The 57,671-nt window shown below is 71.2% G+C and carries 45 protein-coding genes and 2 pseudogenes (2 of these 47 only partly in view); 29 read left to right on the top strand and 18 right to left on the bottom strand.

What is annotated here, in order from left to right; genetic code table 11:
* The 7 genes from ABZW30_RS12110 to ABZW30_RS12080 form a co-directional block, all read left to right on the top strand.
* Positions 1–734, top strand: partial view of a D-arabinono-1,4-lactone oxidase gene (locus ABZW30_RS12110; RefSeq protein ID WP_355670964.1) — the 3' portion only. It extends 607 nt beyond the left edge of the window; 734 of the gene's 1,341 nt are visible here — the last part of the coding sequence; its start codon lies off the left edge, out of view; it ends in the stop codon at positions 732–734.
* A 4-nt stretch (positions 735–738) separates the two neighbouring features.
* Complete coding sequence (locus ABZW30_RS12105; RefSeq protein ID WP_355670963.1) at positions 739–1,425, top strand: HAD family phosphatase; 687 nt, start codon at positions 739–741, stop codon at positions 1,423–1,425.
* A gap of 14 nt (positions 1,426–1,439) precedes the next feature.
* Positions 1,440–2,402, top strand: coding sequence for a branched-chain amino acid transaminase (locus tag ABZW30_RS12100; RefSeq protein ID WP_355670962.1), 963 nt, complete (start codon positions 1,440–1,442; stop codon positions 2,400–2,402).
* Entirely contained in the window at positions 2,399–3,211 is an 813-nt protein-coding gene (locus tag ABZW30_RS12095) for a thioesterase domain-containing protein (RefSeq protein ID WP_355670961.1), read from the top strand. Before ABZW30_RS12100 ends, ABZW30_RS12095 begins: the two co-directional genes overlap by 4 nt.
* A gap of 58 nt (positions 3,212–3,269) precedes the next feature.
* A complete protein-coding gene (locus ABZW30_RS12090) occupies positions 3,270–7,208 on the top strand; it encodes an amino acid adenylation domain-containing protein (RefSeq protein WP_355670960.1) in 3,939 nt (1,312 codons plus the stop codon).
* Positions 7,205–10,441, top strand: coding sequence for an amino acid adenylation domain-containing protein (locus ABZW30_RS12085; protein ID WP_355670959.1), 3,237 nt, complete (start codon positions 7,205–7,207; stop codon positions 10,439–10,441). Before ABZW30_RS12090 ends, ABZW30_RS12085 begins: the two co-directional genes overlap by 4 nt.
* Before the next feature lie 92 nt (positions 10,442–10,533).
* Positions 10,534–11,763: a cytochrome P450 gene (locus tag ABZW30_RS12080; protein WP_355670958.1), complete on the top strand. Its 1,230-nt coding sequence runs from the start codon at positions 10,534–10,536 to the stop codon at positions 11,761–11,763.
* A 91-nt stretch (positions 11,764–11,854) separates the two neighbouring features.
* Here ABZW30_RS12080 and ABZW30_RS12075 read toward each other — a convergent pair whose 3' ends face one another.
* Entirely contained in the window at positions 11,855–13,261 is a 1,407-nt protein-coding gene (locus ABZW30_RS12075) for a condensation domain-containing protein (protein ID WP_355670957.1), read from the bottom strand.
* A gap of 377 nt (positions 13,262–13,638) precedes the next feature.
* On the opposite strand from ABZW30_RS12075, the gene ABZW30_RS12070 reads away from it, so the two are divergent.
* Both ABZW30_RS12070 and ABZW30_RS12065 read left to right on the top strand, forming a co-directional pair.
* Positions 13,639–15,285 (top strand): condensation domain-containing protein, encoded by a 1,647-nt coding sequence (locus tag ABZW30_RS12070; RefSeq protein ID WP_355670956.1) that lies wholly within the window; start codon positions 13,639–13,641, stop codon positions 15,283–15,285.
* A gap of 139 nt (positions 15,286–15,424) precedes the next feature.
* Positions 15,425–16,540, top strand: a complete 1,116-nt coding sequence (locus tag ABZW30_RS12065; protein ID WP_355670955.1) for a cytochrome P450 — start codon at positions 15,425–15,427, stop codon at positions 16,538–16,540.
* A gap of 65 nt (positions 16,541–16,605) precedes the next feature.
* Here ABZW30_RS12065 and ABZW30_RS12060 read toward each other — a convergent pair whose 3' ends face one another.
* Positions 16,606–17,541, bottom strand: coding sequence for a helix-turn-helix transcriptional regulator (locus ABZW30_RS12060; protein WP_355670954.1), 936 nt, complete (start codon positions 17,539–17,541; stop codon positions 16,606–16,608).
* A 361-nt stretch (positions 17,542–17,902) separates the two neighbouring features.
* Complete coding sequence (locus tag ABZW30_RS12055) at positions 17,903–18,430, bottom strand: transposase (RefSeq protein WP_355670953.1); 528 nt, start codon at positions 18,428–18,430, stop codon at positions 17,903–17,905.
* Between the two features lie 267 nt (positions 18,431–18,697).
* Between ABZW30_RS12055 and ABZW30_RS12050 the strand changes: the two genes are divergently transcribed.
* The 4 genes and pseudogenes from ABZW30_RS12050 (at position 18,698) to ABZW30_RS12035 (ending at position 21,076) form a co-directional block, all read left to right on the top strand.
* Positions 18,698–18,988 (top strand): DUF6444 domain-containing protein, encoded by a 291-nt coding sequence (locus tag ABZW30_RS12050; RefSeq protein ID WP_355670952.1) that lies wholly within the window; start codon positions 18,698–18,700, stop codon positions 18,986–18,988.
* A gap of 141 nt (positions 18,989–19,129) precedes the next feature.
* A pseudogene (locus tag ABZW30_RS12045) lies at positions 19,130–19,766 on the top strand (winged helix-turn-helix domain-containing protein).
* Positions 19,682–20,248 (top strand): transposase, encoded by a 567-nt coding sequence (locus ABZW30_RS12040; RefSeq protein WP_355671073.1) that lies wholly within the window; start codon positions 19,682–19,684, stop codon positions 20,246–20,248. The pseudogene ABZW30_RS12045 and the gene ABZW30_RS12040 overlap by 85 nt, the downstream one beginning before the upstream one ends.
* A gap of 81 nt (positions 20,249–20,329) precedes the next feature.
* Positions 20,330–21,076, top strand: coding sequence for a hypothetical protein (locus tag ABZW30_RS12035; RefSeq protein ID WP_355670951.1), 747 nt, complete (start codon positions 20,330–20,332; stop codon positions 21,074–21,076).
* A 325-nt stretch (positions 21,077–21,401) separates the two neighbouring features.
* On the opposite strand, the gene ABZW30_RS12030 is transcribed toward ABZW30_RS12035, so the two are convergent.
* Positions 21,402–21,656, bottom strand: coding sequence for a hypothetical protein (locus ABZW30_RS12030; protein WP_355671077.1), 255 nt, complete (start codon positions 21,654–21,656; stop codon positions 21,402–21,404).
* Between the two features lie 406 nt (positions 21,657–22,062).
* Between ABZW30_RS12030 and ABZW30_RS12025 the strand changes: the two are divergent.
* Positions 22,063–24,146 (top strand): annotated as a pseudogene (locus ABZW30_RS12025) (thioredoxin domain-containing protein).
* Positions 24,147–24,248: 102 nt separating this feature from the next.
* Positions 24,249–25,112, top strand: a complete 864-nt coding sequence (locus tag ABZW30_RS12020) for a GNAT family N-acetyltransferase (RefSeq protein ID WP_355670950.1) — start codon at positions 24,249–24,251, stop codon at positions 25,110–25,112.
* A 5-nt stretch (positions 25,113–25,117) separates the two neighbouring features.
* On the opposite strand, the gene ABZW30_RS12015 is transcribed toward ABZW30_RS12020, so the two are convergent.
* Positions 25,118–25,483 (bottom strand): hypothetical protein, encoded by a 366-nt coding sequence (locus ABZW30_RS12015; RefSeq protein WP_355670949.1) that lies wholly within the window; start codon positions 25,481–25,483, stop codon positions 25,118–25,120.
* A gap of 69 nt (positions 25,484–25,552) precedes the next feature.
* On the opposite strand from ABZW30_RS12015, the gene ABZW30_RS12010 reads away from it, so the two are divergent.
* Positions 25,553–27,310, top strand: coding sequence for an alpha/beta hydrolase (locus tag ABZW30_RS12010; RefSeq protein ID WP_355670948.1), 1,758 nt, complete (start codon positions 25,553–25,555; stop codon positions 27,308–27,310).
* A gap of 29 nt (positions 27,311–27,339) precedes the next feature.
* Entirely contained in the window at positions 27,340–27,939 is a 600-nt protein-coding gene (locus ABZW30_RS12005) for a hypothetical protein (RefSeq protein ID WP_355670947.1), read from the top strand.
* A gap of 124 nt (positions 27,940–28,063) precedes the next feature.
* Here ABZW30_RS12005 and ABZW30_RS12000 read toward each other — a convergent pair whose 3' ends face one another.
* Positions 28,064–28,720 (bottom strand): TetR family transcriptional regulator, encoded by a 657-nt coding sequence (locus ABZW30_RS12000; protein ID WP_355670946.1) that lies wholly within the window; start codon positions 28,718–28,720, stop codon positions 28,064–28,066.
* A gap of 8 nt (positions 28,721–28,728) precedes the next feature.
* On the bottom strand, positions 28,729–30,306 hold the full coding sequence (locus ABZW30_RS11995; protein WP_355670945.1) for an MFS transporter: 1,578 nt from the start codon (positions 30,304–30,306) through the stop codon (positions 28,729–28,731).
* Between the two features lie 321 nt (positions 30,307–30,627).
* Between ABZW30_RS11995 and ABZW30_RS11990 the strand changes: the two genes are divergently transcribed.
* Complete coding sequence (locus ABZW30_RS11990) at positions 30,628–31,167, top strand: hypothetical protein (protein WP_355670944.1); 540 nt, start codon at positions 30,628–30,630, stop codon at positions 31,165–31,167.
* Here the strand turns inward: ABZW30_RS11990 and ABZW30_RS11985 are convergent.
* Positions 31,138–31,830: a hemolysin III family protein gene (locus ABZW30_RS11985; RefSeq protein WP_355670943.1), complete on the bottom strand. Its 693-nt coding sequence runs from the start codon at positions 31,828–31,830 to the stop codon at positions 31,138–31,140. The genes ABZW30_RS11990 and ABZW30_RS11985 overlap by 30 nt on opposite strands.
* Before the next feature lie 285 nt (positions 31,831–32,115).
* Between ABZW30_RS11985 and ABZW30_RS11980 the strand changes: the two genes are divergently transcribed.
* A complete protein-coding gene (locus tag ABZW30_RS11980; protein WP_355670942.1) occupies positions 32,116–33,942 on the top strand; it encodes a phosphoenolpyruvate carboxykinase (GTP) in 1,827 nt (608 codons plus the stop codon).
* Between the two features lie 158 nt (positions 33,943–34,100).
* Here the strand turns inward: ABZW30_RS11980 and ABZW30_RS11975 are convergent, their stop codons facing one another.
* A complete protein-coding gene (locus ABZW30_RS11975; RefSeq protein WP_355670941.1) occupies positions 34,101–35,315 on the bottom strand; it encodes a pyridoxal phosphate-dependent aminotransferase in 1,215 nt (404 codons plus the stop codon).
* A 259-nt stretch (positions 35,316–35,574) separates the two neighbouring features.
* Here ABZW30_RS11975 and ABZW30_RS11970 point away from each other — a divergent pair, with 259 nt between their 5' ends.
* On the top strand, positions 35,575–36,288 hold the full coding sequence (locus ABZW30_RS11970) for a prepilin peptidase (protein WP_355670940.1): 714 nt from the start codon (positions 35,575–35,577) through the stop codon (positions 36,286–36,288).
* A 107-nt stretch (positions 36,289–36,395) separates the two neighbouring features.
* Here the strand turns inward: ABZW30_RS11970 and ABZW30_RS11965 are convergent, their stop codons facing one another.
* Positions 36,396–37,973 carry a glycosyl hydrolase family 18 protein gene (locus ABZW30_RS11965; RefSeq protein WP_355670939.1) on the bottom strand — a complete coding sequence of 526 codons (1,578 nt, stop codon included), beginning with the start codon at positions 37,971–37,973 and terminating at the stop codon, positions 36,396–36,398.
* 429 nt (positions 37,974–38,402) lie between these two features.
* Here ABZW30_RS11965 and ABZW30_RS11960 point away from each other — a divergent pair, with 429 nt between their 5' ends.
* From ABZW30_RS11960 to ABZW30_RS11945, 4 genes are all read left to right on the top strand, one after another.
* On the top strand, positions 38,403–39,140 hold the full coding sequence (locus tag ABZW30_RS11960) for an isoprenyl transferase (protein WP_355671072.1): 738 nt from the start codon (positions 38,403–38,405) through the stop codon (positions 39,138–39,140).
* 223 nt (positions 39,141–39,363) lie between these two features.
* A complete protein-coding gene (locus ABZW30_RS11955) occupies positions 39,364–40,695 on the top strand; it encodes a PhoH family protein (RefSeq protein WP_355670938.1) in 1,332 nt (443 codons plus the stop codon).
* 450 nt (positions 40,696–41,145) lie between these two features.
* Positions 41,146–41,886: a transglycosylase SLT domain-containing protein gene (locus ABZW30_RS11950; protein ID WP_355670937.1), complete on the top strand. Its 741-nt coding sequence runs from the start codon at positions 41,146–41,148 to the stop codon at positions 41,884–41,886.
* Positions 41,887–42,399: 513 nt separating this feature from the next.
* The gene (locus ABZW30_RS11945; RefSeq protein ID WP_355670936.1) at positions 42,400–43,947 is read left to right on the top strand and encodes an AI-2E family transporter; all 1,548 of its coding nucleotides are present in this window, start codon (positions 42,400–42,402) and stop codon (positions 43,945–43,947) included.
* Here the strand turns inward: ABZW30_RS11945 and ABZW30_RS11940 are convergent.
* The 3 genes from ABZW30_RS11940 to ABZW30_RS11930 all read right to left on the bottom strand — a co-directional run bounded on the left by ABZW30_RS11940 (position 43,944) and on the right by ABZW30_RS11930 (position 45,671).
* Positions 43,944–44,450, bottom strand: a complete 507-nt coding sequence (locus ABZW30_RS11940; protein WP_355670935.1) for a hypothetical protein — start codon at positions 44,448–44,450, stop codon at positions 43,944–43,946. The genes ABZW30_RS11945 and ABZW30_RS11940 overlap by 4 nt on opposite strands.
* A gap of 135 nt (positions 44,451–44,585) precedes the next feature.
* Positions 44,586–45,116 (bottom strand): alkyl hydroperoxide reductase, encoded by a 531-nt coding sequence (locus ABZW30_RS11935; RefSeq protein WP_355670934.1) that lies wholly within the window; start codon positions 45,114–45,116, stop codon positions 44,586–44,588.
* Positions 45,117–45,119: 3 nt separating this feature from the next.
* Positions 45,120–45,671, bottom strand: coding sequence for a peroxiredoxin (locus tag ABZW30_RS11930; protein ID WP_030286645.1), 552 nt, complete (start codon positions 45,669–45,671; stop codon positions 45,120–45,122).
* 226 nt (positions 45,672–45,897) lie between these two features.
* On the opposite strand from ABZW30_RS11930, the gene ABZW30_RS11925 reads away from it, so the two are divergent.
* Complete coding sequence (locus tag ABZW30_RS11925) at positions 45,898–46,818, top strand: LysR substrate-binding domain-containing protein (protein ID WP_355671071.1); 921 nt, start codon at positions 45,898–45,900, stop codon at positions 46,816–46,818.
* 23 nt (positions 46,819–46,841) lie between these two features.
* Here the strand turns inward: ABZW30_RS11925 and ABZW30_RS11920 are convergent, their stop codons facing one another.
* On the bottom strand, positions 46,842–47,477 hold the full coding sequence (locus ABZW30_RS11920; RefSeq protein WP_355670933.1) for a helix-turn-helix domain-containing protein: 636 nt from the start codon (positions 47,475–47,477) through the stop codon (positions 46,842–46,844).
* Positions 47,478–47,629: 152 nt separating this feature from the next.
* Here ABZW30_RS11920 and ABZW30_RS11915 point away from each other — a divergent pair, with 152 nt between their 5' ends.
* A complete protein-coding gene (locus ABZW30_RS11915) occupies positions 47,630–49,816 on the top strand; it encodes an MMPL family transporter (RefSeq protein ID WP_355670932.1) in 2,187 nt (728 codons plus the stop codon).
* A gap of 97 nt (positions 49,817–49,913) precedes the next feature.
* On the opposite strand, the gene ABZW30_RS11910 is transcribed toward ABZW30_RS11915, so the two are convergent.
* The 3 genes from ABZW30_RS11910 to ABZW30_RS11900 form a co-directional block, all read right to left on the bottom strand.
* Complete coding sequence (locus tag ABZW30_RS11910; protein ID WP_355670931.1) at positions 49,914–51,755, bottom strand: ATP-binding SpoIIE family protein phosphatase; 1,842 nt, start codon at positions 51,753–51,755, stop codon at positions 49,914–49,916.
* A gap of 70 nt (positions 51,756–51,825) precedes the next feature.
* Positions 51,826–52,590 (bottom strand): class I SAM-dependent methyltransferase, encoded by a 765-nt coding sequence (locus ABZW30_RS11905; protein ID WP_355670930.1) that lies wholly within the window; start codon positions 52,588–52,590, stop codon positions 51,826–51,828.
* Between the two features lie 482 nt (positions 52,591–53,072).
* Positions 53,073–56,036: a BTAD domain-containing putative transcriptional regulator gene (locus ABZW30_RS11900; protein WP_355670929.1), complete on the bottom strand. Its 2,964-nt coding sequence runs from the start codon at positions 56,034–56,036 to the stop codon at positions 53,073–53,075.
* A gap of 214 nt (positions 56,037–56,250) precedes the next feature.
* On the opposite strand from ABZW30_RS11900, the gene ABZW30_RS11895 reads away from it, so the two are divergent.
* Positions 56,251–56,535: a hypothetical protein gene (locus tag ABZW30_RS11895; protein WP_355670928.1), complete on the top strand. Its 285-nt coding sequence runs from the start codon at positions 56,251–56,253 to the stop codon at positions 56,533–56,535.
* A 374-nt stretch (positions 56,536–56,909) separates the two neighbouring features.
* Positions 56,910–57,056, top strand: coding sequence for a hypothetical protein (locus ABZW30_RS11890; protein ID WP_355670927.1), 147 nt, complete (start codon positions 56,910–56,912; stop codon positions 57,054–57,056).
* On the opposite strand, the gene ABZW30_RS11885 is transcribed toward ABZW30_RS11890, so the two are convergent.
* Positions 57,045–57,248, bottom strand: a complete 204-nt coding sequence (locus ABZW30_RS11885; protein WP_355670926.1) for a hypothetical protein — start codon at positions 57,246–57,248, stop codon at positions 57,045–57,047. The two genes, ABZW30_RS11890 and ABZW30_RS11885, sit on opposite strands and share 12 nt — an antisense overlap.
* Positions 57,249–57,385: 137 nt before the next feature.
* Between ABZW30_RS11885 and ABZW30_RS11880 the strand changes: the two genes are divergently transcribed.
* Positions 57,386–57,671, top strand: partial view of a GntR family transcriptional regulator gene (locus tag ABZW30_RS11880; protein WP_355670925.1) — the 5' end (the start) only. 473 nt of this gene lie beyond the right edge of the window; the window shows 286 of its 759 coding nt (coding positions 1–286); its start codon is at positions 57,386–57,388; the stop codon falls past the right edge of the window.

Raw genomic sequence — 57,671 nt, 5'->3', positions numbered from 1 at the left:
CACTGCTGGAGGGCTTCGAGGAGTGGGCCGGCAGCGCCGAGCATGTGTCCTGCTCGTGGTCGCCGTGGAAGGACACGGTGTGCAGCCGCCTCGTGAACGCCACCGAGGACGCTCCCACACCGGGGGCGGGGCGACGGCGGTACGCCACCACTCTCTCCGAGGTGCGGTGCGGACTGGTGGGCCTCGTCGCCGGTGCGGCCCCAGCCGCAGTGCCCCGGCTGGACGGTTTCCTGTCCGGTCGGGGCAGCGGGCCGGGGGCGCACGTGGACGTCAGCCACAAGGTGTTCACCTTCCCCCAGCCGGTGAAGTTCGTCGCCCTGGAGCACGCGCTGGCGCTCGGTGACGTCCCCGAGGCGTTGCGGCGGCTGCGGGGCACGCTGCGCCGGGCCGGCCGCTACTCGCCGTACTCGGTACTGGTGCGGGTCGGTGCCAGCGACGACGCTCCCCTCAGCCCGGCTTACGGGCGCGCCACCGGCTACGTCAACCTGACGGTCCCCCGGTCGGTGCCCTTCCTGGAACTGCTCCGGGTGGTCGAACGAGAGCTGCGCGACCTGGGCGGACGGCCGCACTGGGGCAAGGCCCACACGGCGACCGAGCAGGTGCTGGCCCCGCTCTACCCGGAGTGGGACGTCTTCCAGGATGTGCGTGCCGATCTCGATCCGCAGGGCCTGTTCACCAACGACTTCACCGCCCGTGTCCTCGGCCCGGTGCGCCCGGCCGGAAAGGTGGGCTGACGCAGTGATACCCCAAGCGCTCTTCCTGGACTTCGACGGTCTCATCTGTGACACGGAGCGCGCCGCCAGACGCTCCTGGGACGAAACCTGGGCACAGCTCGGCGTCGTGTTCCCCGATGAGCTGTGGGAGCGGATGGAGGGCCGGGCCGACGGCGGACAGCTGGCGCTGGACGCCCTGGGCGCGGCGCTGGGCCGGCCCCTGGAAGCCGGGGTGCGGGACGCGCGGGCCTCGCTCAAGAAACGGCTCAGCGAGAGTGAGCCGCTGCGCCCGGGTGTCGGCCGGCTGCTGGCCCTGGCCCGGCGGCGCGGACTGCCGATGGCCGTGGTCTCCAGTTCTCCCGCGACATGGGTGGAGGGACACCTCGCCCGGCTGGGAGTGCGCGACTACTTCGCCGTGGTGGTCACCGGGGAAACCGCCGAGCGGCACAAGCCCGCCCCCGACCTGTATCTGGCGGCCCTGGCGCGGATGGGCGTCGCGCCCTTCGACGCGGAGGCGCTGGAGGACTCCGCTGTCGGAGTCCGGGCGGCACGGTCGGCGGGGCTGCGCTGTGTCGCGGTCCCCGCCTCCGGGGGAGCGGCGGAGCGGGTGGCCGAGGCGGATCTCGTGGTCGCGGACTTCGAGGAGTACCTGCGGCAGGCGGCGTGGACGGACGTGGACGAACGACAGTGCGAGGACCGGGGGACAGGATGACGGCGGAAGCCATGATGACGGATCGGCATGTGGACGCGGAGACGCCTGCGTGGCTGTGGCGCTCGGGCGAGATGGTTCCCTGGAACGAGGCGCTGATCCATGTCAACGCCGTCGGCCATGCCTCGGCCGCCGCGATCTTCGAGGGCATCCGTGCCTACCGCTCCGCCGACGGCCGCTCACTGCTGCTGTTCCGCCTGGAGGACCATCTGCGGCGACTGCTGGACTCGGCCCGCATCTGTCGGCTGGATCTGGGGCACGACCGGGACGAGCTGGCCGCGGCCGTCATCTCGGTGCTGCGGGCCAACGGATACCGGGACGACGCTTACGTCCGCCCGTGGGCGTTCGCCAAGGGCTTCGTCAAGGAGCAGATGGTGCCGGCGGACAGCCTCTGCGAGGTGGTCGTGGACAGCTGGCCGTTCTCCAGCGAGCTGGCCGCGCCGGACGGCTGCCGGGCGGCGGTGAGCTCCTGGACCAGGATCAGCGAGGCGTCGATGCCGCCCCGGGTGAAGGCGTTCTCCAACTACCACAACGGCCGCCTTGCCGCCATGGAGGCCCGGCTCAACGGGCACGACCACCCGATTCTGCTCAACGAACGGCACAAGGTGAGCGAGGGGCCCGGCGCCTGCGTCGCGCTGGTACGGGCGGGGAGGGTGATCACGCCTTCGCTGAGCAGCGGGGTGCTGGAGAGCGTCACGAGGGACACCGTGCTGCACCTGCTGAGCGAGGTGATGGACATGCCGGTCGAGGAGCGCGAGGTGGACCGCACCGAGCTCTATCTGGCCGACGAGATCTTCTTCATGGGCACGGCCTGGGAAATCCTGCCCATCACCTGGATCGACGGGCTCCGGGTCGGGTCGGGGAGTCCCGGACCGGTCGCCCAGCGGTTGCGTGAGATCTACAGCCAGGTGGTACGCGGCGAGACCGCTCACTACCGGCACTGGCTGACCGAAGTCCCGACGACCGGAGACGAAAAATGACCGACATTCAGAACTGGCTGCGAACCTGGTCCGTCGCGGGCACGGGAGAGGAGGAGCGGCGGGCGGTCCTGCTCTGCTTCCCGCCCACCGGGCTCGGCGCGTCCACCTTCCGCCCCTGGCAGGAGTACCTGGGTTCCCGGGCCCTGGTCGCGGGGGTCCAGCTGCCCGCGCGGGAGGAGCGGATTGAGGAGGAGCCGCCCCGCACGGTCGAGGAGGTCGCGGAGGCTGCCGTCGAGGCGCTTGACGGGCTGGCGCCGGCGCGGGGCCTGGCCCTCACGCTCGTCGGGGTCGGCTCGGGCGCCGCACCGGCGCTGGAGGCCGCCGCGCTGCTGCGGGACAGGGGCAGGGCGGTGCGGAGACTGGTGGTGGCCACCGCCCGGCCGCCGCACTTCGTGGGGTCTCCCGGCGACGAGACCATCGACCAAGCTACCGGCATCCTGAACCAGACTGACGACGAGATCGTGGCGTCCGGCTGCTCCTGCCTGCCGGGCCTGGAAGTGGCTGCCGAGCTGGACAGCTGGCTGGTCGAACGCATGCTGGTGAGCTTCCGCGGCACGGTGCGGATGATCGCCGGATACCGCTGGACCCACGAGCCGCTGAGCTGCCCGGTCGAGGCGTGGCACGGAGCCGACGACCTTCTCGTGCGCACCGAACACAACGAGGGCTGGCGGCAGTACGCGGCGGCCGACTTCTCGGCCCGCTCCTTCCCGGACTGCCACGACTACTTCACAGTCAGCCGCAACGCCATGCCGCCGGCGCTGGCCGCGCTGCTGGACGCGGACGAGTCCGCCGCGATCCACGTCGACTAGTCCAGGAACGACGCGGCCACGCCAACACGACACCTCCGGAACGACAGGACGAGAGAGCATGGAACCCAATAGCCCCGCCGTGGCACCCCGGGCACTGCGGTGCCACGGGGCACGTCCGGACGCCGCGGTCGTCGTCTACGGCATCGCCCACGCTGGCGCGGGGGCGGCGCCGTGGAATCCAGTCGCCGACGCCCTGCCCGAGTCGGTGGAGCTGAGGTCGGTCAGGCTGCCCGGCCGGGAGAGCCGCATCGCCGAGTCGACGCACGCGACCGTGCCGGAGGCCGCCGAGGAGGTCGCCCGGGTCATCGCCGCCGACGCTCGTGAGCACGGCAAGCCGGTCCTGGTGGTCGGATCCTGTTTCGGGGCCATGGTCGGACTCGCGGCGATCGGCCTGCTGCCCTCGGACGTGGCGGTGCTGGGCCTGCTGGCCGTCCGTCAGCCGGTCCCTGGCCACATCGCTCCCCCGGGCGGGGCCCGGCCTGCGTCGATGGACGCCGAGCAGTTGCGGGTCTGGCTGCGGGACTACCGGCTCACCCCGGCCGCGCTGCTGGACGACGACCAGGTCTACGAGTTCTTCGAACCGCTGCTGCGGGCCGACCTGACCATGACCGACGGGTGGGCTTTCGACGGGCCCGCGCTCCGGGTGCCGGTGTTCCTGCTCCATGGGACCGACGCCGGCCAGGCCCTCGACGCGGAGGCGTGGTCGGCGGTGACCAGTGGTCAGGTGCACGTCCGCGGTCTTCCGGCCGAAGGCGATCCGCTGACGGAGCATCCCGTGCTCCTCGCCGACGCCATCGCCTCGGTCGCCGGACAGGCGCTGACGAGGGTGGCCCGCCGCGCGCCGGCCTCCCCCGCCCAGCGCAGGCTGTGGTTCGAGGACGTGGTGCACCGCAGGGAGGGGCGTCCCGCCGCCTACCACTCGGTCATGTCGGTGCGGATGCGCGAGGCGGTCGACCGGGACCGGCTCGCGGACTCGCTCGCCCTGGTGCGGACCCGGCACGAGGTCCTGCGCACCCGCCTGGAGCTGGCCGACGGTCAGCTCCACCAGCTGATGGACGCGCCGGGAACGCCGGTCCCGCTGCCCCTGGTGGACATTCCCGGTCGGTCGCCGCAGGAGCGTGAGGAAGCGCTGCTGGAGCTGATGCGGGCGGAGTTCGAGAAGCCCTTCGACCTGGGCGCGGACCCCGTGTTCCGGGCCCGACTCTTCCGACTCTCGCCCGACGAGTACGAGTTGCAGCTGGTGGTCCACCATGTCGCCACCGACGGGTGGTCCATGGATGTGCTGCTGCGCGAACTGTCCGACGCGTACGCGGCGAAGGCTGAAGGCCGCGCGCCGCTGCTGCCGGACCTCCCGATCCAGTACGCCGACTACTCGGTGCGCCAGCACGAGCGCATCGATTCTCCCGCCTTCGCTGACGATCTGGCCTACTGGCTCGCCCACTTGGAGGAAGCGCCCCGGGTCCTGGACCTGCCGGCCGACCGGTCCCGTCCCCCCGCGCAGTCGTTCCGGACTGGAAGCCTGACCTTCGCGTTGCCGGACGAACTCGCCGCGCAGGCGCGCCAGGTCGCGAAGGAGCAGCGGGTCAGCCTCTACATGCTGCTGCTGACCGCGCTCCAGATCACCATGTCGCGGTGGACCGGCCAGCACGACCTGGTGATCGGCACGCCGGTCGCCAATCGCGCGATGCCCGACACCCAGCGGCTGATCGGCTTCTTCGTCAACCTCCTGCCGCTGCGACTGCGCACGGACGAAAGCCTCACCTTCGCCCAGGCGCTGAGGAGGACGCGGACCGTCGCTCTGGACGCCCACGACCACCAGGCCCTCTCCTTCGACCAGTTGGTCGAGGCGATCGCTCCGGAGCGCAGCCTCACGCACGCACCGGTCTTCCAGGTGCTCTTCTCCCTGGCCGAGCCGCACGACGGTGGCCCGAACGCCCTCGGTATGCTCTCCGACGTCGACTACGGGGTGGAGAACAACCTCGATCTCACCTTCGTCGCCGAGACCCAGGGGTCCGAGGGCGAGGGCCTGGCACTGTGGACCGCGTACTCCTCGGACCTCTTCGACGGCGAGACGATCCAGCGGCTACTGGAACGCTTCACCGAGGTGCTGCGGTTCGTGGTCGGACACCCCGGCGCGACGCTCGCGACCCTGCCCGTCACCACCGAGGCCGAGCGGTCGCGGGTGAGTACCTTCGCCTCCGGCCCCCGGCTGCCCGTGAACAACCGCCTCGTCGACGTGCTGCGTACGGGCGAACCGGCCCGGGGGCGGCAGGACGAGATCGCGGTGGACGACGGCGTGACCTCGCTGACCCACCGTGAACTGCACCGGCGCTCCGACCTCATCGCCCGGCGCCTCCTGGAGCACGGCGTGGGTCCGGACAAGGTCGTCGGCGTCTGCCTGCCGCGCGGCGCCGAGCTGGTGGTGGCGCTGACCGCCGTCATCAAGGCAGGCGGCGTCTACCTGCCCCTGGACCAGGGCCACCCCATGGACCGGTTGTGCTACATGGTGGACGACAGCGCCGCCTGCGTGGTGCTCACGGACGCCGGAGGGACGGCCCTCGACTGGCCGGCGGAGCGCCCGGTGCTGGATGTGGCGTCGCTCACGGAAGCGGACACCGAGCAACCCGCGGAGACGTTCTGGCCCCTGGTCCACCCGGACAACCTCGTCTACGTGATCTACACCTCGGGCTCCACCGGCCGCCCCAAGGCCGTGCAAGTCACCCATCGGGGCATCGACAACTTCATCGCCTGGTACGTGGACGAGTTCCGGCTCGGCCCGGACGACCGGGTCTCCCAGCTGGCCACGCCCAGCTGTGACGCCAGCCTGCTGGACATGCTTCCCGCGCTGCTGGCCGGCAGCCGGCTGGTCGTCGTCCCGGAGGGCACGCACCTCGCCTTCGACCAGCTCTGGGACTACTTCGCGCGGACCGGCGTGACCACCTCGTTCATGGTTACGCCCACGCTCACCGCGAGCGTGACGGGCGCGCCCGCCACCCACCCCACCCTCACCCGGCTGGGAGTCGGCGGGGAGCGGCTTCCGTCCGTGCCCGAGGGGCTGCCGTGTCCGCTCAGCAACCTCTACGGGCCGACGGAGGCGACCATCGCCGCCACGGCCGGACGCCTCGTCCCCGGGGCTCCGTCGCACGTCGGCACCGCGCTCGCCAACACGCGCACCTACGTACTGGACCAGTGGCTCCGCCCGGTGCCGCCGGGTGTCGCCGGTGAGCTGTATCTGTCCGGACCGCAGCTCGCCCGCGGTTACAGCGGCCGTCCCGGGCTGACCGCGCGAACCTTCCTGCCGGACGTGATCGCCGGCGACGGCGGGCGGATGTACCGGACCGGGGACCAGGCCCGCTGGACCGAGGACGGGGCGCTGGACTTCCTTGGCCGGATGGACCGCCAGGTCAAGGTACGCGGCTTCCGCGTGGAGCTGGAGGAGATCGAGCGGGCGATCGCCTCCGCACCGGGCGTACGGGAGACCGTCGTCCTGCTGCGTGAGGACCTGCCGACCGGTCCGGGGCTCGTCGCCCACTGCCGGGTGGCGCCGGGCGACGCGGCGGATCGCGGGTGGGTCGAGAAGGCACACCGGCACGCCGCCGAGCATCTTCCCGCGCACATGGTGCCGTCGGCCTGGATCGGCATGGAGCACTTCCCGCTCAACAAGAACGGCAAGGTCGACCGCAAGGCGCTGGCGGTGCTGGAGGTGCCGAAGGACGGCGGTCCCGCCGGTGAGTACATCTCTCCCGAGGGGGCGCTCCAGGAGTTGGTGGCCGAGGTTTGGCAGGAGGTCCTGGGGGCGGACCGGGTGTCCGCCATGGACGACTTCTTCCACCTCGGCGGTCACTCGCTGCTCATCGTGAGGGTGGTGTCCCGGCTGGAGGCGGCTCTCGACATGAAGATCAGGATGACCATGGTGTTCGAGTACCCGGTGCTGCGCGACCTCGCCGCACGGCTTGAGGAGTCGGTGCTCGCGCACCTCGTGGAGGTGGAGGCATGAGTACGACGTCGGTCGACAGCCCCGGCCGGGAGGACCGGAAGGAGGCCCAGCTGCGCGCGTTCCTCGCCCGGAGGCGGGGCCTCGCGGAGCGTGGCGGGATCGAACGGGCTGACCGCACGGCTCCGATCCCCACCTCGTTCGGGCAGCGCCGCCTGTGGTTCCAGCGGGAGCTCGACCCGGTGGCCGGCAGCCGCAACCTGGTCTTCGCGTGGGCACTCGACGGGCAGCTGGACCCGGCGGCCCTGTTCCGCGCGGTCGGGCTGGTGGTCGGCCGGCACGAGGTGCTGAGGCTGCGTATCGAGGCCCGGGACGGCGAGCCGTACCAGACCGTCGCGGACCCCGTCGATCTGCCGGTGGACGTGGTGGAGGTCGCGGGGGACACGGTTCAGGAGCGGGAAGGGGAGGCCCGGCGGCTGATCGCGGAGGCCATGCGGCCGCCGCTGCCGCTGGACTCCGGCTTGCTGCTGCGGATGGGGCTCTGGCGGGTGGCGCCGGAACGGCACCTGCTGGCCCTCGCCGTCCCGCACATCGCGTTCGACGACTGGTCGGTCGGGCTGCTCTTCACCGAGATGGCGGCGGGCTACGAAGCTCTGGTCAAGGGCGAGGAGGCCGTCCTGCCCGCTCTGCCGGTCCAGTACCCCGACTACGCGGCCTGGCAGCGCGGTCTCTACGAACAGGAGGGCCCGCGCGCCTGGGTGGAGGAATGGGCCGAGTCCATGACGGACGCTCCGCCCGTCTTGGAACTCCCCGCCGCACGGCCCCGGCAGCAGTCCGGCACCGTGCACACCGAGACCGTCGACATCGCCGTCGCCCCGCGGCTCGCCGGCGCGGTCGAGCGGCTGGCCGAAGGGGAGGCCGCGACGCCGTTCATGGTGTACCTGGCCGTGTACTGCCTGCTGCTGGCCGAGCTGTCCGGCAGCGAGGACATCGTGGTCGGCACCCCGGTGACCACGCGTACCGTGCCGGCTCTGGAACCGCTGCTGGGCTTCTTCGTCAACACGCTCATCCTGCGTGCGGACGTCGACCGTGCCGGGAGTTTCGAGCAGCTGCTGCACCGGGTGAAGAGCCGGGTGCTGGAGCTGATGGAGCACTCCCACACCCCGTACGAGCTGTTGGTGGAGCGGCTGAACCCGGCGCGCATCCCCGGGGCGAACCCGGTGGTCCAGTCCATGCTGACGCTGCAGAGCGGGTCGGCGTCGACGCTGCGCCTCGCCGGGCTCCGGGCCGAGCCGATCGGCGCCGGCGACGGAGCCAGCGAGTACGACCTGGTGGTCGCGCTGGCGCCCGGCGGGGAGGGCCCGTCCGGCGGCGAGGGGATGCGCGCCCGGCTGTTCTACTCGGCGGATCTCTTCGACAGGGAGACGGTCGAGGGTTTCGGCCGCCGCTACCTCTCCCTGATCGAGGCGTGCACGAGCGAACCGAAGGCGCCGTTGTGCGCCCTGGAGGCGACCGGGGACTCCGCCGGCACGTGGGGGCTGACGGGGCCGGTCGCACCGGCCGCGGTGGTGGAGAGCCATGACGTCGGCCTGCGGGTGCGCGCCGGTGCCGCGGCCCACCCCGGGCGGCGGGCCGTGCTCGCCGACGACGGCGAGCTGACCTTCGCCGAGCTGGACCGGCGCGCCGACGCCCTCGCCGGGGTCCTGCTGCGGTCCGGGGCCGGGCCCGAGCGGACGGTGGGTGTCCATCTGCCGCGCTCCTGTGCGCTCGCGGTGGCTGTACTGGCGACCTGGCGGGCGGGGGCCGTGTTCGTACCGCTCGATCCGAACCACCCCGACGAGCGGCTCTCGGGGATCGCGGCCGACGCGGACCTCAAGGTCGTCGTCAACGCCGACGGGGCCGCTCCCAGCTGGTGGCACGGCGAGACCGTGGCCGTCGGCGCCGGCGAGGGGACCGAGCGGCCCGCCCTGCCGGTGCCGCACCCCGCTTCCCTCGCCTATCTCATCTACACGTCGGGGACGACCGGGAAGCCCAAGGGCGTCGGAGTCTCCTACGCCAATCTCACCAACCTCGCGTGGGCGGTCGGCTCGCTGGCCGACTTCCGCGCGGAGACGGCCGCCAACGTCCTGGCGCCCTCCTTCGACGGCTGGATCTGGTCCATGGTGCTGCCCCTGGCCCACGGCAAGGGTGTGGTCATGGCCGACCCGGTGGGCGAGGAGAGCCTGGATGAGCTGCTCACCCGGACCGGGGCGGGCGCGGTCACCGTGACCCCGTCCCTGCTCGGCGTCTCGGAGCGGCTGCCGGACACCCTGGACACACTCGTCGTCGCGGGTGAGCCGTGCCCGCCCGCCCTGATCAGGCGCTGGGCCCCCGGCCGGCGCTTCGTCAACGCCTACGGCCCGTCGGAGATCACGATCTGCGCCACCTGGGCCGACTCCCTGGCCGGGGACGACGTCAGCACCATCGGCCGGCCCATCGGCAACTACCGGGTCCACGTGGTCGACCGCTACCTGCGGGCCGTACCGCCGGGTGTCACCGGGGAGCTGCTCGTCGGTGGTGCCGGGGTCACCCGCGGCTACCGCAACAGTCCCGGGCTGACCGCCCGTCGGTTCGTCGCCGACCCCTTCGCGAAGGACGGCGGCCGCCTCTATCGCACCGGCGATCTGGTAAGCCAACGGCCTGACGGAACAATGCAGTTCGTGGGGCGACTGGACCAGCAGGTGAAGATCCGCGGCTTCCGGGTCGAGCCGGGTGAGATCGAGCGCCGCGCGGTTGAGGTACCCGGGGTGGCCGACTGCGCCGCGGTCGTTCTGGAGGGCGGCCATGTGGGGACGCTGGGGCTCGCCCTGGTGGCCGCCGAGGCCGGGACGGAAACGGCAAGCGCTCTCGTGCGCGGGGTGCAGGACGTGCTGGAGCGCGAGCTGCCGTCGTTCATGGTCCCCACCCGGATCGTCGTGGTCGAGGCACTGCCGCTCACCCGGGTCGGCAAGCTGGACCAGGAACGGCTGGCACAGGACTTCGCGTCGGCCGAGGCACCCCGGCAACCGACGTCGATGACGCCCCTGGAGGCCGTGATCGCTGGTCTGTGGGCGGAGGCGCTGGACTGCCCCGTGCCGGACGCGTCCGGCAACTTCTTCGACCTGGGCGGCCACTCGCTCGTCGCGGCGAAGCTCATGCCCCGACTGTCGGAGGCGCTGGGAACCAAGCTGTCGGTACGGCATCTGATGACCCGCCCGACCGTGCGCGCCCTCGCGGGCGAGGCGGAACGGCTGGGCGCCCAGGTCCCGCGCCCGTAGAACTCAACACATGGTCAGGCACCCGGGCCTCCGGGTCGCCGGACGAAATCAGGACGCAGTGAACACTGCCCGCGTACGGAAGGACTTCCCGCATGCCGTCGTCCCACCTCACCAGCGTGGACCTCGCGGACCCGCACACATTCCTCAATCATGACCTGCACGAACTGTGGCGTTCCCTGCGCACGGACTCCCCCGTGTACTGGAATCCCCCGTCGGAGTCGGCCCCCGGGTTCTGGGCCGTCATGCGGTACAACGACATCGTGAGTGTCTACCGGGACCCGGAGGAACATTTCACGTCCACGCGGGGCAACGTCCTCTCCACCTTGTTGCAGGGACACGACTCCGCCTCGGGCCAGATGCTGGCCGTCAGCGACGGGCCCCGGCACCGCGCCACCCGTGCGCTCCTGCTGAAGTCGTTCACCCCCAAGGCCCTGGCCCCGGTGATGGCCAAGGTGCACGCGCGTACGCGGCGGCTGGTCGCCCAGGCCATCGACTGCGGCGAGGTGGACTTCGCGACGGACATAGCCGACCAGATTCCGATCAACACGATCGGCGACCTCATGGACGTGCCCGAGTACGACCGTCCTCAGCTGGTCAACTGGAACACCATGTCGTTGGCGAGAGACGGTGCGGGCGGCGGCGACCTGGACGAGATCCTGGCCCGCAACGAAATCCTCATGTACTTCGCGGACCTCGCGGAGCAGCGCCGCCGCGAACCCGGCGACGACGTGGTCAGCGCCCTCGCCAACGGGACCATCGACGGAGAGCCGCTGACCGAGGACGAGGTCGTCCTCAACTGCTACAGCCTCGTCCTGGGCGCGGAGCAGTCCAGCCGGATGTCGTCGATCGGAGGTGTCCTCGCGCTCGCCGAGTACCAGGACGAGTGGCGCCGTCTCAAGAACGGGGACGTCGGCCTGGACACGGCCACGGAGGAGATCCTGCGCTGGACCACGCCGGCGATGCACATGGGGCGCCGGGCCCTCGCCGACACCGAGATCGGCGGGCAGGCGATCGCCAAGGACGACATCGTCACCCTCTGGAACACCTCGGGCAACTTCGACGACGAGGTTTTCGCCGATCCGACGCGGCTCGACCTGGGCCGCAAGCCCAACAAGCACCTCGCGTTCGGTCTCGGCGCGCACTTCTGCCTGGGCGCCTTCCTCGGACGGACCCACCTCACGGCCGCTCTGGAAGCCGTCCGCGACCTGGTCAGCACGGTGGAGGTGCGCACGCCGCCGAGGCGTCTCTTCTCCAACTTCGTCCTCGGTTACACCAACGCCCCGGTCCACCTGCACGGTGAGCCGGGTGCGGCCGGGAAGTGACGTCGCGGCCGGTGCCCGCCCCAGCGGCGCACACGGCCGCGAGAGGGGGGCGTCCCGGCGGCGTCGCACTGCCCGACCGCGCCGGGACGCCCTACTTCTGGGACATGAGGGACAGGGACAGGTCGACGGAGCCCAGGGGCTCGTCCGGGTGGCTCATGGCGTGGTCGAGAGCGGCCGCGTAGGCCGCGACGAGTGCTTCGACGGTCTCCCGGTCCCACAGGTCCGAGGCGTACGCGACACTGAGCTGGTCACCGCGTTCACCGGTGATCTCCAGGGCCAGATCGCGCTGGACGTCAATGTCCTGCGCCGGTATCCCGGCCATGGTCAGCCCCCGCATCGCGATCGGTTCGATCACCCCGGACTTGTAGGTCATCGTGACCTGCACCAGCGGGTTGTACGCCGGACTGTGCGTCACGCCGGCGCTGTCGAGGATGAGCTCGAAGGGGACGTCCTCGTGCTCCCGCGCGTCCAGTACCTGCCGCTTCACCTCGTCGAGGTGCTCGCGGAAGGTCAGCCCGTCACGGACCGTGTACCGCACGGGAAGGATGCTCGCGAACGGCCCGATCATGTCGTCGGTCTCCGGCAGCGGCCGGTGGTTGACGGCCGTCCCGACGACCAGGTCCCCGCAGCCCGTCCACTGGGCCAGTACCGAGACGAACACGGCGAGGGTCACGATGTGCGGAGTCGCACCGGCCTCAGCGGCGATGGTGTCGACGCGTCGCACGGCCTCGGGCGGCAACGGGGCGTGCAGGCAGTCGCCCCGGAAGGACTGGGTCGGCCGACGCGGCCGGTCCGTCGGCAGGGGCATCGGCTGCGGCACACCGGCGAGCGCGCCGCGCCAGAACTCGACACCGTCCGCGTACCGCCCGGCGGCCACTTCCTGCCGCTGCCATTCCGCGAAGTCCAGGTACTGCAGGGGCATGGGTTCGATCGCCTCACCGGCGTAGAGCGCCGTGAGATCCCGCTGCAGCACGGAGACCGACCAGCCGTCCAGGGCTATGTGATGAATGATCAGAACCAGAACGTGCTCGTCGTCGGCGACGCGGAACAACCGCGCCCGCATGACCTGTCCACTCGTCAGGTCCAGCCCGTCCCGCGCGGTTTCGGCGAGGGCGGACCGGAGGTCCTGCTCCGGCACACCCGTCGTGGCGGGTACGGGCTCGGGCCGCAGTTCCAGGGAGTACGCGGGGCGGATGTCCTGCCGGACCACATGGCCGTCGACGTAGAAGCCCGTCCGGAGTATCTCGTGCCGCTCGACCAGCTGGTCGAGCGCCCGGGACAGCGCCGCGACATCGAGCGGGCCGCTCATCCGGTAGCTGTGCTGGGTGGCGAACCCCGTGGCGCCGCCCTGGATCTCCTGGGCGAGCCACAGGCCCAGCTGGGCGGGAGACGCCTCCACCGGAACACTCCGGTCGACCCGCGACAGTTCCCGGTCGGGCGCGGAGGCGGCCGCGAGCCACTGAGTGAGGACGTCCGCTCGGCTGTTGTCGGTGGTCACGTCGTAGCTCCTCGTCGAAGGCGTCAACTACTGGCTGGGGCAGGGGCTGTGGGGGTGATGGAGGATGCGCACTGTAGCAGGCGTGCCTGGTCAGCGGGCGTCCCGGGTGATCGTTTCCGGCCCGGCGAACACTCTGATCAAGGGTTGATCGCGGAGCAATATTGCCGAATAATCCAACTGGGCTCATCTGAGCAACCGTTCGCACGGATTCCGACATCAGGCACCCTGTCCCGTGCGCCTGCCACCCGACCGCACGGCGGTCGGACCCGGCCGCCGGCACGGCGGCGTGAACCCGGGCGAGCTCTCACCCGGCGATCCCCATGCCTGCCCCCTTCTCGCCGTCGTTACGGCACAGTGAACCCCCGGAAGGCTGAATCATGACGCGAATTCCCGGCCATGTGGCGGTAGCGCCCGAGACGGACGTTGCCCGTCCGACACCCGTGACCCCTCAGCAGCTCGCCATGCTGATGCACGGTGACGAGGATCCCGAGTCGGCCGTGTACGGGATCGCGAATCTCCTCCGGGTGGACGAGGAGGTCGGCGCCGAAGTGATCGCTGAAGCATGGCGGACGGTGATAACGGAGTTCTCGGCGCTGCGCAGCGGTTTCACCCTCGATGCCCAGGAATCCTGGGCGATCACCACGGCCCACGAGGCCACCGGCATACCGCTCCACCTCTGCCATTGCCCCGGTGACGACATCGACGCGCACGTGGAGGCGCGTACGCGGGACGCTGCGGCCGAGGCGGCGGGCCGGGACCGGCAGGTCCGGGTCGAGGTGCATCTGGCGGACCGCCTGTATGTGATCTTCGCGTACCACCACGCGCTGCTGGACGGGTGGTCCGCGGCTACCGTCATCGGCCGAGCCCTCGCTCATATGCGCCATCTCGCGGGTCTCGGCGATGCCCCGGCCCCCGTGTCGGACGCCATGCCGGCGGCCCAGCGGAGCCTTCTCGCCGCTGCCGGGTCCGCCGACGCGAACGACTTCTGGCACCAAGCGGTTCGCCGGATGCCGCCGTCGCTGCTCGGGCAGCGGGCCGACGGGCTGGCCGACCATCGCGAACTGGTCGAGGAGATCGACCGGGACGTATGGGAAGCGCTGGTGGCCGTGGCGCGGCGGCTGGGTGTCACACTGCCCATGCTCGTCACCTCGGCCTACGCGTCGGCACTCTCGAAGGCGCTGGGGCAATCGGGCGTGACGTTCGGTCTGGTCACCTCGCTGCGCGGAATTGTCGAAGGCGTCGATGAGGAGGCGATCGGCCTGTTCCTCAACACGTTGCCGTACGGCGTGGAACCGGGCGCGGCCGAGGACTGGGCGCAGTTGGCGCGAACCATGCGCCGCAAGACGGCCGAGGCGTCCCAGTACAGCGCCGTCGACATCGCGTCGTTGTCGTCGGTGACGCACCCGGTGTCGCAGCTGATGGACACCGCTCTCGCATTCCAGACGTACCCCGGCGCGAAGGGCCGCTTCTCGGATCGGTCGGCATCCGACGGCCGCCAGGGCATCGTCACCGTCCGCGTACAGGACCACACCCACTACGCCCTCACGGCCTGCGTCTACCCCGCCGCCGACGGACGGTGGGCGGTGCGTGTCTCCTACGACGCGGCCCGGGTGGCACCCACCGTGGTGGCGGACCTGATTGAGGACCTGCTGCTCGGGCTGCGGGACATCGTCGAGGACCCTGCCCGGCCGACCGGATGCGTGGCCCCGGCGGATGCCGCCGTTGTCGATCCGCAGGCGCGGCCCGACACTGGTTCTGGCTCCGAGGACGTGCCGCTGACAGTGGACTCGCCGGCGGCCTTGGCGGTGGCGGCGGTGTGGAAGGACCTCCTGGGAAAGGAGTTCGACCCCGCCGAGGACTTCTTCCTGTCGGGCGGCAGCAGCACGTCGGCGATGAGGCTGGCGATGCGCCTGCAGAGCGGGCTCGGCGTTCGCGTCCCCGTGCGCGCCATCTTCGAGCGCCGCACCGGGCTGGAGATCGTCCGGTACCTGGAGAAGGTCACTTCCGAGGCGGGCCACGAGTGAGGTGGAGCCTTATGTCGAGGGATGACACGCGGATCGGGGCCGAGGGATGACATTGCTCGATGTTGACCTGCTCGATCCACAGGTGCACGCCACCCGTGACCTGGCCGAGGTCTTCGGGTGGCTGCGGGAGCACGATCCCGTGCACTGGCACGACGGTGCGCCGGGCTTTTGGAGCGTGACCCGGCACGCCGACGTGATGCGGGTCGTGCGCGACGAACAGCGCTACACCTCCTTGTACGGCAACATGCTCGGCACGCTGCTGCGGGGCCACGACCCGGGTGCCGGCAAGATGCTCGTGGTGAGCGACGGGACGTACCACAAGGCGCTGCGCCGGTTGCTGATGAGCGGATTCGGGCCGAGGTTCCTCGGCCCGATCACCGAGTCGATCGCCCGGGCCACCCGCACGCAACTCAGGGCGCTGGTCGCTCGTGGTGGCGGTGACTTCGTCTCCGAGGTGGCCGCGCAGGTACCGCTGCAGGCGATCTGCGAGCTGCTGGGCGTGCCCGCGCGCGACCGGGGCGAGATCTTGGAGCTGACGAATTCCGCCATGCTTGCCGCGCCTCCCGGCGAGGCCGTGAGCTCGCAGGCGCGGATCGCGCAGAGCGAGCTCCTTCTCTACTACATCTCCCTGGCCGCCGAACGCCGGGACGCACCCGGGAGCGACATCGTCAGCCTGCTCGTCCAGGGAGAGGTGGACGGCAGGAAGCTGACCGAGGAGGAAGTGCTCCTCAACTGCTACAACCTGATCATCGGGGGTGACGAGACGGCGCGCCTCGCCATGGCGGGCGGGCTGCTCGCCCTCGTCGAGCACCCGGCCCAGTGGGCGCGGCTGCGCTCCGACCCGGGTCTGGTGGACAGCGCCGTCGAAGAGGTCCTGCGGTGGACGACGCCGGCGCGGCATGTCGGCCGAACGGTCCTGTCGGACACCGATTTGGGCGGGCGCACCCTGCGCGCGGGCGATGTGGTGGTGCTGTGGAACATCGCCGCGAACCGGGACCCCGCGGTGTTCTCCGAGCCGGAGGTCTTCGACCTGGCGCGTACCTCGAACCGGCATCTGACCTTCGGCTACGGTCCGCATTTCTGCATCGGTGCGCAGCTCGCCCGGGCGGAGATCCGGACGATGCTGGCGGAACTGCGCACGACGGTCTCCGCGATCAGACGGGCCGGGGAGGCGACGCGCATCCCGTCGACGTTCATCACCGGTCTCGAAACCCTCCCCGTCGAATTCGTACCGGCCGGGGGGCAGGGAAGCTGACGGGGGGCGCCACGGCGGCGGCGGCCGTGGCGCCCCCCGCCCGGCCGCAACGCCTCGTTCCGCTCTCAGGTATCGCGTTCCAACAGGTGGAGCTTGTGGATCAGATACCCCGCGTGCAGCCGGTTGCGGGCGTCGATCCGCTGCATGATGCCCGACAGGTGGCGCTGATACGTGCGCAGCGACATGCCGAGGCGTTTGGCGATGATCTTGTCCTCGTGCCCCTCGACGAGAAGGCGGATCACGCCGAGCTTGAGGTCCTCCGAGATGCTAAGGACGTGCTCACGGTTGTACGCGCAGGGGAACGGGGTCCCTTGGGACCACGACCGCTCGAAGGAGGCGACCGCGAAGTCCACCACGTTCGGGTCGCGCACCACGACGGCGCCCTCCGGGTGGTCCCGCAACGGCATGACGGCGACCTCACGGTCGAAGACCAGCAACTCGGCGAAGGCGTCCCCGACGGTCCGGACCTCTGCCCCCCGTTCGGCGAGCGTGCCAACGAACTCCACGGTCGGCTGGCTGAATTGGGCGGTGTGGTGGTATAGGGCGCGGACTTCCGCCCCCCGCTCGAGCATGCGCGCGGCGTGCTCTCGGGTCTCCTGCAACGCCGCCTTCGGCCGGGCACCGCCGGGCTGGGAGGCGAGCATTTCCTTGGTACAGCGTGCGACGAGTTCGGCGATGGCTCGCCGTGCACCCGCGGGGTCCGTGATCACCTGGGTCGCGTACCGGTCCATGTGCCCCAGGGCGCTGGACTCGTAGATCGGTGTCAAGGCGGCCAGCCCGGCGTAGGCGCGGTCGAACTTCCGCTGGTGTTCCTGGAGTGCGTGCATCGCCGGCAGCAGTACGTCCGCGCTCGCGGTGGCAGGCGGAACGGCGACGAGTCGTTCCGGATCGCCACCGTTCTCGCGCAGGAGTCCGAGGTCCATGAGCTGGTGAACAGCCGCGAGCGCTTCGTCCTCCGCCGCGGATTCGGCGGCGACCATGAGCAGTTCGGCTCTGGACACCTCCTGCCGCCCCGCCGCGTAGGCGTACAGCGTGACGCCGATGTCTCCGATCGGTGCGTCCGATTCGCCGGGCTTCGCCGCGCGGAAATCCGAACGCCCGTCCCTGACCATGCTGTGCCGAACCAAGGATCCCCCCCGCGCGTGGATCACACCGCCCCCATTACGGCATGCACATGTCCACGCGTTCGGTGCGGACCATATCTCAAAACCGGCTCTCCTGTCGCTTCTGTGGGTCGCCGAGAAGGGCAAGCATAACGAATGCGCCGTATCCGGAGCAGGTTTCGATTGCTAAAGGTACGAAACGAACCAAGTGGGACGTTGCGTGCGAAGTCCGGGGGTATTCAACAACTTTGATTAGGCGTCAGCCTCTTGGTAGGCATTCACGAGGTTGACCTCGATCCTTCAACTGGCCTCGATTCGTCGGGGCGGTAAGTCGCTGATGGGCTCGGTGATTCGCCCCGTTTGTCCCTCGTGATCTGGGTGGGGACCTTCGCGTGTCGCTGCGGCTGCGCCCGGGTTCCACGGCACCGGGGTTGTGCGGGCTCCTCCTCCTGTTCTCGTCGGGTTGTTGGCGGCGGGTCAGTTCAGTGCGGGCAGTTGGCTGAGCCGCTTCCAGCAGGTGGCGAACGCGCCAGGGCCAGGGCCAGGTGCGGGAGAGGGTGAGCCAGCGGTGGCGGACGTGGCGGGTCAGCTTGGCCGGCAGGTGGTAGAGCCGGTAGCGCATGGTGGCCGGCTCCGCGTCGGCGAGGTCGGCGTGATCGTGCAGGCCGAGCAGCCGGGACCAGGCGTCCAGGTCGGCGGCGAGGTTGCAGGTGAGCATCCAGGCGCGGTTCACGGTCCAGTCCTGGCTGGGCAGGTTGTGCAGGCCGACGTCCTTGTTGCAGCGCACCCGGTCCTCGACCTGGGCTCTGGCCCGGCCGAGGGGTGGGTGCGGCGCACGAGCGGCCGCATGCCGTCCGGCCAGCCAGGACGGGTGTTTAGGCCGGTGAGTTCGGCGATGTGTGCCGTGCTCACGGTGGTGCCGCCCTGCGTGAGGGTGTCCTGCCAGACGTCCTTCGGCAGCAGCGCGATGGCCCGCTCTTCGGCGGCGGTCATCTTCCAGCCGACCAGGTAGCGCTTGGTGTTGAGGGCTTCGAGGTGGTCGAGGAGGTCGTGGGTGGCCCCGGCGCCGTCGATCCGGATGAGGATCTTCGCGGCCGAGGCCGTTGCTGAGCTCGCTGCGTCGCGTGAGGACCGCCTCGCGCTGATTGCTGTGCTGCGCGAGCAGAACGTGGTGCTGGCTGAACGCTGTGCGGGGCTCGAAGAGCAGAACGAGCGGCTGACCGCGCGGGTGGCGGGGTTGGAGCGGCGGCTGGACCGCAACTCGAAGAACTCCAACTTCCGGCCCTCGCAGGACGTGTTCGGCCTGCGAGGTAACGAGACGGCGGCGGCTGGCGCGCCTGTGTAACTACTGACTTCGGCTCGTCGGGGTGAATGGTCCCGAATCGCCTGACGGGCGCGTTGTGGTGGCTGTATCCGATGGTGTGTGAGATATGCAGATGGGGGCGGGCTGACCGCCGCGGGACGGCTGCGCCGGGAGACGGTGCGGATGCAGGCTGCCGAGCTGTTCGAGCAGGAGGTCAAGCCGACGGAGGTGGCCCGGCGCCTGCAGGTGAGTCCGAAGTCAGCCTACCAGTGGTACCAGTTGTGGCGTGAGGGCGGGGTCGAGGCGCTCGCGTCACGCGGCCCGAGCGGGTCGCGGCGCCGACTGCCCCCGCGCTGCCTGGAGAAACTCGCCGCGTATCTGGACCAGGGCCTAGCCGCAATGCCGGTGACTTTGCGTTCTGCCGCGGCCCTCTGCCCGAAGCATCGCCACAGGTCAGCGGCTCGCGATCGCTGTTAAGTCAGTGGCATTGGGCCTAGCCGCGCGCGGCTGGGTGGAGGACCAGGTGTGGACCGCCTCGCGGGTCGCCACGCTGATCGGGCGGAAGTTCCACGTCTCGTTCAGCGTGTCCGGGGCGACGAGGCTGATGCACCGGCTGGGCTTCAGCCCGCAGGTGCCCGCGCGCAGGGTTGCCGAGTGCGACGAGCAGGCCGTCACCGTGTGGAAGGAGGCGACCTGGGCGGAGGTAAAAGCGTCCGGGCGGTCTGCAGGGGCTGCATCTGCTTCGAGGGCGAAGCAGGCTTTACCCGCCGGCCGCCCAAAGGCTGCACCTGGGGCCGACGCGGCCGCACGCCGGTCGTGACCGTCAGCGGCCGCCGCTCGGGACGCCTGTCCGTGGCGGGACTGATCTCCCTGCGGCCCGGCTCGTGCACCCGGCTCTGCCACCGCCTGCGAACCCACCCCGCAGGTAAGGGCCAGTGCCGAAGCATGGGCGAGCGCGACTTCATCGCCCTGGTCGACGGAGTGCATCACCTCGTGAAGGCGCCGATCGTGCTGGTCTGGGACCGCCTGAACACCCACGCCTCCCATGCCATGCGCGAGTTGGTCGCCGAGCGCGCCTGGCTGACGGTCTTCCTACTGCCCGTCTACTCGTCCGACCTGAACCCGGTCGAATGGGTCTGGGCACACGTCAAGCGCAGCCTCGCCAACCTCGCCGTGGTCGCCCTCGACCGACTCGAAGCCCTCGTCCGCAACCGGCTCAAGCGCCTGCAATACCGGCCCGAGATCCTAGACGGCTTCATAGCCGGCGCCGGCCTGACCCTCGACAACCCAACCTCACCCTGACGAGCCGAAGTCAGTAACGGAGCGGTTGCGGAGGAGGAGCCCGGTCGGCTTCCCCTGACCGGCCAGGGGGACTCTGATGCGATGAGTTCGATGTTGATGTCGACCATCCAACCGGAAGGCAGACGGCTCGCTTCCGCTATCGTGTACGCAATGAGCGATGTGGAGATCTGGCGTGTGCCGATCACGCACGGCGGCGCCGCTGCGGCAGAGGCGGCTCGATTTCTCCTCGACAGCGAGGAGTTGAGGCGACTGGAAGCACTTGATCGGCCAATCGGCCGAGGAGAATATCTCGTTGCTCACGTTGCAATGAGACTCGTACTGGCAGAGCGGCTTGGGTGCGACCCTCACGACGTCGTACTGGAGCGTGAGCCGTGCATTGAATGCGATGGCCCTCATGGTCGCCCCATGGTAGCAGAAACCGGGGGGGCGGTGTTTCCTGCACCATATTTCTCATTGTCGCACAGGCAGGGCCTGGCGGTCATTGCCGTCTCAGCCAACCCTGTCGGCTTGGGCATGGAACTCGCGGACTTGCATACCGATAATTCCACCGGAGCGGAATCGCTGGACCTCACCGCACGCCTAGTTCGCGAGAAGGCGTACGTAAAGGGCACGGGACTGGCTGCCAGTTCCTCTAGCGCCGAGTTGACCGCCTTCAGCTTGACGGATCCAGCATCGATACCGGACTCACTTGGATTCTGGCAGTTGGCAACAGTTCCAGTACCGCCCGGATTCGTCGCCGCAGTCGCAGTACATACTCTCGGAGATTCGAAAACTGTGCGCCTGCACGTGGGCGATCTCGACCTGGCGCGGGCCCTTGGAGTGACTTGAGGCCCGAGGCACCGGCCAGGTCGGCAGGACCCGGAACCAACTATTTCTGCAGGTCGGGAGCGCCACAAGGGGGCGCCAAGGTTTTCTGACCACCTGCTGCGGCAGCACGTACTACAGCGGCGGATCTTGCTGATGTGATCGGTTCGGTTCGTGCGGACGGAGGTGTGCCGGTAGGGGGTCGCCGGTCGCTGGTAGTGGCTGACGGCGGCTGCGGTCTGGTGTTCGACGCGCCAGTGGTGCCGGCGGAGGACCTCGGCGTCGTCGTGGCGGATGGCCGGGTTGGTGAGGGTCAGGAGTCCGGCGGTGACCGAGAGGGTCAAGCAGATCATCGGGCCGGATCGGGATGCTTGAACATCAGGGGCGGTGGTGCTCCGGGCAGCGTGGGGGCCGTTTTGGTCAACTGTGTTGCTTTGTTGGTGAGTTCGGCGGTCTCGGCCAGGTGTCGAGAGCGCTGGACAGCGATGGCGGCGATGATGGCGTCGTAGTGTCGCTTGATCTTCCGTCGCAGGTCGAGGAAAGCGGGGATGCGGCAGCGCTGGGCCCAGGCGAGCCGGCGATCGAGGGCGGCGACGGCGGCCACCAGCCCCTCGGCCTTCGCGATGCGGTAGACGGTGCGCAGGCCTTCGAGTGGTTGGGCGTCAGCGTGCGGCGGCCAGGGCCGAGGCCAGGTGGCGGTCGGCGCGGGGCAGCACGAGCACGCGGCCCGATCACGACGTCCTAGGGGAGCAGGTCAGACGCGGCGGACGCTGTCCCGGCCGCTCCGACCGGGCGGGCCCGCAGCATGGTCTCGCGCAGTTCGCCCCCAGAGAGGGAGGGGCGACAGCGGTGGGTACCCCTGATCGATCGCCGAGGCCTGGTCAGCTCACGAGCGCCGAGCTCACAGACTCGCCGGTAGTAGACGCCGAGACACAAGCTGAGGCGCAAGCCGCCTGGCCCGGCCGCGCGGGAGCTGGGCCGGGAGGTCCGGGTCGTGCGACGATGCCGGTATGAACCGACTCGCGAACGCGACGTCGCCGTACCTGCTCCAGCACGCCTCCAATCCGGTGGATTGGTGGCCATGGGGAGAGGAGGCGATCAGTGAAGCCAAGCGGCGGGACGTGCCCATTCTCTTGAGTGTGGGCTATGCGTCCTGCCACTTATGCTTCCAGTAATTCACTGGTGTCATGTGATGGCGCATGAGAGCTTCGAGGACGCCGGGCTCGCCGAGTACCTGAACGAGCGGTTCGTCGCGGTCAAGGTGGACCGGGAGGAGCGGCCGGACGTCGACGCCGTGTACATGGAGGCCGTGCAGGCGGCGACCGGGCAGGGTGGCTGGCCGATGACGGTGTTCCTCACCCCGGCGAAGGAGCCGTTCTACTTCGGCACGTACTTCCCGCCGAAGCCCCGGCACGGGATGCCGTCCTTCCGGCAGGTGCTGGAGGGTGTGGACGCCGCCTGGCGGGACCGGCGGCAGGAGGTCGGGGAGGTCGCCGGCCGGATCCGGGCCGACCTGGCCGAGCGGGCCGCCGTCTACTCGGCCGGCGCCCACCACCCGCCGGGCGAGGCGGACCTGCACCAGGCGCTGGTCGCCCTCAGTCGGGAGTTCGACCAGAACCGCGGCGGCTTCGGCGGGGCGCCCAAGTTCCCGCCGGCCATGGTGGTCGAGTTCCTGCTGCGCCACCACGCCCGCACCGGCTCGGAGGCGGCGCTGGAGATGGCCGTCCGCACCGCTGAGGCGATGGCCCGCGGCGGCATCCACGACCAGCTCGGCGGCGGCTTCGCCCGATACTCCGTGGACGCCGACTGGGTCGTGCCGCACTTCGAGAAGATGCTCTACGACAACGCCCTGCTGCTGCGCGCCTACCTGCACCTGTGGCGGGCCACCGGCTCCGTACTCGCCCGACGGGTCGCGCTGACCACCGCCGACTTCCTGCTGCGCGAACTCCGCACGCCCGAAGGCGCGTTCGCCTCCGCACTGGACGCCGACAGCCTGGACGAGGAGACCGGAGCCACCGCCGAGGGCGCCTACTACGCCTGGGATCCGGGCCAGTTGGTCGACCTGCTCGGCCCGGCCGACGCGGCCACCGCCGCCCGGCTGTTCACCGTCACCGCCGACGGCACCTTCGAGCACGGCACCTCCGTGCTCCAACTCCTCGCCGACCCCGAGGACTTCACCGAGGACCCCGCCGAGGGCCGCACCGAGTACGAGGCGATCCGCGCCCGGATGTTCGAGGCCCGGGCGACCCGCCCCGCCCCGGCGCGTGACGACAAGGTGGTCGCCGCCTGGAACGGCCTCGCCATCGCCGCACTCGCCGAGACCGGCGCCCTGCTGGACCGCCCCGACCTGGTCGACGCCGCCGAACGCGCCGCCGACCTGCTGCTCGCCGTCCACCTCACCCCCGACGGGCGGCTGCTGCGCACCTCCCGGGACGGCCGGGCCGGCGCCAACGCGGGCGTCCTGGAGGACTACGCCGACACCGCCGAAGGCTTCCTCGCGCTGTACGCCGTCACCGGCGAGGCCTCCTGGCTGCAACTGGCCGGCGCGCTGCTCGACACCGTGCTCGAGCACTTCACCGACGAGGCCTCCGGTGCGCTCTACGACACCGCCGACGACGCCGAGGAGCTCATCCGCCGCCCGCAGGACCCGACCGACAACGCCACCCCGTCCGGCTGGACGGCCGCCGCCGGCGCCCTGCTCACCTACGCCGCGTACACCGGCTCCGACCGCCACCGCACCGCCGCCGAGCGAGCCCTCGGCATCGTCGGAGCGCTGGCCGGGCGGGCCCCGCGGTTCATCGGCTGGGGCCTGGCCGTCGCCGAAGCACTGCTCGACGGGCCGCGCGAGATCGCCGTCGTCGGCCCGGCCGGCCACCCGGCCACCGCGGCGCTGCGGCGGGCCGCCCTGCTGGGGACGGCGCCGGGGGCCGTCGTCGCGGTGGGGGAACCGGGGGACACCGAAGTCCCCCTGTTGGCCGACCGGCCGCTGGTGGGCGGGGCGCCCGCCGCGTACGTGTGCCGGCACTTCGCCTGCGATGCGCCGACCACGGAGCCGGCGGTGCTGGGGGAGCGGCTCGGGGCTGCGCTCGGGTGACGGCGGGCGGGTGGCGACGGCCGGGTGACGGGGGCCGGGTGACGGCGGCTCGTGGGCGAATAATCGCTGGCGGGTGGCGGCCGGTCGGGGCGAGCATGGGCCATGACCTGGACCCTCAGTACCTCGCTCGACGATTTCCGCGATCAGGCGGGTGACTTCCTGGCCGCCCGCCCGGCCGAGAACACCGTCCTGCTCACCATCGCCCACCGGCTGGCCGAGGCCGGACTCGACGTGTTCGGGGAACGCCCGCCGGTCTTCGGATGGTGGCGCGGCGGGGACGGCGGCGCGGTCGAGGGCGCCTTCCTGCAGACCCCGCCCTTCCCGCCCCGGCTCTCCGCCATGCCGCCGGCCGCGGCGGCCGAACTTGCGGTGCGACTGGCCGCCGCCGGAGCCGAGTTCACCGAGGTGACCGGGATCGGCGGCGGAGCCGAGGCGGCCCACGCCTTCGGCGCGGCCTGGACGGGCGCCACCGGCGCCGAGCGGACCGTCAGCGTCAACGAACGGCTCTACCGGCTCGGCGAGTTGACCGACCCGCCGCGCCCGCCGGCCGGCCGCCACCGGCTCGCCGAACCGGCCGACCGTGAGCTGGTGATCGGCTGGTACCACGAGTTCCTGGCCGAGGCCAAGGTCCGCCTCCCCGACGTGCCCAAGGCGGTCGACGAGAAGATCGCGAACGGCGGCATCCACCTCTGGGAGGACGACGGCCACCCCGTCTCCGTGGCCGGCACCAGCCCGGTCCTCGCCGGCATGTCCCGCATCGGCCCGGTCTACACCCCCGCCGACCTCCGCGGCCACGGCTACGCCAGCGCCGTCACGGCGGCCGCGTCCGCACATGTGCTCGGGCTGGGGGCGCAGGAGGTGCTGCTGTACACGGACCTGGACAATCCGATCAGCAACTCGATCTACCAGCAGATCGGGTACCGGGCGGTGGAGGACGCCGTGGTGCTGGACTTCGAGGCGCGGTAGGGGAGTTACGCGTCCTTGGTCAGGTGTCCGCCGGTCACGCCGACCACCTTGGTGTCGAAGGGGTCGGAAGCCGCCGTCGTGGTGGGCGGCGGCAGATGGTCGGCATTCAGGTACGTCTGCGCACAGGTGATGAGGTTGCCCCCGGCCGACTTCATGTCATTGGAGAGCCCGTCCAGCAGCGTCTTCCAGGCGCTGCTGCACCCCGTCAGCGCCGCCCCGCTCTGCCAGCCGGCCAGGCTCCCGGCGGCCTCGGTGCTCGGCTCCGCCAGCTTCGCGGTTTCCTCGGGGACCTTCCCGGCCACCGTCACCGCGTTGTTCCCGGCGGCGGTCAACTCGCCGGGCTTGACCGTGAATCCCTTGCCGTCAGCCATCGTGTCCCCCCGGTGTCACTGTGGCAGTTGTGGAGGTTATGGTAGCGCCGAGTAGTGGGGGGAACACTCATGGCTGATCCAGACCAGAAGGCGGGAGCGGGCCGCCTCGATTTCGCGAGCTTGAAGAACGCCAAGCCGGAGGACCTGCACGCGGCGGGGGACGCGTACGACGCGCTGCACAAGGCGCACATGCAGCACGCCTCCGACTGGAAGAGCGGCACCACCGACCGGGTGCACGGGTCCGGATGGAGCGGACCGGCCGCCGACGCCGCGATCCCCTCGCTGGACGCGACCACCACCCAGCTCCACGCCGCCGAGACCGAACTGGCCTCGATCGGCCAGACCCTGCGGGACCACGCGGACCTCTTCGTGCTCGCCCAGTCGAAGCTCCGGCAGGCCGTCGTGGACGCCGGTGCGAAGGGCCTGACGGTCAGCGACGACGGGACGGTGAGCTGGCCCGCGTCGAGCGGACCGGTGGACGCGGGCCAGGAGGCGAAGCAGAAGACGGCGGCCGAGGACATCTCCAGGCGGATCGGTGCCGCCATCACCGAGGCGAGCGCGGCCGACCAGGCACTGGCCGGACTGCTCAACGGCTTCACCCAGCACGCCACCAGCAAGTCGGGTCTGACGCTCGCGGTCGCCGAGGCCGATCAGAAGGCGACGAACAGTCCGGGCGCGCCCTACCTGAGGGACATGCCGGCGGTGGGGGCGCCTCCGACAGAGGTCAACAGCTGGTGGAACAACCTCGGCCCGGACGGACGCCAGTGGTTCGTCGACCACCACCCGGAGAACATCGGGAACCTGGACGGGATCCCGGCGGAGGTGCGGGACCAGGTCAACCGGAAGTACCTGGACAAGCGGCTCCGGGATCTCGACAACCTGGGGCGGCCGCGTACGAAGGACGAAGAGGCGGAGTACAAGAAGCTCAAGCCCATCCAGGAACGCCTCAATCAGGACTCCGATGCGAAGGATGGCCGCCCGCACACCTACGTTCTCGGCATCGGCACCGAAGGCCAGGGCCGCGCGATCCTTTCCTTCGGCAACCCCGACACCGCCACCGACATCTCGTCGTACGTGCCCGGCATCACCACCACCCCCGACTCGCTCGGCCGCGCGAAGCCGGGTGCCACACCCGGCACCAACGAGGCGGAGAACGCGCTGAACGTCTGGCGGGAGGCCAACAAGAAGGCCAAGTCCGGTGGATCGGTGGCGTCCGTCGTCTGGCTCGGTTACGACCCGCCCGACGTCGATATGAGGGCGACCACGCCCAAGCAGGCGTTGAACGGCGCGCCCGATTACGCGAGGTTCGTCACCGGGCTCCGGGCGGCCAACACGAGCGGCCAGTGTCCACACATCACCTCGGTGGGGCACAGCTACGGCTCGCTCCTGGTCGGACAGGCCACGAAGATGGCCGCCCATCACGGAAACTACACGCTGCCGGACGACGTGGTGATCATCGGCAGTCCTGGCGTCGGCGTGACGCATGCTTCGGACCTGGGGATGCCCGCCGGCCATGTGTGGGCAGGTGCAGCGAACAACGACCCGGTCACTCAAATTCCCTCGGCGGCGGCCGCGGCGGTGCCTTGGCCCTTTGGCGGGGTGGTCGGGGCTGACCCGCACGACCTCTGGTACGGGAGGGACCCGTCGAGCGACTCCTTCGGAGCCAAGCGGTTTACCGTCGACGGCTGGAGCAAGTCGGGGAGCTGGGTGGACTTCGGGATGCACACCAAGTACCTGGCCCCGGAGACGGGCGGTCCCTCGCTGGGCAACGTCGCCGCGATCGTCTCAGGCAAGCCCGATGACGTTCATCTGACTGAGGGCCGATGACGGCCCGAGGGAAGGTAATCGGTTCGATCGTGCTGTCGTTCGTCATCGTGGTGGCCGTCAGCTCGGTGCTCTTCGTCAACGGGTACGGGCCGCTGGCGCTGGCCGATCGATCGGGCCGGTTGGGGACTGGCGAGGCGAAGGGCCGGATCGACCATGCCGTGCGCGCCACCATGGACGGGATCTCGCCCTCACTCACCTACACGGGGGCTGAGTTCGAGGTGGAGAGGGAACACGATCTTTGGGACGGCGAGCCGAGCATGGGCTCGACTGTCACCGAGATCGTCACTGTTCGCACCGTGATCTCGCGGGCGAAACTGCCGACCCTGATGGATCAGGTGGCTCAGGCCTGGAAGTCTCTGGGAAGCCGGGGAGTGGATCGATCGGACCCCGCTGATGAGATACAGGCTATGCGCGGAATGGGACATGTGGGTGGTGAGACGTTCCTGACGTTCTATGCGAAAGAGCAGCAGGACTCGACCTACTTGGTGACGTTCAGGGCAGAGGTGTACGGGGCGCTGTACCAGCCCGCTCACGAGTACAAGCCGCTATCTCCGCTCGCCAGAACACCGCACGATTCCAAGGGGTATGTGATCACCGACCCCGTTGACGACCCGTACTGGTCGCACTGACCTCTACTTCCGATTCCCCCATGCCACCGCTGACACCGGGCGGGGTCCGGCCGGTCGGGCCGGGCCCCGCTTTCCCGCAGGTCGGGGGTGTCCTCGCACTCCCGCCTGCGGGGCGACGCCGGGCTCAGACCCCGGCGAAGCCGCTCCCGAGCAGGGCGAAGGTGTGGTCGACCAGGTCCGCGATGTCCTCCCGGCCGTCGCCCGCGGCCCACTGCAGGACGGCCTCGGTGGTCGCGGCGCCGATGGCGGCGGCGGTGACCCGCATGTCGTACGTGGGCTCCTCGACGCCGGCCCGTCGGGTGAGGACGGTGATGTAGAGGTCCCGCGGGCTGTTGCCGGAGCGGTCCAGTCCGGCGCGCAGCGCGGGGACCTCGGTGACCAGCCGCATCCGGGTCAGCAGCTCCTGCCGCTCGTGCTGGAGCAGGGCGCGGATCAGGCCGATGAGGGCTTCCCGGCAGGAGGTGAGGAAGGGTTCGTCGGCGGGGCGGGCCAGCAGGGCGGAGACCATCGCCGGGTCGTACTCGTCGGAGAGGACGAGGTCGTCCTTGGTGGCGAAGTAGCGGAAGAAGGTGGACGGCGAGACCTCGGCGGCGGCGGCGATCTGTTCGACCGTGGTGTTCTCGTAGCCCTGTTCGGTGAAGAGCCGGTAGGCCTCGCGGCGGATGGTCTGCCGGGTCTTCAGCTTCTTGCGTTCGCGCAGCGACAGCGGCGCCTCCAGCAGCGCCTGGACCGGGTTGGTCGGGGCGTCCGGGAGGGCCGCGGTCGGCTGCTTGGGAGTCATACCGACGATTATCGGCGATCCCCGGCGGCGGGTTCGGGTGCGGTGGCGGGTTCGGGTGCGTCCGCGGTCCGGTCGCCCGCCCGGTCGGCCGGCATCCGGGCCGCGACGAGCACCGCCGAGACGACCGCGACCAGGCCGGCGACCAGCAGCACCACGCCCATCCCGTGGACGTACGCCGCGTGCGCGGAGGCGCTGAGCGCCGGTCGCCCGGTGGCCCGGGCGACGGCGTCGGCGGCGACCACCGACTTGCCGGCCAGGTGTGCCGCCTCGGCCGGCAGGCCGCCGGTGTCCAGCGCGCCGCGGTAGGCCCCGGCCAGCAGGCTGCCGAAGGCGGCGATGCCGATCGCGCCGCCGACCTGCCGCAGGGTCTGGAGCAGTCCGGAGCCGACCCCGGCCTTGGCGGGTGGCAGGGTGATCAGGGCGGAGGCCTGGGCGGTGATCAGCGACAGGCCCATCCCCAGGCCCAGCACGGTGAGCCAGATCGCGGCGCGCCCGTACCCGTCGGAGGCGCCGGTGCGGCTGCCGAACAGCAGGGCGCCGCCGAGCAGGGCCAGACCGAGGGTGATCACTGTGCGGACGCCGATCCGGCCGACCAGCCGGTCGCTGAGCCTGGCGGCGATCAGCAGGCCGAGCATCATCGGCATCAGTCGCAGCCCGGAGCCGAGGGCGTCCGCGCCGAGCACGCTCTGGAAGTAGAGGGGTAGCACGAAGAAGGCGCCGAACAGGACGAGCGAGATCAGGGTGGCCGCGACCGAGGACCAGCGGAAGGTCCGGTCGGCGAGCAGGGCGAGGCCGAGCATCGGGTCGCTCCGGCGGCGGCTGCGCAGTACCAGCGCGGTGAGCGCGAGCACCGAGCCGACCAGGGTGCCGACCACCAGCGGGTCGCCCCAGCCGGTGTCGGCGCCCTCGATGATGCCGTAGGTGAGAGCGCCCAGTCCGGCGGCGGCGAGCGCGGTGCCGGGCAGGTCCATCCGGGGCGCGGCGGGGTTGCGGCTCTCCGGCAGCAGCAGGACGCAGGCGACGATGCCGATCGCGGTCAGCGGGACGTTGATCGCGAAGATCGAGCCCCACCAGAAGTGCTGGAGCAGGAAGCCGCCGATCAGCGGCCCGAGCGGGGCGCCGCCGGCGAGTGCGGCGGCCAGGATCGCGGTGGCCCGGCGTTGTTCGGCGGCCGGGAACAGTCCGGGGATGACCGCCATGGACATCGGCATGACGAGCGCGCCGGCCAGGCCCATCCCGGCGCGGGCGGCGACCAGGGTGCCGGGGGAGTCGGTGAGCATGCCGACGGCGGAGGCGAGTCCGAACAGGGCGAGGCCGGCGGTGAGGGTGCGGCGGCGGCCGTAGCGGTCGCCGAGCAGGCCGGCCGGGAGCATCGCGGCGGCGAACACCACGGTGTAGGCGTCGACGATCCACTGCTGCTGCCCGGTGGTGGCCTGTAACTGCGCGGCCAGCGTGGGCAGGGCGACGTTGAGGATCGTCATGTCGAAGCTGATCACCAGGACGCTGAGGGCGACGGCGACCAGGGCGAGCCACCGGCGCGGGTCGGCGGCCTCGGTGGTGGCGGTAGCGGGCGGAGCGGCGGGCACGGTGACCTCCAGGGTCCCCAGAAGGGAAGTCTCTCTCAAATGACAGTAACTCTCAAAAGATGGTGACCGTCAATGCGATTCCGGACGGTAGGCCTGTGATCGAACGGGCGCACTCCGTGATGTGTCCTGGAAGTGCTGCTTCCGCACATGGAATTGACGCAACGTTGATCTGCCGTTCGCCGCCTGGAGGCGGTCCCGGGTGACTGTCGGTAGATACCATGTGGCAATCGGTCAGTGCTGGCCGACGCGTGCCGAGAGCGGAGAAGGGGTGGGGCGGCAGGAGCCGACCACGAGCCCGGCGCCGGGAAAGGGGAAGTCGAAGTGGCCGACAGCGACGACAGGCAGGCGAGTGCCCAGGTGTGGGGCGCGGTCGCGGTGGTGAGCTCGGCGCTGGCCGTGGTCGCCGCCTATCTGATCAACGGCGCCGCGCTGGTCCTCGGCGTCGCCGGGGTCGAGGTGCTGCTGCTCATGGTGTACGTCGGCCGCCGCTGGCGCGCGCTGCACCGGCAGCCCTCCCCGGCCGGGCACCGTCGGCTGCGCGGTACCCCGGACGCGGCGCACTGCGAGCGCTGCCGCCGGGCGCGCGAGGCGCTGGACGCGCGGCAGGCGCGCGGGTGGGGCGCGAAGGCCGTGCGCCCGGAGCCCGAGCCGGAGTTCGCGTCGGAGTCGGCCGAGCTCGCGCAGGCCCGGCAGCCGGAGTCCGGCGCGGCCGACCGCCAGCCGTACCCGTACCGCCCGCAGGGCCGGGCCCCGTACGAGCGGCCCTGGACGGCGGAACGGGCGGCCGTCCGGTCCGTGGACCGTACGACCGCCCGTCGAAACGCGCCGGGTTCAGCCGGCCGTGCTGTACGCCACCAGTGAGACGCCGACGTACTGCACGATGAAGGCTCCGAGGGTGAGGGCGTGGAACACCTCGTGGAAGCCGAACCAGCGCGGTGAGGGGTTGGGCCGCTTGAGCCCGTACACCACGCCGCCGATGCTGTAGAGCACCCCGCCGACGATCATCAGCACCAGGACGGCCACCCCGCCGGTGCGCAGGAAGTCCGGCAGGAAGAACGCGGCGGCCCAGCCCAGCGCTATGTACACCGGCGTGTACAGCCAGCGCGGCGCGCCGACCCAGAACACCCGGAAGGCGATCCCGGCGAGCGCCCCGCCCCAGACCGCCCAGAGCAGCACCTGCCGGCTGTCGCCCTTGAGCAGCAGGATCGTGAACGGCGTATAGGTGCCCGCGATGATCAGGAAGATGTTCGCGTGGTCCAGCCGACGGAGCACGGCGTCCCCGCGCGGGCCCCAGTCGAAGCGGTGGTAGACCGCGCTGACCCCGAACAGCAGCCAGGCGCTGACCGAGTAGATCGCGCAGGCGACCTTGGCGGGTGTGGAGTCGGCCAGGCAGATCAGCACGATCCCGGCCACGACCGTGGCGGGGAACATCCCGGCGTGCAGCCAGCCGCGCCACTTCGGCTTGCTCTCCCTGTTCTCGGCAGGGTCCTCCGCGAGGCGCTCGGCGAGCGCGGCAGCAGTCATGCACAGCATGTTACCCGTTACCTACGGATCCGTAGGTTACTGGCGCGTAGTGAAGTGGTGATCGTCACTCTTAGACGTTTTGGAGTATTTGGAGTGTGGCCTCGCCCACTCCGGCCGGGGCGTGAACGACCTGTTACTGGCCGGTAATCGTACTTACTGTAGTAAAAGATGCGTCAATTTCGCCGCTGCGCCGCATTCCGGCCCGGGGGCCGGGGCTACGCTGCAAGCACCTTCAGACCCCCGCAACGCCGCCTCCTCGCCGAGTCGGCGTGAAACGGAGCGATCGTGTCGTACGAGATCTCTGCTCTCAGCGCATCCGCGCCCACCCGCCACAAGCAGCTGCTCGCTTGGGTGAGCGAGATCGCCGAGCTCACCCAGCCGGACCGCATCGAGTGGTGCGACGGCTCCGACGAGGAGTACCAGCGCCTCGCGGACCTGCTGGTGGCTCAGGGCACCTTCAAGAAGCTCAACGAGGAGAAGCGCCCCAACTCCTACTACGCCGCCTCGGACCCGACGGACGTGGCGCGCGTGGAGGACCGCACCTACATCTGCTCCGAGCAGGAGAAGGACGCCGGCCCGACCAACAACTGGAAGGCCCCCGCCGAGATGCGGGAGGTCTTCCAGGGTGAGAGGGGCCTGTTCCGCGGCGCGATGAAGGGCCGCACGATGTACGTCGTGCCCTTCTCGATGGGCCCGGTCGGCTCCCCGCTGGCCGCGTACGGCGTCGAGATCACCGACTCCGCCTACGTCGCGGTGTCGATGCGCGTGATGACCCGCATGGGCCGGGCCGTGCTCGACCAGCTCGGCGAGGACGGGGACTTCGTCAAGGCCGTGCACACCGTCGGCGCCCCGCTGGCCGAGGGCCAGGCGGACGTGCCGTGGCCGTGCAACAGCACCAAGTACATCTCGCACTTCCCGGAGACCAAGGAGATCTGGTCCTTCGGCTCCGGCTACGGCGGCAACGCCCTGCTCGGCAAGAAGTGCTACGCGCTGCGCATCGCCTCGACCATGGCCCGCGACGAGGGCTGGCTGGCCGAGCACATGCTGATCCTGAAGCTCACCCCGCCGTCCGGTGAGGTCAAGTACGTCGCGGCCGCCTTCCCGTCGGCCTGCGGCAAGACCAACCTGGCCATGCTCCAGCCGACCGTCCCGGGCTGGAAGGTCGAGACGATCGGCGACGACATCGCCTGGATGCGCTTCGGCGCCGACGGCCGCCTGTACGCCATCAACCCCGAGGCCGGCTTCTTCGGCGTCGCCCCCGGCACCGGCGTGGACACCAACGCCAACGCCATCGACACCCTCTGGGGCAACACCGTCTTCACCAACGTCGCCCTCACCGACGACGGCGACGTGTGGTGGGAGGGCCTGACCGAGGAGCCCCCGGCGCACCTGATCGACTGGCGCGGCAACGACTGGACCCCCGAGTCCGGCACCCCGGCCGCCCACCCGAACGCCCGCTTCGCCGTCCCGGCCGCGCAGTGCCCGACCATCGCCCCGGAGTGGGAGGACCAGGCGGGTGTGCCGATCTCGGCGATCCTGTTCGGCGGCCGCCGCGCCACCGCCGTCCCGCTGGTGACCGAGTCCTTCGACTGGCAGCACGGTGTCTTCCTCGGCGCCAACATCGCCTCCGAGAAGACCGCCGCCGCCGAGGGCACCGTCGGCGAGCTGCGCCGCGACCCGTTCGCGATGCTGCCGTTCTGCGGTTACAACATGGGCGACTACTTCGCCCACTGGCTGAAGGTCGGCGCCCAGGCGGACGCCGCCAAGCTGCCGAAGATCTACTACGTCAACTGGTTCCGCAAGAACGCCGAGGGCCAGTTCGTCTGGCCCGGCTACGGCGAGAACAGCCGCGTGCTCAAGTGGATCGTCGAGCGGCTGGAGGGCACGGCCGAGGGCGTCGGGACCCCGATCGGCGTGCTGCCGACGGTCGACGGCTTCGACCTCGGTGACCTGAAGCTGTCCAAGGAGGACCTCGACCTGCTCTTCACCGTGGACGCCGACATCTGGCGCCAGGAGGCCGCGCTGGTGCCGGCCCACCTGGAGCTGTTCGGCGACCACACCCCGAAGGAGCTGTGGGACGAGTACCGGAGCCTGGTCGCGCGCCTCGGCTGAGCCTGAGCCTCAGTCGAGCGAGAGGTGGGCGCGCGGCACGAACCGCGCGCCCGCCGAGTGACAGGACGGCCGGAGTTCCGGCGGGCGGTCTTTCCCCGACCAAGGAGACCGCCCGGACCGGGACTCCGGCCGTAGTGCTTCTCCGGATCCGCGCGGGCTCACGGCTGGGTGTAGCCGCTGAGGAAGTCGCCGATCCGGGTCACCGCGTCGGTGATCTCCTCCGCCCGGGGCAGCGTGACCAGCCGGAAGTGGTCCGGCTCGGGCCAGTTGAAGCCGGTGCCCTGGACCAGCAGGATGCGCTGGGAGCGCAGCAGGTCCAGCACCATCTGGGCGTCGTCCTTGATCTTGTAGACCTTCGGGTCCAGCCGCGGGAAGGCGTACAGCGCGCCCTTGGGCTTGACGCAGCTGACCCCCGGGATCTGGTTCAGCAGCTCGTACGCGGCGTCGCGGGAGGCCAGCAGCCGACCGCCGGGCAGCACCAGGTCGCGGATCGACTGCCGGCCGCCGAGTGCGGCGGCCACCGCGTGCTGGGCGGGCATGTTGGCGCACAGCCGCATCGAGGCCAGTACGGTCAGGCCCTCGACGTAGCTGTGGGCGCGGTTGCGGTCGCCGGAGAGCACCATCCAGCCGGAGCGGAAGCCCGCGACCCGGTAGGCCTTGGACAGTCCGTTGAAGGTGACGCAGAAGAGGTCCGGGGCCAAGGTGGCCAGCGGGACGTGCTCGGCGTCGTCGTAGAGGATCTTGTCGTAGATCTCGTCCGCGTAGACCACCAGCTGGTGCCGGCGGGCGATCTCGACGATGCCCTCCAGCACCTCGCGCGGGTAGACCGCGCCGGTCGGGTTGTTCGGGTTGATCACCACGATGGCCCGGGTCCGGTCGGTGACCTTGGCCTCGATGTCGGCCAGGTCCGGGTACCACTCGGCCTGCTCGTCGCAGCGGTAGTGCACGGCGGTGCCGCCGGCCAGTGAGACCGAGGCGGTCCACAGCGGGTAGTCCGGCGCCGGGACGAGCACCTCGTCGCCGTCGTCCAGCAGCGCGGTCATGGCCAGTTGGATCAGCTCGGAGACACCGTTGCCGAGGAAGACGTCGTCGACGGAGAGCCCGTGCAGGCCGCGGTCCTCGTAGTGCATGACCACCGCGCGGCGTGCGGCGAGCAGGCCCTTGGAGTCGCCGTACCCGTGCGCGTTCGCGAGGTTGCGCAGGATGTCCTGGAGGATCTCCGGGGGCGCCTCGAAGCCGAAGGTGGCCGGGTTGCCGGTGTTGAGCTTGAGGATGCGGTGGCCCTGTTCCTCCAGCCGCATCGCCTCGTCGAGCACCGGGCCGCGGATGTCGTAACAGACATTGGCGAGCTTGCTGGACTGGATGACCTGCATGACTGCTTACTTTAGGGGTACGCCGGGGCCCCGCGTCGGGTGCCCTGGGGCGAGGGTGAACGCGCCCCGAGCGGCCTCCTTGGATCGGCAGGTGGGGGCGTTCGGACGCCTTCCAAACCGGTGGTCGGATGTCCGGAATGGTCCCGTGCGCGAGGAACGCGGGCTGGATTCTGCTCGGAACGAGACGGATGGCACACCGCCCGGCCGCCCGGCGCGGGAGGATGAGGCCGGTGCGTCGGATCGAGGAGGGGGTGCGCCGGTGGTACCGGTCGTGGCCGCGGCGGTGCTGGTCGGTCTCCTGGTGGCCCCGCCGTTGCGCGGGCTGATCGCCTACTTCGCCGTGCCCGAGGGCGAACCCTGGTGCAAGGCCTGTCCGTTGTGCGGGCGCGCGGTGCGGCTGCTGCCGCCGACCGGGCGCTGCCCGGGCTGTCGGGGGCGGCTGGGCGCCGGCGCCGGGACGGTGGAGGCGGTCGCGGCGGCGGTCGCGGTCGCGGTGGCGTACGCGGCGGACGGGCCGCAGACGATGGCCCTGGGCTGGGCCGGCGCGCTCGGCGTGGCACTCGGCTTCGTGGACGCGCGGGTGCGTCGGCTGCCGCACCTGCTGAACCTGGCGTTGCTCGCCGGGGTGGCCGTACTGCTGGCGGCGGCGGCCCTGGCCGAGGGGCGCCCCGGGGTGCTGGTGCGCTGCCTGCTGGCCGCGCTGACCGTCGGGATGCTGCTCGAACTCGCCGTCTGGGCGAAGGCGCTGGGCCCCGGCGACTCCCCGCTCGGGTTCGCCCTGGGCGGGCTGCTGGGCTGGTACGGCTGGTCGGTCGCGCTCGGCGGGCTGTTCGCCGCGATGGTGCTCGCCGGGCTCTGGGCCACCCTGCTGGTCGTCGCCGCGCTGGCCCGCCGCCGGGAGGTGCGCGGCCGGGACGTCCCGGTGGGCCCGTTCCTGCTGCTCGGCGCCCTCATCGCGGTACTGGCCGGATAGCGGACGGGGCCCGCCGTACCGGAGTCGGTACGGCGGGCCCCGCCGTCGGCGCGCGGGCCCCACCCTCAAGGAGCTGCGCGCCGAGGGGAGTTACGCCCTGGAGTGCCTCACGGCATCTTGTGGACGAACGGGCCGACCGCGTTGGAGAAGGCGTTGCCGTTGTCGGTGTCCCAGTTGGTGGACCAGGTCATCGCGCCCCGGATGGTGGGCCACTTGGCCGGCGGCACGAAGCTGCCGCAGGTGTTGCCGGTGGCCAGGCAGTTGAGCGCGTTGTTCACCACCGACGGGTCGATGTAGCCGCCGCCGGCCGCCTTGGCGGAGGCGGGGACGCCGATGCCGACCTGGTCGGGCCGCAGGCCGCCCTGGATGTGGGTGCAGACCTGCGAGGTGATGAAGTCGATGGTGCCCTGGTTGTAGACCTTGCCGTCGCAGCCGTTCATGCCGCCCGAGTTGTAGAACTGGGTGTTGACGACGGTCAGGATGTCCTTGGTGTTCAGTGCCAGCTGGAAGTAGGCGCCGGAGGTGCTGTACATCCCGATGGTCTCGGGGGCCATGGTCAGCACGAAGCCGGGGCCGACCTTGGCCTGCAGGGCGTGCAGCGCGTCGCCGAGCGGGCCGGCCTGGACGCCGTTCTCCAGGTCGACGTCGATGCCGTCGAAGCCGTAGTCCTTGATGATCCCGTAGGCGCTGTCGGCGAAGTTGGCCCCGGCGGTGGCGTCGCCGACGCTGATCGCGCCGTTCTGGCCGCCGATGGAGAGGACGACCTTCTTGCCGGCCGCCTGCTTGGCCTTGACGTCGGCGCGGAACTGGGCGTCGGTGTAGCCGCCGAGTGCCTTGGACAGGCCCGGGTCCAGGGTGAAGCCGATCGCGCCGGTCCGGGTCGGCACGGCGTCGGCGAAGGAGACCGCGATGACGTCGTACGCGTTCTGCACGTCGCTCAGGCGCTGCGGGGTCGAGCCGTTGTCGAAGTTCTGCCAGTAGCCGGTGACCACGTGGGCGGGCAGGCCGGTGGCCGGCGGGGTGGTCGGGGTGGGGGTCGGCGTGGCGGTGGGGGTCGGCGTGGCGGTCTGGGTGGGCGTCGCCGTGGGGGTGGCCGTCGGCGTCGGGGTCGGCGTCCGGGTGGGGGTGGCCGTCGGCGACGGGGTGGAGGTGCCGCCCGGGCCGACCAGCGCGACGTCGTCGGCGAGGTAGGCGCTCTGCCCGTACCAGCCGTGCAGGTAGACCGTGACGCTGGTGGCGTTCGCCCCGGTGGTGAAGGTGGTGGACAGCTGGTTCCAGCTGTTCTGGTTCGACCAGGTGGACGGGTCGGTGCCACCGGTGCCGCGCGCGCCGAGGTAGACGTAGGGGCCCTGCACCCAGGCGCTCAAGGTGTAGCTGGTGCCGGGCAGCACGCTGATGGTCTGGGTGCATTCGGCCGTGTCGCCCGAACCCGGGGCGGCCTGCAGCGCGCCGGTACCGGAGTGGACCGGTGAGGACACCGTGGTCGCGGCGCCGGTGCAGGACCAGCCGCCCAGTCCGCTCTCGAAGCCACCGTTGGTGACCAGGTTGCCGACCGCCGCGCCGGCGCCGCCGGCGAAGAGGGCGAGGCCGCCGCCGGCCAGGGCGAGGGCGGTGGCACCGGCCGCGACGGCCGGGAGGGGGCTGCGTCGGCGCTTGTGGGCAGGCTGGTTCGGCGTACGGGCCATGGGTGACGCTCCTGGGGGAGGAGCGGCCGCCGCGGTGGGGGGCGCGGCGGCCGCGCGTGGGGGAGGGGAGGTCCGGTCTGAGCCTTGCGGAACGCGGGGGAACGCTGTCGTCCCGGGTCAAAAGCTGGACTAGACCATTGCCGGTCGTCAAGCATCGGGCAGTCGGCTTACGGATTCTTTAAGGATTCGGAGACCATTCCGTGTCCACGCCGGGTCCGGCCCGGCGGGCCCCCGGACGCGCGCGCCGCGACGGACTTCGCACAGGACTGTGACCAGACCGCTACCTGCGGCTTTACCGTGTGCCAGCGCGCGGGAGTAGGCTGCGCCGGTGCGGTGACGCACCAGCTGAACGAGCACGGAGGGGCCGGAGAAATGGGTCTGCGCGATGTCGCCGAACGGACGCCGGGGCTGCGCACCCTGCTGGGCGGGATGTACCGGCTGTACGGCCGTCGGGTCGAGGTCCACCTCGGCCGCACCCCGCGCCACATCGGCGTGATCCTGGACGGCAACCGCCGCTGGGCCAAGGCCACCGGCGGCTCCACCGCGTACGGCCACCAGCGCGGGGCCGACAAGATCAGCGAGTTCCTCGGCTGGTGCGACGAGACCCACGTCAGGGTCGTCACCCTGTGGATGCTCTCCACCGACAACCTGGACCGCCCGGCCGACGAGCTGGTCCCGCTGCTCGGCATCATCGAGGACGCCGTCACCGGCCTGGCCGCCGCCCGCCGCTGGCGGGTCAACCCGGTCGGCGCGCTGGACCTGCTCCCGCAGCACACCGCCGACGTGCTCAAGCGCGCGGCCGAGGAGACCGCCGCGATCGACGGCATCACCGTCAACGTCGCGGTCGGCTACGGCGGTCGGCACGAGATCGCCGACGCCGTCCGCTCGCTGCTCCAGGAACACGCCGGCCGCGGCACCTCGATCGAGGAACTGGCCGAGATCCTGACCGTCGAGCACATCGCCGAGCACCTCTACACCCGCAACCAGCCCGACCCGGACCTGATCATCCGTACCTCGGGCGAGCAGCGCCTCTCCGGCTTCCTGCTCTGGCAGAGCGCCCACAGCGAGTTCTACTTCTGCGAGGCCTACTGGCCGGCCTTCCGCAAGGTCGACTTCCTGCGCGCCCTGCGCGCGTTCGAGCAGCGGCACCGGCGGATGGGGCTCTAGCCCGCCGCTGGGCCCCGGCCCCTGGAATGACCACCGTAGGGCTTGCCTACCCGGGCTCCGCGCGAGGCCAAACGTTCACCGGCAATGATCCGTCAGTTCGCCGGGGACGCGAATGCACCGCTCCTCGCCTGGGAATACTCCAGTCAGTCCGGCCCCGAGGCCACCGGGGCAGCGGGGGCCGGCATGCCGCGGATGACGCAGGGTCATCCGCTCTGGAGGCCTAGTGGTCAGTTCCAAGAGCCGCCGGACACCAGACCGGCGCACGTACGTTCTCGACACCAGCGTGCTCCTGGCGGACCCTCTCGCCATGACCCGCTTCGAGGAGCACGAGGTCGTCCTCCCGGTGGTGGTCGTCACCGAGTTGGAGGCCAAGCGGCACCATCCGGAGCTGGGCTACTTCGCCCGCCAGGCGCTGCGACTGCTCGACGACTACCGCATCCGCTACGGCCGGCTCGACGAGCCGATCCCGGTCGGCGAACTCGGCGGGACGATCCGGGTGGAGCTCAACCACTCGGACGTCTCGATACTGCCGGTCGGCTACCGGGCCGGCGGCGAGGCCGACACCCGGATCCTGGCGGTCGCCCGCAACCTGCAGGCCGAGGGCTACGACGTCACCGTCGTCTCCAAGGACCTCCCGCTGCGGATCAAGGCCAGTTCGGTGGGCCTGCTCGCCGAGGAGTACCGGGCCGAGCTCGCGATCACCTCCGGGTGGACGGGCATGTCCGAGCTGCACGTCGCGGCCGACCAGGTGGACGCGCTGTTCGCGGCCGGCCATGACGCCGCGGTGGACATCGACGGGGCCGCCGAGTTGCCGGTCCACACCGGACTGGTGCTCACCTCGGAGCGCGGCCGGGCGCTCGGCCGGGTCGCCGGCGACGGGCGGGTCCGGCTGGTGCGCGGTGAGCGCGAGGCGTTCGGGCTGCGCGGTCGCAGCGCCGAGCAGCGGGTGGCGCTGGACCTGCTGCTCGACCCGGACATCGGCATCGTGTCGATGGGCGGCCGGGCCGGCACCGGGAAGTCGGCGCTGGCGCTGTGCGCGGGGCTGGAAGCGGTGCTGGAGCGGAGGCAGCACCGCAAGGTGATGGTCTTCCGGCCGCTGTACGCGGTCGGCGGCCAGGAACTCGGCTACCTGCCGGGCACCGAGGCGGAGAAGATGGGCCCCTGGGCGCAGGCGGTCTTCGACACCCTGTCCGCCGTCACCACCCCGGACGTGATCGAGGAGGTCATCGCCCGGGGGATGCTGGAGGTCCTGCCGCTGACCCACATCCGGGGGCGCTCGCTGCACGACGCCTTCGTGATCGTGGACGAGGCCCAGTCGCTGGAACGGAACGTCCTGCTGACGGTGCTGTCCCGGATCGGCCAGGGCTCGCGGGTGGTGCTCACCCACGACGTGGCGCAGCGGGACAACCTCCGGGTCGGCCGGTACGACGGTGTGGTGGCGGTGGTGGAGAAGCTGAAGGGTCATCCGCTCTTCGCCCACATCACGCTCACACGCTCGGAGCGTTCGCCGATCGCGGCGCTGGTCACGGAGATGCTGGAGGACATCCACCCGTGAATCATCCCTGACCGGGACATAGCCGGACAATAAGGTCAACTCGCGGCGCGGGGCCCGTTCCTGATGGAGCGGGCCCTGTCCCTTTCATCACATCGAGTGCTTTCTGTCCGAAGAACTCCCGCGCGGTGAATGTGACATGCGCCACGCGAGCGGGAATTGCGTCGACAGTGCCCGGTGCGGCATGGTGAGGGTTCTGTCAGGCCCCGCGTACGGCGCGGCAGGGCTTCCGGACCCCGGAAGTCCAGCCCCGGAAAGTCCGCCAACTCCGGTCGGTGGACGCACAATTGAAGACCGACGAGCCGTACGCCGCCCGATTCCAACGCCTGGTCGCCTCACCTCGGCCGGACGCCGGGCCAGCACCTCCCGTGACCAGAGCATCTGCGGAGGTCCGTGCCAAGGGGCATGTTGCGTCCGTACGGTCACGCATGGGCGATGCTGGAAGGAAATCATGTGACTCGGATCTCGGTCCGGGGAGTTGCTGTGGCCTCCGCCACCGCCGTCACCGCTGTCGGTGCCGTCGTGGGTATGGCCTCGGGCAGCGAGGGCAAGACCATGCAGACGGTCGACGTCGCCGGCGCGACCCTGCTTGCCGAAGTCCCCTCTGGCGCCCAGGCGCAGGCCATCAGTGACAACATCGGCCAGCAGGCGTCCGCCCAGCAGGCCTCCGCCGACGCCGCCGCCAAGGCCGCCGCCGAGCAGAAGGCCGCCGAGGAGGCCGCGCGTCAGAAGGCCGCCGCGGACGCCCAGGCGAAGGCCGACGCCCAGGCGAAGGCCGACGCGGACAAGGCCGCCAAGGCCGCCGCCGACCAGCGCGCCGCCGCCGACGCCGCCGCCAACCGCTCCAAGGCGCGTTCGGCGATGACCGCGGTGGACAACAGCGCTCCGCCCGTCTCGGCCAGCCCCGGCTCCGTCCAGGACATGGCCCGGCAGATCGTCGGCAACGACACCCAGTTCCAGTGCTTCAGCCAGATCGTGAAGCGCGAGAGCGGCTGGGACTACACCGCGACCAACAGCAGCTCCGGCGCGTACGGCCTGGTCCAGGCGCTGCCCGGCTCCAAGATGGCCTCGGTCGGCGCCGACTGGCGCACCAACCCGGCCACCCAGATCAAGTGGGGCCTCAACTACATGAACGACCGCTACGGCAGCCCCTGTGGTGCCTGGTCGTTCTGGCAGGCCCACAGCTGGTACTAGGGCGCCCCTTGCGCTGAAGGTGGCCGCCGCCCCCGGGCGGCGCACCCCGCACGGCCCCCGGCCGCTCGTCCCGTTCGACGAGCGGCCGGGGGCCGTGGCGTTTCCCCGTCATGGTGCCGCCGGGGGAGGCGGGTGGGTGGGAAGGCGGGCCGCGCCGCCCGGGCTGCGCTGACCAGTGCGCCCGCGGGCGGTGCGGTCCTGGGTGCGGACGCGGGGCGCGGAAAGGGGTCCTGGTTACTTCCCGCACCGGCCGGTCCGCCGGCAGTTGGCTCGACCGGGACGAGCGGGACGACCCGCGTGTCCCGTTCGGACTCCTCCCCAGCGGCGTGTGGACGAAACCACCTGTAATGCTGCGATTTGTCCAAGTTTGAGGAATGAGGGGATCGAATCGAACCCCCTGGGGGGCGGACTCGTCCTGCCCCCGCCGGGTAGCGTCATCCCTGACGGCCGTGGCAGGACCCACGGCGTACCGCCGGACTCGGCGGGCACAGCGGGGAAGCGGCGGTAGCGAGGATGGCGCGGGGCGGAAAGGCCTTCAAGGCCGTGGCCAAGGGCATGGCCGTGGTGGCGAGCGCGGCCGCCGTGATCGAACGGCGCCGACGCGCCGCGATGGCGACCGACCCGCACGAGCTTCCCGTCCCGGCCCTCGCCGAGGCGCCCGGACCGGTCCCGGTCCCGGTCCCGATACCGCGGACCGCCCCGGCCCCGGCCGCCGAACCCGTCGCGAACGCGACGGCCACGGCCACCGTGCCTGCGGAGGCGGCTCCGGCGGCCCCGGCCGCTCCGCCCCCACCCGCCGCGAATGCCGCGAATACCGCGAACGCTGCGAACGCCGCGAACGCCGGGCTCGGTCGGGAGTACCACCCGGGCCGGCCCGCCACCCCCGCCGAGGCGGTGCCCTGGGGGCTGCGCGTGGCCGCCGAGTCGACCTGGCGGCTGCTGCTGCTCGGCGCCGCGCTGTACGTCGTCTTCTACGTCGTCGACATGCTGCGGCTGGTCGCCTTCTCGGTGCTGGCCTCGCTGCTGATCACCGCGCTGCTGGAGCCCTCCGTCTCCTGGCTGCGCCGGCACGGGGTACCGCGCTCGCTCGCGGCGGGCGGGGTGTTCCTGAGCGGTCTGGCCGGGATCGGGCTGGTCGGCTGGTTCGTGGTCTGGCAGGTGACCACCAACCTGTCGGACGTCACCAACCAGGTGAAGACCGGCGTCAACCAGCTGCGGGACTGGCTGGTCACCGGACCGCTGCACCTGACCCAGCAGCAGATCACCGACTTCGCCAACCAGATCACCAAGGCCATCACCACCAACACCGACCAGCTCACCTCGGCCTCGATCACCGGCGCGCAGATCGCCGTCGAGGTGCTGACCGCGCTGATGATGACCTTCTTCACCACCTTCTTCTTCCTCTACGACGGGGCGAGGATCTGGAACTGGGCGCTGCGAGGCCTGCCCCGGAACTCCCGCTTCGCGATGGCCGGCGCCGGCCCCAAGGCCTGGACCACCCTCACCGCGTACGTGCGCGGCACGGTCGGCGTGGCGTTCATCGACGCGGTCTTCATCGGTACCGGCATCGAACTGCTGGGCGTGCCGATGGCCACCCCGCTGGCCGTGATCATCTTCCTGGGCGCCTTCGTCCCGCTGGTCGGCGCCCTGGTCACCGGCACCGTCGCGGTCCTGATCGCCCTGGTCACCCAGGGGCCGTGGACGGCACTGATGGTGCTGCTGGTCCTGGTCGCGGTGATGCAGATCGAGAGCCACATCCTCCAGCCGCTGATCCTCGGCCGGGCCGTCCGGGTCCACCCGCTCGGGGTGGTCCTCGGCGTCGCGGTCGGCAGCATCATCGGCGGCATCGGCGGCGCGGTGGTCGCCGTCCCGTTGATCGCCGTCACCAACACCGTGATCACCCACCTCCGCCGCCGCAACGAGGCCGGCCAGGCCGTCTTCACCGCTCTCGAAGCCGCCCGCGAAGCCGCCGAACGCACGGCGGCGACTCAGCCGGCGCCGGCGACTCAGCCGGCCGGGCCAGCTCCGGCGGCTCCGGTGGCGGAGCCCGCCACGGACTAGCCCGTCCGGCCGGACAGCGCGGCCGTGCCGAGCGCTGTGACCAGCAGTCCGAACAGCGAGCCGGTCAGGACCGAGGCCTTGCGCTCCTGCCTGGGTACGCCCCGCAGGGAGGTCGGCGCCGGCACCAGCCGGGTCGGCACTCCCCCCGGCACCGGCCCGATCCACGGCAGGACGACGACCCGCATCAGCGCATGGCGACCACCCGGCGGCGGGTCCTCCCGCGACACCATGGCCGGCGCGCCGGGCATCCGGATGACCGCGACGAGCCCGATCGGCGTGCGACGGACGGCGGCGAGCACCGTCCACAGGCGGCGGTGCAGGGTGCCGAGCGCGGTGCCGCATCGGAGCCCGGTGAGTCCCGCCGTGGACCGGTGCGAGGTTTCGAGCAGTGCTTCGAGGTCGCCGGGGATCCGGCCCACCGTTTCGACGGCGGTGCTCCCGGTCTGCTGACGTTCGTTCGGTGCGGCCTGGAAGCCCCCACCGTTCTCCGGATGGTCGGACACCTCGGTTCCCCCCTCGGACCGAATGTCGTGCACGGATCGCCTTGTGCTGTAGCGGAGTTGGGCATGCCCGGGGTGGGGAAACGCCGACGGGCCCCTCCGGAAGCGGAGGGGCCCGTCGGTGGGGTGCCGGGTGTGTCAGGCGAGGGCGGCCTCGGCGTCGAGGACGCCGGCCACGGCCTGCAGGACGGCGGCGATCTTCATGGAGGCCTGGATGACCTCGCGATCGACGCCGGCCTTGCGCAGGACGGCCTCGTGCGAGTCGAGGCACTGGCCGCAGCCGTTGATGGCCGAGACCGCGAAGCACCAGAGCTCGAAGTCGACCTTCTCGACGCCCGGGGTGCCGATGATGTTCATCCGCAGGCCGGCGCGCATCGTGCTGTACTCCTTGTCGGAGAGCAGGTGCAGCGTCCGGTAGTAGACGTTGTTCATCCCCATGATCGCGGCCGCGCCCTTGGCGGCGGTGTACGCCTCCGGGGAGAGGTTGGCCTTGGCCTCGGGCTCCAGTTCACGCAGCAGGCCGGGGCTGCGGGTGGCCATCGCGCAGGACAGCACGGTGCCCCAGAGCTGCTGGGCGGGGAGGTCGGAGTTGCCGATGACCGAGCCCAGGTTGAGCTTGAGGTCCTTGGCGTAGTCCGGGAGGGCGGCCTTGAGGTCGTCGAGGGCCATGGGTCAGCCCGCCAGGAGGGCCTGGGCGTCGAGGGTGTCCTCGCCCTTGTTCCAGTTGCACGGGCACAGCTCGTCGGTCTGCAGGGCGTCCAGCACCCGCAGGACCTCCTTGGGGTTACGGCCGACGGAGCCGGCGGTCACCATGACGAACTGGATCTCGTTGTTCGGGTCGACGATGAAGACGGCGCGCTGGGCGGTGCCGTCCTCGCCCTCGACGCCGCAGGCGCGCATCAGGTCGTGCTTGATGTCGGCCAGCATCGGGAAGGGCAGGTCGCGCAGGTCCTTGTGGTCCTTGCGCCAGGCGTGGTGCACGAACTCGGAGTCGCCGGAGACACCGAGGATCTGGGCGTCACGGTCGGCGAACTCGTCGTTCAGCTTGCCGAACGCGGCGATCTCGGTCGGGCAGACGAAGGTGAAGTCCATCGGCCAGAAGAAGACGATCTTCCACTTGCCCTCGTAGGTCTTGTGGTCGATGTCGGCGAAGGCGCTCGCGGCGTCCAGGTCAACGCAGGCCTTGAGGTCGAACTCGGGGAACTTGTCGCCGATCGTGAGCACGTTCGCTTCTCCAGAACATGAGACTGAGGGGAGTTTGTCCGGATTCCGGACGAACACGCTCCACGATTCCACATCGTGGACTGATCAGGGAAATAGCTACACTGGATGTGTCTGATCGGAGATTGCTATCAGTACTGAACCGTCCACGCCCCGGCCCGCCGCCCGGCGGTCCGCCGCCGCCAAGTCCGATCCGGCTGTGGCGGGTGCCTCGGCCCGCAGCCCGCGGATGCCGACGGTCGCTCAGCTCAGGGCGTTCGTCGCGGTGGCCGAGCACCGACACTTCCGGGAGGCCGCCGCCGCGAGCGGGACCAGCCAGCCGGCGCTGTCCGGGGCGGTCGCGGCGCTGGAGGAGTCGCTGGGTGCGCAGTTGGTCGAGCGTACGACGCGCAAGGTGATCGTCACCCCACTGGGGGAGCGGGTGCACGAGCACGCCCGTCGGGTGCTGGCCTCGCTGCAGGCGCTGACCGAGGAGGTCGAGGCCGCCCGCCGGCCGTTCACCGGGCCGCTGCACCTGGGCGTGATCCCGACCGTCGCGCCCTACCTGCTGCCCCTGGTGCTGAAGCTGGTACGCGACCGGTTCCCCGAGCTGGAGCTGCACGTCCACGAGGAGCGCACCCCCTCGCTGCTGGAGGGCCTGGCCGCCGGGCGGCTGGACGTGCTGCTGCTCGCGCTGCCGGCCGGCGGGGCCTCGCCGACCCGGGACATCCCGCTGTTCGACGAGGACTTCGTCCTGGTCACCCCGCCCGGGCACCCGCTCGCCGGGCGGATCGACGTCCCGCGCGACGTGCTGCTCGACCTGGACGTGCTGCTGCTGGAGGAGGGTCACTGCCTGCGCGACCAGGCGCTGGACATCTGCCGTGAGGTCGGCGCCGACCCGGCCGGCTCCACCACCCGCGCGGCCGGGCTGTCCACCCTGGTCCAGTTGGTCGCCGGGGGCCTCGGGGTGACCCTGTTGCCCGCGACCGCGCTGGACGTCGAGGCCGGCCGCACCGACCGGCTGGCCGCCGTCCGCTTCGCCGATCCGGCGCCGGGCCGCCGGATCGGGCTGGCCACCCGCCCGGGCTCGGCCCGCAGCGCGGAGTACGAGCGCTTCGCGGCCGCGCTGCGCGAGGTGCTGGTCGAACTGCCGGTCCGGATCGTCGCCTAGAGCCTCGCCTTCGGCGAGCGGCTTCAGGCGCCGCGGCCGACTGCGGCCGGGGTGCCCAGGCAGAGTCCGACGGTCGTGGCCACCAGCAGGTCCAGCGCCCGCAGGGTGTCCGGGTCGGCGGGCTCGCCGGAGGCGTGCCGGGTGAGGTGGCGGGCCGTCAGGCCGTCGAAGCCGCTGAGGAAGTGGACGGCGATCTCGTGGGCGGGCACGGCCAGGGTCAGTCCGTGGTCGGCCGCGAGGGCGGCGAGCATTTCGGTGGCGGTGCCCTCGATCGCGTGGTCCAGCCCGAGCATGATCTCCTGCACGTCCGGGTCGCGCATCGCCAGTGCCGAGAACTCGCTGAGCAGCACGCAGCGCCCGTCCTCGCCGGTGGCGGCGTCCCAGAGCGCGTGCACCAGGGTGCGCACCTGCTCGCCGAACGGGCCGTCGCCCGGGGACGCGGCGCGCACCTGGCCGATGAACTGGGCCGCCACCTCCTCGACGACGGCCCGGTAGAGGTCCTTCTTGGTGCCGAAGGTGTAGTGCACCGTCGCCTGTGCCACGCCCAGTTCGGCCGCGATCGCGCGGGTGCTGCCGGCGGCGACCCCTTCCCGGGTCATCAGGTCGATTGCGGCCCGGACCAGCTGTGGTCGGCGTTCTGAGGCGGGGACATGAGCCATTCAGCCAGGGTAGCGCCATGGTCGGGCAACTGTGTCGATGAACTGCGTCGAGCGATTTTGTCGGCCAACTTTGTCACCCGACAAACTTGGGTCTACCGTGGGAGGGGTCCGCTCAGGCAGCCGCCTGTCCGACGATCCGACCGAGGGAACCCATGGCCACGTACCTGTATCGGCTGGGCCGCTACTGCTTCCGGAGAAGGCGAGCCGTGCTGGCCGTCTGGATCGCCCTGCTGATCGCGATCGGCGGGGCCGCGGGCGCCTTCGCGGGCAAGACCAGCGACGAGTTCAAGGTCCCCGGCACCGAGGCCCAGAGCACCCTGGACAAGATCAAGGGCACCTTCCCGGCGCAGGGCCACGGCTCCGCCCAGGTCGTCTTCGTCGCCAAGGACTCCGGCGGCATCGCGACGCCCGGGGCGGGCAAGGCGGTCGGCGAGGCCGTCGCCCGGATCGCCCACGTCCCGGGCGTGGCCGCGGTGCCCGACCCGTACGCCACCGGCGCCGTCTCCCCGGACGGGAAGGTCGCGATCGCCCTGGTCTCCTTCGACCACAAGCTCGCCGAGGTCACCGACCAGCAGCGCGACGCCGTGAAGGCGGCCGCCGAACCGGTCCGCGCGGCCGGGCTGGACGTGGCCTTCGGTGGTGACGCCTACAACAAGCTGGCCCAGATCGAGGGCGGCTCCGAGTCGATCGGCCTGGTGGTGGCCGGGGCGGTGCTGGTGATCACCCTGGGCACGCTGGTCGCCGCCGGACTGCCGCTGCTGACCGCGCTGGTCGGCGTCGGCGCGGCCATGGGCGGGCTGCTGGCGCTCACCGGCTCGTTCGAGATCATCACCACCGCGCCGGTGCTGGCGCTGATGGTCGGCCTCGCGGTCGGCATCGACTACGCGCTGTTCATCCTCTTCCGGCACCGCCGCAACCTGGACGAGGGCCTGGAACCGGAGGAGGCCGCCGCCCGGGCCACCGCGACCGCCGGCAGCGCCGTGGTCTTCGCCGGCCTGACCGTCGTCGTGGCGCTCGCCGGGCTCGCCGTGGCCGGCGTCCCGTTCCTCACCGTGATGGGGTTGGCCGCCTCCGGGGCCGTGGTGGTCGCCGTGCTGGTCGCGATCACCCTGCTGCCCGCGGTGCTCGGCTTCGCCGGCCGCGCGATCGACCGGCTGCCGGTCTGGAAGCGGGCGCTGACCACGCACGGCAGGACCACCACGGGCGAGCGCTGGGCCCGCTTCGTGGTCCGCCGCCCGCTGCCCGTGCTGCTGGTCGGCCTGGCCGGGCTGGGCGCCCTCGCGGTGCCCGCCGCGAGCCTCGACCTCGGCCTGCCGGGCGGTGGCTCGCAGGCCGCCGGGACGGACGCCCGCAAGGCGTACGACCTGGTCGGCGAGAGCTTCGGCCCCGGCTTCAACGCACCGCTGGTGGTCGTCGTGGACGCCCATGACTCGCCCCGGACCGAGCAGGCGGTGCAGGGCGTGGCCGGGAAGCTGCAGACCCTGAAGGGCGTCAGGACGCTGCTGCCGCCGACCGTCGACCAGGCCAGCCGGACCGCCCTGGTGCCGGTCATCCCGCAGACCGGCCCGGACCACGCGGACACCAAGGCGCTGGTCAACGAGATCCGCGACCAGCGCGCCGAGCTCAAATCCGCGACCGGCGCGAACATCGCCGTCACCGGCACCACGGCCGCCAACATCGACGTCTCCACCAAGCTCGGCCAGGCCCTGCCGCCGTTCGTCGCGGTGATCGTCGGCATCGCCCTGGTGCTGCTGGCGCTGGCCTTCCGCTCCGTGCTGGTGCCGCTCAAGGCGGTGTTCGGCTTCCTGCTCAGCATCGGGGCCTCGCTCGGCGCGGTGGTCGCGGTCTACCAGTGGGGCTGGCTGGACGGCCTGATCGACGTGCCCAGGGTCGGCCCGGTGGTCAGCTTCGTGCCGATCCTGCTGATCGGCGTGCTGTTCGGGCTGGCGATGGACTACGAGCTGTTCCTGGTCTCCGGGATGAAGGAGCAGTACGTCCACGGCAAGGAGCCGCGTGAGGCGGTCGTCGGCGGGGTGAAGGGCGGCGCCCGGGTGGTGACCGCGGCCGCGCTGATCATGATCTCGGTGTTCGGCGCCTTCGTCTTCGGCCACGACCCGATCGTCCAGCCGATCGGATTCGCCCTCGCGGTGGGCGTGCTGGTGGACGCCTTCGTGGTGCGGATGGCGTTGGTGCCGGCCGCGATGGCGCTGTTCGGCAAGGCGGCCTGGTGGTTCCCGAAGCCGCTGGAGAAGATCGCGCCGAAGGTCGACATGGAGGGCGAACAGCTGGTCGCCCGGCTGGAGGAGCGGCGGCCGACGAAGGAGCCCGCCGGGGTGTGACGCCCCCTTCGACGCGCCCGGTGGGACCCGCTCCCGCCGGGCGCCCGGCTGTTCCGGGGCTGTTTCGCGGCTGTTAGACGGTCGTCATGGCGAACGGCTACTGGGGCAGTCGCTGCTCGAACCAGACCACCTTGCCGGTGCCCAGCCGGGTGGCACCCCAGCGATCCGCGCACCGGGCCACTATCTGCAGCCCGCGTCCGCGTTCGTCCTCCGGACCGGTACGGCGCGGCCGCGGCAGCAGCGGGCTGTCGTCGCCGACCTCGCAGCGCAGCCGGGCGGTGCGCACCAGACTCAGGGTGACCGGCCGGGTCGCATGCTGGACGGCGTTGGTCACCAGCTCGCTGACCATCAGCTCGGTGGCCTCGCTCAGCTCGTCCAGCCCCCAGCGGCGCAGCGTGTGCGCGGCCAGCCGGCGTGCCCGGCCGGGCGTCTCGTTGCGCGGCTGCAGGTACCAGTGGGCGACGTCCCCGGCCGGGATGCCGTCGAAGCAGGCGCCGAGCAGGGCGATGTCGTCGCCGCGGTCCCCGGGCGGCAGGATCCGCAGCGCCTCCTGGCACAGCTGCTCGGGGGACTGCCAGCGCGCGGCGGCGATCCTGGCCCTGAGCGCCTCCAGGCCGTCGCTGATCGCCCGGCTGCGGGTCTCCACCAGGCCGTCGGTGAACAGCAGCAGGGCCGATCCGGGCGGTGCGGGCAGTTCGACGGAGTTGAAGTCCACCCCGCCGACCCCGATCGGCGCCCCGGAGTCCAGCTCCACCAACTCGGCGGTACCGTCCGGGCGGACCAGCACCGGCGGGACGTGCCCGGCGTTGGCCAGCATCACCCGGTTGGCGATCGGGTCGTAGACCGCGTAGACGCAGGTGGCCAGGTGTTGTTCGCGGCCGAGCCGCTGGGCCTGCTCGTCCAGGTGGTAGAGCACCTCGTGCGGCGGCAGGTCGAGGGCGGCCAAGGTCTGGGCGCTGGTGCGTAGTTGGCCCATGATGGCGGCCGAGGTGAGCGAGTGGCCCATCACGTCGCCGACGATCAGGGCGACCCGGTTGCCGGGCAGCGGCACCGCGTCGTACCAGTCGCCGCCGACCTGCGCGCCGCGCTCGCCGGGCAGGTAGCGCTGGGCGAGCCGGACGCCGTGCGGCTGCGGCAGCCGCAACGGCAGCATGCTGCGCTGGAGTTCGTTGGCTATCTCCCATTCGCGGGCGTACCGCAGCGCGGTGTCCACCGCCAGTCCGGCCTGGGTGGCCAGGTGCGCGGCGGTCGCGGTGTCGGCCGCGTCGAAGGCCGGGCGGCCGGTGCGTTCAGGGGGACGGCGGATCAGCACCAGCAACCCCAGGACGGCCTTGCGGCCGCGCAGCGGCAGGGCGAGGATCGAGGTGCCGGCGGCCAGCCGGGCCAGCCCGCGGGTGCCGTACAGCTCGCGCAGCAGCGTCTCGGTGCGCTCGGCGGCGGGCGTGCCCAGGAGGGCCGACTCGGCCGGACGGCGGCTCAGCAGGACGTGCGCGAGCGCGCCGCCGCGAGTGACCGGGACGGCCGGGCCCGGGTCGGCGGTGGAGCGGGAGCCGTACCGGGAGCGGTGCCGGTCGTCCACGCCGCCCTTGCGGCCGCGGCGACCGATCCGGGTGCCGGTGCTGTGGTGGATCCGCAGCTCGTCGGGGAAGCCGGGCTCGCGCTCGACGTTGGGCAGCGGGTCGCGCAGGTGGACGACGGCCGCGTCGGCGAGGGTCGGGACCAGCACCCGACCGATGTTGCGCAGGGTCGCGGACAGGTCGAGGGCGCTGTTGATCCGCCGGGTCGCCGCGTCGAGGTAGGCGAGCCGGTCCGCCACGCCGGCGCGGTCCGGCCCTGCCGTCGGCGGCTTCGCCGGGGCCTGCACCCGGGCCGGGACCTGGCGGCGCTGGCCCGGGACGGCGGGCGGCTGCTCCGCCTCGGTCTTGAGCTGGTCGCGCACGGCTGCCTGTCCTGGATTCGGTGTGGTCGGTGGGTGTGCTGGTCGATGGGCGTGCTCGTCGATCGGTTGATCAGCCGACGCGTCGACAGCACAGGAACAGCTGTTCCTCCGGCGGCAGCGTGGTACTGGCCGGCGCGTACGGATGCCCCGAGCACTCCTCGACGGCGAAACCGGCCGCGACCAGAACCCGTTCCAGATCCTCCCTCAGATAGCCACTGATCCGCAGCTCTCTGCCAAGGAACGGAAGCGGAACGTGATCCAGATCCGCCTCGACCATACCGAGCGCCAGCAGTCCGCCGGGCCGCAGGAGTTCGCGCAGCCGACCGAGCACGGTCGGGATCTCGTCCTGCGGCAGCAGGATCGGCGAGAAGAACGCGGTGACGGCGGCGAAGGTGCCGTGGCCCTCCGGGCCGAGGCCGGGGACGCCCCAGACCCGGTCGGCGCGCTCGGTGGCCAGATCGTACAGGTCGATCCGATGGAAATCGGGCGGGTACGGGCCGGGGTGGTTCGCCCGGCGGGCCAGCGTGAGCATCACGTCCGAGAGGTCCACCCCGGTCACCCGCAGCCCGCCGGCGGTCAGCTGGCGGACGGTCGGCTCGCCGGTGCCGCAGCCCGCGTCCAGCACCCGGGCCCCGGGTTCGAGCGCGGCGAGCAGCCGCTTCCCGCACTCCAGCTGCCCGTCCTTGGCCGGGAAGGCCTCGCCGTACTCGGCGCCGATGGTGTCGAAGGCGACCGCCTGTAAGGCCCGCGCCGCACGGCGCCGCCGTACGTCGGGTTCGTCGTCGCCGGCGTCCTCGTCGACGGGGAACGAGTCCGATATCTGTCCGGTCGTCACGTTGAGAGGCACCCTTCCACCCGTGGCCTCCGGTCGGCTCCTCCGCGGCCTCGCGGGCCGCTGCCGGTGGCGGTACGTCACGCTCCCCGCATCACACAGACGCACTGCACCCCGACACGTTGCCGGTGGACACTCGTGTGCGTACTGGCATCTGAGAATATGCGTGATCTCTGCGCCATGGGGTCCCTTTCCAGCCAACTCGTCATACTTGGGCCGATGTGGGCTAGGTTCTCGGAAGCACTGCGGTGCGGGCGGGGTGGTGAGCCGGGCCCCGCACGCCGGAGGACGCGCCGGGGTGGCGGCGCTGACCTGCGGTTTCGCCAGTCCGCAGGCTGACAATCAGACGTTTATCGAACGTCAATCGGTTGGGTGCAGAGTTGAGTCCAGCGCCGGGGAAGCGTTGAGGGCGCTCCCGCAGCCGGGGGGCTGCGGGAGCGCCGACGCGCGGATCGGGGGAGGTGCTCCGCCGGGGGGCGGAGGCCTTACGGCGCGGGGGGAGAAGAGAAGGGCTCGGTGTGCTGTCGCGAGATGAGGTCCGCCACGGGGGAGGCCTCTGGCACACCGAGCCGCGTGAAGATCGCGTGCGCCTCCTGGAGACAGGCGAGCCCGCGGGCCGGCTGGGCCAGGGCGAGCAGCGCCTCGCCGAGGGCGGCGTTGGCCAGGCCCTGGCAGTAGGCGGATCCCATCTCCTGGCCGATCGCGAGTGACTCGCCGGCCGTCTCGGCGGCCTCGGCGTGCTGGTCGGCGGAGAGCAGGGCGGAGGCCAGGCGGGCCAGGGTGTAGCCCTCCCAGAGGGGGTTCTGCTGGGACTGGTAGAGCTGGTGCGCTTCCCGCAGGTGCGGGACGGCCTCGTCGCCGGAGAGCACCACGCCCAACTGGTAGAGGGTCTGGGCGAGCAGGGGGCCGTTCTTGGACGCCCGAGCGGCGGCGACACCCTCGCTGGCGGACTGGATCGCGGTCTCGGCCATGCCGAGTCGGTGCTGCACCCGGGCCATGTTGCTGACGATCCGCGCCTCGGCCTTCGGAGCGCTGACGGCCTGGCTGGTGGTTCGGGCCTGTTCCAGGAAGGACAGCGCCTCGGCTGGGCGGTTGCCGATGCTCAGGATCACGCCCAGCGTGTTGGCCGTGGCCAGAAGCAGGACCGACGGGTCGTCCGGCGTCTGGTGGTCGAGGCTCAGGCGCAGCGAGTGCTCGGCGTCCTGGAAGTCGCTGATGACGGACTGGAGGGTGCCGAGGGCGAAGTATGCCCGAGCGAGCAGCGCCGAGTCGCTGCGGCGTTCCGCGTCGCGGCCGATGGTCTTAAGGACCAGGCACCCCCGGGGCCCGCGGGTGGGGTCGGGGTCGATGCTGAACATTAGGTTCAGCAGATCGACCGCGGCGCGTTGCAGGCCGCCGGGACCGTCCGTAGCGACCTCGACGGCACTGAGTAGCAGGGCGCCCTCGGTGCGGAGCCAGTCCTGCGCGGAGCCGCTGGTCGGCAGGCTGATCCCCGGCGACGCGGGCGTGGTCAGCAACTCTGGCAGCGTGTCGTCAGGTTCGATGACTTGAGCCGCGTTGCGCACGGTCGGGATCAACAGGTCGAATAGCCGCTGGACGGCCCACTCCTGCTCCTCGGTGTCGCCGATCCGCTCGTTCTGCCGCTGGGCGTAGAGCCGGAGCAGGTCGTGGTAGCGGTAGCGACCGGGGGTGAAACACTCCAGCATGTTCGCCTCGACCAGTGCCTCGGCGAGGTCCTCGGCGGTGTACTCGTCCACGCCGAGCAGCGCCGCGGCGGCCGCCAGCGGGATGTCGGGGGAGTCGATCAGGGCGAGCAGCCGAAAGGCGCGGGCCTCGGCTGCGGACAGCTGTCCGTAGCCGAGCCCGATGGTGGTCTCCACGGCGAGGTTGCCGAGCTGGAGTTCGTCCAGTCGTCGGCGCTGGTCGGCTAACCGACTGGCGAGGTCGGAGACGCTCCAGCGCGGGCGGCTGGCCAGTCGGGCGGCGGCGATGCGGACGGCGAGCGGCAGGAAGCCGCAGGCGGTGACCACCTTCATGGCCGCCTCCGGCTCGGCTGCGACCCGCTGCTCGCCGACGATGGCCGAGAACAGCGCGAGCGCCTCGTCCGAGGTCAGCTCCTCGACGTCGAACAACTGGGCGCCCGGGATGCCGGCCAGCCGGGAACGGCTGGTGGCGAGCACGGCACAGCCGGAGACGCCGGGAATGAGCGGTCGGATCTGGTCGGCGTCTCGCGCGTTGTCGAGCAGGATCAGCATCCGCCGGCTGGCGAGCAGTGAGCGGTAGAGGGCCGCACGTTGTTCGAGGGAGTCGGGGCCCTCGGCGACGCCGAGCGCGTGCAGGAAGTCGCCCAGGACGACCACAGGGTCCGCCGGCGAGGCGCCGGCTCCGCGCAGGTCGACGTACAGCTGACCGTCCGGGAACTCGGCCCGGACGCGGTGGGCGACGTGGACCGCGAGGGTGGTCTTGCCGACTCCTCCGATGCCAGCCAGTGAAGTCACCACCACGGCCTGTCCGGTGGCGTTCATCAGGACCGTTGAGAGGTCGCTCACCAGCTCCGAGCGGCCGCTGAAGTCCGATACATCGGCCGGGAGTTGGGCCGGAGTAGAGGGCGTGGCCCGGCTGTCCTCGCGGGTGGCGGGGGCGAGTACCGCCGGGAGGATGAGCTTCGGGTCGGCGGCGAGGATGCGGGTGTGCATCGCGGACAGGCCCGCGCCCGGCTCGACACCGAGTTCCTCGATCAGCAGTTTTCGGGTGTCGGTGTAGACACCGAGCGCCTCGGCCTGGCGTCCGCAGCGGTAGAGCGCCAGCATCAGCAATTCGCGCAGCCGCTCGCGCAGCGGGTGCTCGGCGGTCAGGTTGTTGAGCTCGCCGACGATCTCGGCGTGGAGGCCGACATCGAGGGCGGAGGCGCACAGCTCCTCCGAGGCGGCCACCTGGCGTTCGGCCAGCCGCAGCCGCTGGGCGTCGGCGTATGGACCGGGGATGCCGGTAAGCGGGCGCCCGCTGAACAGGTCCAGCGCCTGCATCAGCAGCCGGTGTGCCTCGTGCTTGTCGCCCGACGCACGGGCGGCTGCGGCCTCGGTGGAGAGCCGCTCGAAGACGGCCAGATCGAGGGCCTCGCCGGGGATGCGCAGCGCGTAGCCGTCGGCGACCGAGACCAACAGCTCGGCGGGTCGACGAACCTCACGCCGGGGCTCGATGACGGAGCGCAGACGGGAGACATAGGTGCGGAGGGCGGCGACGGCCTGGGTCGGCGGGCGGTCGCCCCAGAGCGCGTCGACCAGGTCCTGGGTGGTGACCGGGCGGCCGGAGTGCAGCAGAAGGGTGGTCAGAACAGCCTGCTGCTGGGGTGAACCGAGGGAGAGGGGTTTGCCGTCGAGCCAGGCCTGGACCGGACCGAGGACTTGGAAGCGCAGCGCAGGGGTCTGCGGCGTCTCCCGAAACTCCATGAAGTCCCCCGATGGCCTGTGATGTCGATTCCGTGAAAGGGCGCTCGGCGGTCCGCCGTGGTGGTTCAGCTTAGGCGGGCGCCTGACTCTGCCGGACGGCGCCGCAAGTCGCACGATGTTTATCGGACATTTAATCAACCCTACGATACTGTCCGCGCGCCCGCGCCACAGAGGTCGGGCCGGACACAATTGATGACCGAAAGGCGGCCGCCCAATGGCCAACGACCAGAGCGACACCCCGGTGCCGTCGACGCCCGACAATGCGGCGCAGACCGAGGCCCCGGCCGCCGCTGTGGAGGCGGGCAAGGCTGTCGAGGGCGCGGTGACCGCGTCCCCGAACCAGGCCGAGTACACCGCGCCGAGCGCCGACCAGAAGAACGCGATCGAGAACGACCTCTTCGGTGACGAGGCCGACCGCGTGGTGGAGCCCACCACGCCGGCCACAGGCGAGCCGGGCAAGACGTACGAGCCTGAGAACGTCGTCGCCGGCCACCCGTAAACAGGTGGACTGCTGCCCCGTGCCCGGGCCTTGCGGGCGCGGGGCACTTTCATGTCCAGCCTGGAGTACATGATCTGATGGGGTGTAGTATCGAACTAATGTTCACCCGAGAGGGTGGGCTTGGTGAGTTGGAGGGGTGTTTATGAGCAAGCTTCGTCGGGTCGCTGTGGTGGCCGTGTCGACCGCCGTCGTGACTGCCGGCTACGTGGCGACTGCTGCAGGGGCCTTCGCGAGCGTCATCGGCGGCCACCCGTAAGTCGTGCCGGCCGAGTGCCCCCGCGCCCCTGTCCGGGCGCGGGGGCACTGTTGGTTATGTGCGCGCCAATTCGTGTGCGGGTCCATCGCGGTGGCCGATTCCCATCCGTGGTGCACGCATGGTGACCGGCGTCATCCGTAACGTGCCCGGCGGGCGAGGGGTGTTCCGGAATTCCGGATTCACCAAGGCGGATTACCAGGCCCTGAATGTTGTGGTCTGCGTGGTTTTTGCCGCAATTACCGGGGTGCTGATCTCAATCAGCTGAATCGCGGAGCTCCGGGGCGGGCGAGACGTGGTGCGGTTCGGCGGTCCATTCGCGGCCGCCGCCCTCGGGGCGCAGGTAGTGCTCGCCGCCGATGGTGCCCATGTAGATGCCGGTGCGTCCGGTCCTGTGGTCGAGGACGAGTTCGCCCACCTGTGGCCGGTAGGCCCGGGCGTCGTGCTGTCGGGTGCTCACCGTGCTGCTCCTCGCTCTCGTGCGCGACTGGCCAGCATCTCTAGAGAAGCTAATATCTCTAGAGATGTCAACGGTCGTATCTCCTTACTAGCGGCCGCGGGCGCGCCTAGGATTTGTCCGAGGGAGAGGGAGCGGCGATGAGCGGCAGCGGTGGCGACAAACAGCCCAAGTACCAGCGGATCGCGGACTCCCTGAAGGCTGCCATCGACGACGGCCGCTACCGTGCGGGCGACCGGCTCCCCGGGGAGAACGACCTCATGGACGAGTACGGCGTGGCCCGGATGACCGCCCGCCAGGCGCTCGGGGTGTTGCAGAGCGAGGGCATCGCGGAGGCCCGCCGGGGCGCGGGGGTGTTCGTCCGGGACTTCCGGCCGCTGCGCCGGCGCGGCATCCAGCGGCTGGCGCAGGGGCAGTGGGGCTCCG

The organism is Kitasatospora sp. NPDC004669 (assembly GCF_040609455.1).
Taxonomy (GTDB): Bacteria; Actinomycetota; Actinomycetes; order Streptomycetales; family Streptomycetaceae; genus Kitasatospora.
Note: the sequence above shows the minus strand (reverse complement) of the source record. Positions and strands in the feature narration are given on the sequence as shown.

What these genes read in the sequence shown, in the direction of transcription:
- ABZW30_RS12070 (WP_355670956.1), top strand. Translation starts at nt 13,639, where the DNA reads ATGACGCGAATTCCCGGCCATGTGGCGGTAGCGCCCGAGACGGACGTT.
- ABZW30_RS11960 (WP_355671072.1), top strand. Translation starts at nt 38,403, where the DNA reads ATGTACCGGCTGTACGGCCGTCGGGTCGAGGTCCACCTCGGCCGCACC.
- ABZW30_RS12100 (WP_355670962.1), top strand. Translation starts at nt 1,440, where the DNA reads ATGACGGATCGGCATGTGGACGCGGAGACGCCTGCGTGGCTGTGGCGC.
- ABZW30_RS12020 (WP_355670950.1), top strand. Translation starts at nt 24,249, where the DNA reads ATGACCTGGACCCTCAGTACCTCGCTCGACGATTTCCGCGATCAGGCG.
- ABZW30_RS12090 (WP_355670960.1), top strand. Translation starts at nt 3,270, where the DNA reads ATGGAACCCAATAGCCCCGCCGTGGCACCCCGGGCACTGCGGTGCCAC.
- ABZW30_RS12015 (WP_355670949.1), bottom strand. Translation starts at nt 25,483, where the DNA reads ATGGCTGACGGCAAGGGATTCACGGTCAAGCCCGGCGAGTTGACCGCC.
- ABZW30_RS12085 (WP_355670959.1), top strand. Translation starts at nt 7,205, where the DNA reads ATGAGTACGACGTCGGTCGACAGCCCCGGCCGGGAGGACCGGAAGGAG.
- ABZW30_RS12095 (WP_355670961.1), top strand. Translation starts at nt 2,399, where the DNA reads ATGACCGACATTCAGAACTGGCTGCGAACCTGGTCCGTCGCGGGCACG.
- ABZW30_RS11975 (WP_355670941.1), bottom strand. Translation starts at nt 35,315, where the DNA reads ATGCAGGTCATCCAGTCCAGCAAGCTCGCCAATGTCTGTTACGACATC.
- ABZW30_RS12010 (WP_355670948.1), top strand. Translation starts at nt 25,553, where the DNA reads ATGGCTGATCCAGACCAGAAGGCGGGAGCGGGCCGCCTCGATTTCGCG.
- ABZW30_RS11915 (WP_355670932.1), top strand. Translation starts at nt 47,630, where the DNA reads ATGGCCACGTACCTGTATCGGCTGGGCCGCTACTGCTTCCGGAGAAGG.
- ABZW30_RS11895 (WP_355670928.1), top strand. Translation starts at nt 56,251, where the DNA reads ATGGCCAACGACCAGAGCGACACCCCGGTGCCGTCGACGCCCGACAAT.
- ABZW30_RS12080 (WP_355670958.1), top strand. Translation starts at nt 10,534, where the DNA reads ATGCCGTCGTCCCACCTCACCAGCGTGGACCTCGCGGACCCGCACACA.
- ABZW30_RS11920 (WP_355670933.1), bottom strand. Translation starts at nt 47,477, where the DNA reads ATGGCTCATGTCCCCGCCTCAGAACGCCGACCACAGCTGGTCCGGGCC.
- ABZW30_RS11965 (WP_355670939.1), bottom strand. Translation starts at nt 37,973, where the DNA reads ATGGCCCGTACGCCGAACCAGCCTGCCCACAAGCGCCGACGCAGCCCC.
- ABZW30_RS12035 (WP_355670951.1), top strand. Translation starts at nt 20,330, where the DNA reads ATGAGTTCGATGTTGATGTCGACCATCCAACCGGAAGGCAGACGGCTC.
- ABZW30_RS11890 (WP_355670927.1), top strand. Translation starts at nt 56,910, where the DNA reads ATGGTGACCGGCGTCATCCGTAACGTGCCCGGCGGGCGAGGGGTGTTC.
- ABZW30_RS11925 (WP_355671071.1), top strand. Translation starts at nt 45,898, where the DNA reads ATGCCGACGGTCGCTCAGCTCAGGGCGTTCGTCGCGGTGGCCGAGCAC.
- ABZW30_RS11935 (WP_355670934.1), bottom strand. Translation starts at nt 45,116, where the DNA reads ATGGCCCTCGACGACCTCAAGGCCGCCCTCCCGGACTACGCCAAGGAC.
- ABZW30_RS11900 (WP_355670929.1), bottom strand. Translation starts at nt 56,036, where the DNA reads ATGGAGTTTCGGGAGACGCCGCAGACCCCTGCGCTGCGCTTCCAAGTC.
- ABZW30_RS11985 (WP_355670943.1), bottom strand. Translation starts at nt 31,830, where the DNA reads ATGACTGCTGCCGCGCTCGCCGAGCGCCTCGCGGAGGACCCTGCCGAG.
- ABZW30_RS12000 (WP_355670946.1), bottom strand. Translation starts at nt 28,720, where the DNA reads ATGACTCCCAAGCAGCCGACCGCGGCCCTCCCGGACGCCCCGACCAAC.
- ABZW30_RS11945 (WP_355670936.1), top strand. Translation starts at nt 42,400, where the DNA reads ATGGCGCGGGGCGGAAAGGCCTTCAAGGCCGTGGCCAAGGGCATGGCC.